Raw genomic sequence first — 55647 nt, 5'->3', positions numbered from 1 at the left:
GTCCGCACGGTAGATCGACGCCGGAGAATAACACGCCGGTCGGGAGCTGGTCACCCTCGGTACGCGGCGCGTCGCTTTCCGACCCGGCGGGGTTCGGGGGCCGATCGGGGGCACGATCAGCCGCATCGCCGACCGGTCTCGCCCGTCAGCCCGGGCCCCCGGCCCGCTTCTGCCGGGCCGACGCCTCCAGCGCGGCATCGCCGAACGCCCGGATCTGGGCGCTGGTGGCGTCGACGCGCCAGATCAGCCCCCAGAGCAGCGGCGGTGCGTCCTCGATGGGGACGTAGGCCACGTCAGGACGGACGTAGTAGCGCCGGACCTGCTCCCCGACGGGAACGACGCCCTGCCCGGCGGCGATCCGGGTCAGCAACTCGTCGAACGTCCGGCCGGTGGGTCCCCGGACGATCGCCCGGCCCGCCGGCGTGTGGCTGGGCGTCCGGCCGTCGCGGTAGGCGTCGGGCACGTCGGCGAACGGGAGAACGACGGTGTCGGCCAGATCCTCGACGCGGACGGACGCGCGCCGGGCGAAGGGATGCTACGCCGGCACGGCGAGCAGCCGGGCCTCGCTGATGAGGACCGGCCCGGTCGTCAGCTCCCGGTCGTGCACCGGAAGCGCGGCGAAGGCCAGGTCCACCTCGCGGCCGTGCAACCACGGCAGCACGTCCACGATCTGCGCCTCCTGGATCTCGACGGCGCAGCCGGGGCGCCGGTCGTCGGTGCCATGGCGCTCGGTTTCGCCGCCTGAGCACCGGATCCGCCGTCCCGGCCGCGGCCGCTCACGCGCGGGCCACGGCGAGCAGGTGGGAGCTGGCACCGAGCACCGCCGGGTCCCGTTCGAACACCTCGGCGCAGGCCACCGCGTCGGCGAAGAGCCGCTCGGCCGGCCCGGTGCCGATCGCGTTCAGCACCGGCCAGAGCGGACCCTCCACCCCGTACAGCGCGGGCGCCGGCAGGCCGGCCGCGACGAACTCGTCCACCACCTGCTCCGGGCGGTGGAAGTAGGCCGTGGTGAACCCGGTCCGCGGGTCGTTCACCCCGGTGGCGTACGTCTCCCGCAGCAGCGGGCGGTTGTGCTCGTCCACCAGTCCCTTCGCGGTCAGGTCGATCAGCGCCGCGTTGCGGCTGATCACCGCCGCGAGCACCGGACCCCCGGGTCGGGTCAGCCGGGCCGCCTCGCGCAGCGCCGCCACCCGGTCGGCCCGGTCGGTCAGGTGGTAGAGCGGGCCGAGCAGCAGGGTCGCGTCGGCCGAGCCGTCGGGCAGCGGCAGCTTCCGGGCGTCGCCCACGGTCGCGGTGATCCCCGGGTGTGCCGCCCGGGCCGCCTCCACGTGCGCCGGAACCAGGTCGACCAGGTGCACCCGGTGCCCGGCCGCGGCGAGCCAGCCCGCGTACGCGCCGGGGCCGCCGCCGATGTCCAGCACCTCGGCCGGCGGGGCGGGCAGCAACCGGGCGAGCAGGTCCCTGGTCCGGCGCGCCTCCAGCCGTCCCTCCGGCGACCGGTCCAGCCGGTCCGCCTCGGCGAAGACCTCGGTGTAGTAGCGCCGGATGTCCGGCTCGGCGGGTCGATGCTGCGGCATCCGTCGATGGTGGATGAGCCGCCCCGGCCCGTCACCCGGTTTACGGTGCGGGCCGCTGGCGGGCGGGACGGTGGGTGGCGGATCTGCGCGTGACACCGGCGCCGGCGTGCGGGGCTGTCCTAACCTCGCTGCCATGTCGAGCAGCACAGGCGGTCGCCGCCGGTCGGAGGATCTGGTCGCGCGGGCACGCGAGGAGCTGACGGCCGGATCGGAGCACCCGGACGCCACCACCGGGGCGGGCCCGGATCCGGTCCGCGCCGCCGAGCCCGTCCCGCCGCCCGCCGGCACCGCCCGGTTCGGTCCTCGCACGCTGCTCGTGCCCGCCGGCATCGTCGCCCTCGTGGCGCTGCGCGTCGTGTTCGGCGACGCCCTGCGGGCCCGGATCGACGAGAGCGCCTGCGCCTGGACCGGCTGCACCGGCACCGGCATGGCCGCCGTCGGCTGGCTGCTGATGACCCTCCCGGTGCTGTGGGCGGTGGTTGCCGTCGTGCTGTGGGCACGGCTCAGCGCGCCCGCCCGGGTCGGCGCCGTGCTGCTCGGTCTGGCGTTCCTGCTGGTCGCCTGGGTGCACGTGCCCGGCCGGCGATCCGCCCTGGACCTGCTCCTCGACGGGCCGGCGGCCGGGGCCCTGGCCACCGGGATCCGCTGGGGCGGGGTCGGCGCCGGCCTGGCCGTGGTCGCCGTCCTCGTCCGGACCGTCCGGGCCGACGGCGGGCGGCGGCCGGCTCGCGGACCCGTCGGACCCGCCCTCGTCGCGGTGGCCCTGCTCGGCACCCTCGCGGTGGCGCTGGTCCGGGCCGAGGCGCCGCCGGTGACCGTGGCCGAGGCGATGCCGGAGCGCACGTTCGAGGCGGCGGGGGACACCCTGCGCCGGACCGGCGGAAAGGACCTGCGCGGGTGCGCCGGCGTGCTCGCCGGCGACGTGCTCGACGGCTGTGTGCGCACGGTCCGGGTCACCTACACCACCGACGACAGTGACGCCGTCGTCCACCTGGCGGCGGTGCTCTATCCCGGCGTGCGGGCCGCCCGGGACCGGCGCGGCCAGCTTCCCCGCGGCACCGCCCAGCTCGGGATCCCCGCCGGCGAGACCATCACGGTCAGCTCGACGACCGGAAGCTGGGTGGTGCTCAGCAGCGTCGGGCACGCCGACGGGCGGAGCATCGCCGACGCCGAGCGGGGCTACCTGCTCTGGGCGGCCAAGCAGGTGGCGTACCGGTTCATCGGGCGGCAGGTGGGACTGCTCGTCGACCCCTCGGCCGGCGACGGCATCGGCCCGCGTACGCCCTGACCGTCCCGCCGCCTCACCCGCTATCGGGCGGGCGCCCCGTCGGCGCGCCGGCGCAGCCACTCCAGCGCCGGCTCGGCGTGGCGCAGCACGGAGATGTGCCCGTCCTCCGGGTAGCGGCGCAGCTCGGCGGTGGGACAGCGGCCGGCCACCCACTCGGCGTGGGTCACCGGCGCGACCCCGTCCCGATCGCCGTGCACCAGCAGCACCGGCGGCGCCACGTCGGCGGGGTCGAAGCCCCACGGGTGCACGTACGCGAGGTCGTCGTCGATCAGCCCGCCCGGCCCGGCCCGCATGGCCGGCCCCACCACACTGTCGAACCAGGACCACTCGCCGTGCAGCGCGGCCAGGTCCGCCGGGGTGAACTCCGGGTCGTACGCGGCGCCCGACGCCTCGTGCGCCTCCTTGGCCGCCCGCCCCGCGGCCGCCGCCCGCAGCGACGCCACCCCGGCGGGCACCATGCCGGCGAACCAGTCCAGCCCGGCCGCGCCGTACGGAGCCAGGCCGGCGCCGACCACCACCGCGACCACCCGGTCCGGCCGGAGCGCCGCGCAGGCCAGGGCGTGCGGGCCCCCGCCGGAGTGGCCCATCACCGCGAACCGGTCCAGGCCCAGTGCGTCGGCCACCGCGGCGACGTCGGCGGCCGCGGAGGCGATGTCGCGCCCCGGCAGCGGCGTCGACCCGCCGTAGCCGGGGCGGTCGTGGGAGACCCAGCGGAGGCCGAGCCGGTCGGCCGCCGCGAACAGGGGCGCGGGCGGCGCGCCGATGTTCGGGGTGCCGTGGTGCCAGAACACGGGGAGCCGGTCCCGCCCGCCGGTGTCGTAGACGTGCAGGGTGCGGCCGTCGTCCAGGCGGAGATCCGTCTCGGTCACCATGAGCGGAGACTACGTCGGCTCCGCGCCCGCCGCCGACCGCCGGAACCGCACACCCGCCGATACGGTCGGGGTGTGACCGAGTCCGCCCACCTGACCGAGACCCGGGCCGCGTACGACACCGTCGCCGCCGACTACGCCGCACTGGTCAGCGCCAAACTGCCCGAGCTGCCGCTGGACCGGGCGCTGCTCGGCGCCTTCGCCGAACTGGCCCGCGCCGCCGGCGGGCCGGTGGCGGACCTCGGCTGCGGCCCGGGCCACGTCACCGCCCACCTGGCGACCCTCGACGTCGAGGCCTTCGGCGTCGACCTGTCGCCGCGGATGGCCGAACTGGCCCGGCGGGCGTACCCGGAACTGCGCTTCGAGGTCGGCTCGATGACCGCGCTGGACCTGCCCGACGGGCGACTCGGCGGGGTGCTCAGCTGGTGGTCCATCGTGCACACGCCGCGCGAGCTGCTGCCCCGGGTGATCGCCGAGTTCCACCGGGTGCTCGCCCCCGGCGGCCACGCGCTGCTCGGCTTCCACGGTGGCGACGACGAGCACGTCCGGCGCGACCGGGCCTACGGCCACCCGGTGTCACTCGATGTGCACTTCGCCCGGCCGGAGGGGATCGCCGCGCTGCTCGCGGCGGCGGGTCTACCGGTGACCGCGACCATGTGGCAGGCGCCGGGCGAGGGGCAGCGACGCCCGGCGGCGTACCTGTTCGCCCGCAAGCCCTGACTGTGTCCCAGGTCACAAACTCGGTCCGGCCGGGCTGTCGAATCGGTTGTTCGCCGGCCGTCGGGAGGGTGGAAGCCGGCGCGGGGCCGGTTGCGAAGAAGGAGGCAGCGCCATGCGACTCACGATCACCACGTTCCTGACTCTGGACGGCGTCATGCAGGCCCCCGGCGGGCAGGAGGAGGACCGCACCGGCGGGTTCGACCTGGGCGGTTGGCTGCCGCCGCACTTCGACGAGACGGTCGGCGGGTGGATGGGCGAGACCTTCGAGCGCGCCGAGGCGCTGCTGCTCGGCCGCCGCACCTACGACATCATGGCCGCCTACTGGCCGCACGTCACCGACCCGGCCCAGGGCGGACCGGACAACCCGCTCAACCGGCTGCCGAAGTACGTCGCCACCACCCGGGACGACGAGCTGACCTGGTCGGGTTCCCACCGCCTCGGCGACGACCTGACCGCCGCGGTGACCGAGCTGAAGAACCGCCCCGGCGGCGAGCTCCAGGTGCACGGCAGCGGCGCGCTCGCCCGGTCGCTGATGCGGGAAGGGCTCATCGACACGTACCAGCTGCTGGTCTTCCCGGTGGTGCTGGGGCGCGGGCAGCGTCTCTTCGCCGACGGCGTGCCCCCGGCGGGCCTGCGACTGACCGGCACCCGCACCTCCGGCACCGGGGTCACCCTGCTGACCTACGACAGCACCGGCGCGCCGACCTTCGGCAACGTCTGAACGCGCGGGTGCCCCGGGGTCGTCGCTGCCGGCCCCGCGCCGGTCACCGTGCGCGGGGCTCACGGCGAGAGGCCGGGCGTCGTGGTGCGCAGCACCGGAGAACGACCGGAACTGCCTCCGGGCAGCACCGGCCAGATCCTGGTCGAGATGAGCTTCGACTGTTCGGTCGCGTTCCGGCAGGAGCCGTTGTCGCTGCGGTTCTCGGTCGAGACCGGGGACAGGCGAGTCCGGGAGGTGGGCTACCCGGTCGCGATCGCGGGGAGCGACTGGGAACGCGACGCGCAGAGCATGTGCGCGCCTCACGGGTAGTTGCGGCGTCGGACGCGCCGCTACGGTGACGACGTGGAGGACGACGCACGGGTGGTCGAGGTGGTGCCCTACGACCCGGCCTGGCCGGAGCTGTTCGAGACGGAACGTCGGCTGTTGTCGAAGGCGCTGCCCGAGGCGCTGAGCGTCGAGCACATCGGATCGACAAGTGTTCCCGGCCTGGCAGCCAAGGCCGTCATCGACATCATGGTGGTGGTGCCGGAGGCGGACGCGGTCATCGCCGACCTCCGGCCGCTCGAACAGCTCGGGTACGTCTACCGCCCGGGGGTCTTCCCCGAGGACGGCGATCACCTGTTCTTCCCGAAGGACACCGCCGGGAAGCGGAGCCACCACCTGCATGTCTTCGGCGTCCGGTCGCCGGTGCCGGGAGAGAACCGGGTCTTCCGCGCCTACCTCGAGGCCAACCCCGCCGCCGCCCGCCGGTACGAGGCGGCGAAGAAGCGCGCGGCCGACCTGCATCCGCACAGCCGGGGCCGGTACGGCGCCGCGAAAGAGGAGACGATGGCGCAGTTGTCGGCTGAGGCCCGCACGTGGAGCGAATCAGCGCGGCGGCAGTCGCCGGAAGACTGACGTCACCCGGTGGCCGCGTCGTCGGAGGGCATCCTGCGCGGAGAGAAGCTCCGGCCGCCGGTGCAGAGGTTCGCTGTGTGGCCCGGTCCTTCCGGGCGCTGATAGCCTCCCGGGTCGTGACGGCCGAAGCAGCGGGAGTCTTTCGCCGGACGGCGATCGAGCGATCCGATCAGCGGATCTCCTGGGAACGGACGGACCAGGCCTTCTTCGCCGCCGGAGCGTGTCACATCCTGGCCTGGGTCTGCCGGGAGTCCCATCCCGACCGGCCCATCGAGATAGCCGGGGTGCGCATGGCGGGAGACTGGCAGGTCTTCCACGTCTACGCGCTCTGGGAGGGCTGGGCGTTCGACCACTCGGGCTGGAATCCCGAGCCGCAACTGATGGCGGCGAACACGAACTTCGAAGGCCGCCCGCTGGAGCGCATCACGATCGCGGAAGGCCTCGCACAGTTCTGCGCGACCCACCACTCCCGCATGCCGGACCAGTACTGGCGGGACCCGGTCCCACGCGCCCGGGAATACGTGAGCCGATACACCCCACCGTGGACGTGACACCTTCGATGTCGCTTGTCTGCCATCCTCGATAACCTGCCCGGCGGGTTGATCCGAACCTGTCCTCGGTGAGCGGCAGGGCCCGTACGAAGGAGGGTGCCTTGTCCGCTGTCGCTTCGCTGACCCTGATCCCCAGAGACAGCGTCTCCGAGCTGGCCCGGCTGGCCCGCACGTCGGCATCGTCGCTCCACGCGTACCTGGCCGAGCACGGCCGCAGGTCGCCGGAGGAGTACGACTGGTCCGGGCAGTGCATGCTGCAGGTCCTGAGCTACCTGGAAGAGCGCGACGTGGATCTGGAGCGGTCGGAGTTCGATGCCGAGGCGGCGGCCCTCAACAAGGTGGACGACCTGACGCTGCTCATCACCCCGGCCCACAAGCGCTTCCTGGATCAGCTCGACCCCGCCGGCCACCGCGAGGAGGAGTTGGCCGCCCACTTCGAAGAACTCGGACTGGACCCCGAGGAGAGCGGCGAGGCCGGGATGGACGGGTTGCGGCTGTTGCGGGACAGCATCTCGAACCTCCGCGATGACCAGGTACTGCTGCTGCACATCGGCTGAGACCGGATGCGGGTCGGCCCCATCCGACTCGGTGCGTCGCGGGGCCACAGTGTCCGCCAGGTTCCGGCTGGTGCGTACGCCAGTCGAGGGCGTCGAGCAGGGCCGTCGCCAAGGCCGAGCGGATCGTCGCACCAATCCGCCTGGCGGCGTCTGCGGCCGGGGGCGGTCCTGGCTGTACGGATGGCGGTACGGGGATCATCTGATCCCTAGACTTGGCCAGACCGTCGGCGAGAAGGGAACTCGTGCGGGTGCTGGCCCGAGGGAAGCGTCGAGTATTGCTGCTGGCGGGACTGCTACTCAGCCTCAGCCAGCTCGGCGGCGCCTGCCTGCACCCGCCGCGCCCCGACTACCAGGTGGGCTTCGTGCGGATCGGCGACCGGCTGGCTGTCTACACTCCGATCTGCCCCGACGACACGATCGAGGCGGTGCGGGTCCACGCGGTGCCCGAGGCGGGCAAGAGCGGCGACTCCGTGCTCCTCTGGGACGCCGATGGCCCAACCGACGAGAGCACCCGCGCCGGGCTCATCCTCCTTGGCGAGGGCTTCGGCACCGTCCGGCGGGCGCCGCCGGCCCAGTTCGGCCGAACGCTGTCGGTGGCGGTCGACACGAACGACGGGAACTCCTACAACGATGCGGTCGCCCTGCCGGAGCAGGTGGCGCGGTATCCGGCCGGCAGATCGGTGACCGGCATGTCGTTCGAGACCGACGACGGAAGAGTCAGCTACGACACGCTCCGGGCCCACTTCGAGACCGAGTTCAAGAAGTGTGCTGAGTGATCGGCGGGTATTCCGCGCTGCCCCCACGTGGCACGAGATCCGGGCGGCTGCCGGTCTTCGACCGGGAGCGGGAAGCCGCTGAGCTGCGGTGGGGAAGGTGCGCCCGGCAGGATTCGAACCTGCGGCCTTGGGATTAGAAGTCCCCTGCTCTATCCGCTGAGCTACGGGCGCGCGTCGACGGTGTCGCGCCAAGAGGGTACCGCCGACCCCCGGCTCGCCGGGGGAACGGGTGGTCGCGGCCACGTCGCCGCTCACCGTCCCACGTTCGGCCGCGGCGGGCACCTCGGATATCCGGGTCACGGGCCACCGGCGGCGGGCGGGTCCGTACCCTCGGCGTCGTGCTGCTCGACCAGGAAACCGAGAACGAGATCGCGTACGAGCTGTGCCAGCTCCTCGGCCGCGCCATCCTGCCCGTGAGCGGGTCGGACGGGCCCGGCGCGCCGGGTACGACCTTCGGCACCGCCTTCTTCTACGCCGAGCTGGTCGGCGCGACCGACGACGGTGAGGTGGTGCAGGAGTGGCTGCTCACGGCCGCCGCGACCACCCGGACGCCGTACGGGGAGATCGGGCTGCGGCCGAGCGTCACCGAGCCGGCGGGGGCGGCCGCGGAGCCGATCGAGCTGCCCGAGTTCGCCGACCGGTGGCTGCACCTGCCGCAGATCGGCCTGGCCGCCATGCCCACGGGCGGGCTGCACGGACACGCCGAGGACGGGGGCTGGCGCTGGCGTACCCAGCAGGTGACCGACGCGCTCGCCGCGCCGGCCGACGCGGTCGCCCGGCTCGGCGCGGAGCCCGCGTCGGCGTTCGTGCTGGCGCTCGGCGTCGGCGACGACGGGTCGCGGCCGTTGGAGGCGGTGATCGAGCGGGTGGCCCGGCCCGGCGACGGGGTGCGGGTCACCACCGAGCTGCCGTCCGGTTACGTGGGCGCGCCCGTGTTCGGCGTCGAGGAGCTCGACGGGGAGCTCTCGCTGCGCTGCCTGGGCCTGCTGTTGCCGGCGGACGGCGGTGGCCACCCGGTCGCGACGTTCGACCGGATCCGGTCGGCGTTGGCGGCGGCGACCGCCGGTTACCGCTGACCGTCCCGGCTCACCCCTCGGCGGTCGCGCCGGCCGTCTCGTCGGCCGGCCGCCGCGGAGCCGGCGCGGTCGGCCCCGCGCCGAGGAAGCCCTCCGCCCAGCGCCCGACCTCTGTGAAGACCTTTTCGCGTACGGCGGGGCCGGACAGGGTCAGGTCGTGCAGCCCGCCGTCGAAGCGGGCCAGGGTGACGTGCCGGCCGAGCCGGGGCGCCCAGCGCACCATGTGCTCCACGTCGAGCACCGCGTCGGCGAGGGTTGCCGACTCGTGCCACTTCGTGCCCCGGTAGCTGCGGGTGGAGCAGGCCAGCAGCACCGGCACCGGGATGTCCAGGCCGGCCCGGAGCTGACGCTGACCGGCGCGGATCGCGTTGATCCAGCCGGCCCGCACCGGGAAACCGGCGAGCGGCTTCCACGCCAGGTCGTAGCGCCACTCGCCGCGGTGGTCGGCGTGCAGGCTCTCGCCGTACACCGTGCCCAGCCCGAACGGGAGGATGCGCTGCGGCGCCCGGCGGCCCAGCCGGGAGACGGCGGCCGCGAGGGGTCGACGGACCAGCCAGGGCGCGTTGATGTCGAAGAAGGGGCTGTTCAGCACGATCCCGTCGACCAGGCCGGCCTCGCGGCGGGCGTGCGCCCAGAGCGAGATGATCAGGCCGCCGGTGGAGTGGCCCATGGCGAGCAGGGTGTCGTGCCCGTCGTCCTCGCGAATGATCTTCGCGGCGGCGTCAAGCTCCGGGAAGTAGTCGCTCAGGTCGCGGCAGAAGTTCGGGGTCTGGTGCGGCTGCAGGCTGCGGCCGTACTTGCGCAGGTCGAGCGCGTAGAAGTCCCAGCCGCGCTCGGCGAAGAAGTCGGCGACGTGCGTCTGGAAGAAGTAGTCGACGAAGCCGTGCACGTAGAGGACGGCGCGGCCGGTGGGGCGCTCCGCCCGCCGGCGGACCAGGGTCGCGACGACCGGTCCCTCGTCGTCGGTGCCCAGGTCGATCGTCTGCCGCTCGTACGGCGGTCCCAGCACGTCGGGTTCCACGACCGCGACGGTACGCCGCCAAGCTACCCGGCGGTAGCCCCCGCCCCCGCCCGCCGGCACCGGATGCGGGCGGGGGTGGGGTATGCCTCAGGCGGTCTCCGCGTCGGCCCGCTCGGCGGCCTGCGCGGGGACTCCCTCGGGCTGGTCCGTCTCACGCAGGTGCTTGTTGTGGCGCGGCTCCTGCCGGGTCTTCGCGTCGTTGAGCCGGCGGCGCAGGTCGTCCCGGACGTCGTTGAGCGCGGCGTGCAGATCCTCCTCGGCGGAGGTGGTGACGATCTTCTGCCGGCCCGCCACCCAGCACTCCAGGGTGACCTTCTGACCTCGGGCGTTCCGGTCCTTGACCGACACCTCCAGCTCGGTCGCATCGGCGTGGAACCCGGCGAGCCGGGCGTCGAGGGTCGCGAACTGCTCCGCGATCCAGGTGCGGTCGCCCTGGGAGAACCCGGCGCCCACCCGCAGGCACTCGGCCACGGTCGCGGGGTTCGCCACGGCGCTCATCGCCGGGCCTCGCACACGTCTCGGAGAAGCATCGGCGCTCCCTTTCTCTCGGTTGATCAAGTTCTTACCCAATCCGGGCAGGTCCGGAACCCGGCCTGCTGATCATGTTCTTCCGCAGGTCAGGGCCACCGGGCCACCCGTCCTAGCAGACGGGGACCTTGATCAGGTGGTTGTCCACAGCCGGCCCGGTCGTCCACAGCCCGGCCGGGGGCGGCTGGCCCCGGGGCGCTCGCCGGCCGAGGCTCGCCCCACAAGCCGAGTTCCCCTGGGAGGGGCGATGTTCGATACGTACGTCACGATCGTCGGCAACGTGCTGACCGCGCCGGAGTGGCGCCGGACCACCCAGAGCAACACCCTGGTGGCCAACTTCAAGGTCGCCTCGACCGCCCGCCGCCTCGACCGGGAGAGCGGCCGCTGGGTCGACGGCAACAGCCTCCGCGTGCGGGTGAACTGTTGGCGGAGGCTGGCCGAGGGGGTGGCCGCCTCGGTGGCGGTCGGCGACCCCGTGGTGGTGGCGGGCCGCCTCTACACCCGCGACTGGACCGACGACGCCGGCAACCACCGCAGCCTCTACGAGCTGGAGGCGGTCGCCGTGGGGCACGACCTGTCCCGGGGCCGCGCCCGGTTCCTGCGCAACCGGCCGAGCATGACGACCAGCACCGTCGAGGACGCCGAGGTGGAGAGCCGGGTGCACGGCGAGGCCACCGAGCCGGTGCCGGTTGCGCAGGCCCCGGCGTCGCTCGACGACCGGCCGTTCGACGACGAGTTCCCGCCGCCCGAGTTCAGCGTTTCCCGCGTCGGGCTCTCCGCCCGGGCGGACGCGGCGGCGGGCGACCTCGACGAGCTGGCCGACCCGTTCGACGAGCGGCCCGCCGGCCCGGACGAGCTGGGCGCCGATCCGGACGAGCTGGGCGCCGACCCGGACGAGCTGGCCGCCGAGCCGGACGACGACGAGCTGGGCGCGGAGCCGGCCCCCGGAAAGCGGGGCGCCGAGCCGGCCGCCGGCGAGCCCGATTCGGCCGCCGCGAGGGCGGGAGTTCCCGGCACCGGCCGCGGCCGGCGGGGCCGGGGGCGGACCCCGGTGCCCGCCTGAGCAGCCCCGGATCGTGCGACGGGGGAGCGGGGTGGCGACGCCGGCGTGGCCACCCCGCCGTGCGACTAGGCTGGCCGGCCGGAGGTGGTGACGGGTGCGGCAGACGACCGCCATGGCGAACGCGGCGGGACTGGTGGCGGGCTACGCCCTGGACTCGCTGCTCGGCGATCCCCGACGGTGGCACCCGGTGGCCGGCTTCGGCCGGGCGGCCGGCGCCCTCGAGCGACGGATGTACCGACCCGAGCGATCGGCCGGCGCGGCGTTCACCGCGCTCGCGGTCGGCGCGCCGGTGCTGCTCGGGGCGGCCGCCGGCCTCGCCACCCGGCGTCACCCGGTGGCCCGGGCCGCGCTGGTGGCCGCCGGCACCTGGACCGTGCTGGGCGGGCGCACCCTGCGGCACGAGTCGCGGCTCATGGCCCGGGCGCTGCAGGCGGGTGACCTGCCCGCCGCCCGCGGCCGGCTCAACCACCTCTGCGGGCGGGACCCGTCGGCGCTGGACGAGCCGGAACTGGCCCGCGCCACCGTCGAGTCGGTCGCCGAGAACACCTCCGACGCCGTGGTCGCACCGCTGGTCTGGGGCGCCGTCGCCGGGCTGCCCGGCCTGCTCGGCTACCGGGCGGCGAACACCCTCGACGCCATGGTGGGCCACCGCTCAGCCCGCTACGCCCGCTTCGGCACCCCGGCCGCCCGCCTCGACGATCTGCTCAACCTGGCCCCCGCCCGGCTGACCGGGCTGCTCACCGTCGCGGTGGCGCCGACCGCGCACGGGGACCGCGCCACCGCCTGGCGGGTCTGGCGACGGGACCGCAACGACCACCCGAGCCCCAACGCGGGCCAGTGCGAGGCGGCCATGGCCGGTGCGCTCGGCGTCCGGCTGGGCGGGCGCAACGTCTACTTCGGACGCGAGGAGACCCGGCCCTTCCTCGGTGACGGGCCCCGCCCCGAGGCGCGGCACCTGAAACGGGCCGCCCGGATCTCCGGCGCGGTCGGCTTGGCCGCGCTCGGCCTCGCGGCGGCGTACCCGGTGACGGTCGGTCGCCTCGTCGGCGCGACCGGCCGCGCCGCGCTGCGCGCTCTCGCCGCGACGCGACCGGGGAGCGGGCGGTGAGCGGCGGGCTGCTGGTCGCCGGGACCACCTCCGACGCCGGCAAGAGCGTGCTCACCGCCGGCATCTGCCGCTGGCTGCGCCGCCGGGGTGTGTCGGTCGCCCCGTTCAAGGCGCAGAACATGTCCAACAACTCGGCCGTGGTGGTCGGGCCGGACGGGCGCGGTGGGGAGATCGGTCGCGCCCAGGCCATGCAGGCCGCCGCCTGCGGGCTCGCGCCGGACCTGCGCTTCAATCCGGTGCTGCTGAAGCCGGGCAGCGACCACGCCAGCCAGGTGGTGCTGCTCGGCGAGGCGGTCGACACGGTCACCGCCGGCAACTACCGGGAGCTGCGTCCCCGGCTCGCCGAGACGGCCTACGCGGCCCTGGCCGAGCTGCGGGCCGAATACGACGTGGTGATCTGCGAGGGCGCGGGCAGCCCGGCCGAGATCAACCTGCGGGCCGGTGACTACGTGAACATGGGGCTGGCCCGGCACGCCGGCCTGCCGGCCGTCGTGGTCGGCGACATCGACCGGGGCGGGGTGTTCGCCTCGATGTTCGGCACGGTCGCGCTGCTCGACCCGGCCGACCAGGCCCTCGTGGCCGGCTTCGTGATCAACAAGTTCCGGGGCGACCTCGGGCTGCTCCGGCCGGGGCTGGACATGCTGCACCGGGTCACCGGCCGCCCCACCCTCGGCGTGCTGCCCTGGGCGCTCGACCTCTGGCTCGACGCGGAGGACTCGCTCGCGTACGGGCGGGTGCTCGGCCGGCCGGCGGCACCCCGGGGCACCGAATGGCTCGACGTGGCGGTGGTCCGGCTGCCCCGGATCAGCAACGCCACCGACGTGGAGGCGCTGGCCACCGAGCCGGGCGTCCGGGTGCGGCTCACCATCGAGCCGGCCGAGCTGGCCGCCGCCGACCTGGTGGTCCTGCCCGGCTCCAAGTCGACCGTGGCCGACCTGGCCTGGCTGCGGGAAACCGGCCTGGCCGACGCCGTCCTGGCGCACGCTGCCGCGGGGCGGCCGCTGCTCGGCATCTGCGGCGGCTTCCAGATGCTGTCCCGGGCCATCCACGACCCGGTGGAGAGCCGCCAGGGCAGCGTGCCCGGCCTGGGGCTGCTCCCCGTCGAGATCACCTTCGACCCGCGCAAGACGGTCCGGCGTGCCGCCGGCACCGCCGCCGGGGACGTGCCGGTCCACGGCTACGAGATCCACCACGGCCAGGTCTCGGCCGCCGACCCGGGCCTGCCGCCGCTGCTCCGCTACGCCGACGGCGCCGGGGAGGGGGCCCGGCTGGGTCCGGTCCACGGCACCCACTGGCACGGCGCCTTCGAGTCCGACACCTTCCGGCGCCGCTTCCTCACCGAGGTCGCCGCGCTGGCCGGGCGGACCGGGTTCAAGGTCGCACCGGACACCTCGTTCGCCGCCGCCCGGGAGCGGACCCTGGACCTGCTCGGCGACCTCGTCGAGGAGCACCTCGACACCGACGCGCTGTGGCGGCTGATCGAGTCCGGCCCGCCCGCGGACCTGCCGTTCATCCCACCCGGCGCGCCGACGGCCTGAGCGCGCCGACGGCCTGAGCGCGCCGCCGGCCTGAGCGCGCCGACGGCCTGAGCCGGCCGACCGCCTGAGCGGGCCGGGCGCGCCGACGGTTCTGAGCGGGGCGGGCGGTCGACGGCCTTGGTAATGCGGCCCGCCGACGGTCGGGGCCGGATCCGGCAGGGGCGGCCTTGGCGGGTCTGGTGCGCCTGCGGCGTGGGGTCAGTAGCGGACGTCGGCGGGGCGGTCGGACATCGGCAGGCCCGCCTCCTGCCAGCCCTGCACGCCGCCGATCATGTCGGTGGCGTGGCGCAGGCCGAGCGCCTGGAGGCCGGCGGCCGCCAGGCTGGAGCTGTAGCCCTGCCGGCACACCACCACGATCTGCCGGTCGTAGCTGGTCGACTCGGGGATGCGCCAGGCGCTCGCCGGATCCAGCCGCCACTCCAGCACGGTCCGGTCGATGACGAGCGCCCCGGGCAGCTCGCCCTGCTCGCGGCGCTGCGTCTCGCTGCGCGTGTCGACCAGCAGCGCCCCGGCGCGGACCGCCTCGACGGTGTCGTGCGGGGTGAGCCGGCGGAGGCCGGCCCGAGCCTGTTCGAGGAGGGCGTCGACGCCCGGACTCATCACGTCATGGAGCACCTCCCGATGATGCCCACGGCGGGGCGGGCCCGCCCGGTGAACGGCCTGCTGGTGCCGCAGGATCCAGCGGACGGGGGACGGCTAACGTCGGCCGGGTGACGGTGGCGGTGGTCGAGGCGTACGCCGGGTTGGCTTGGCGGGTGCTGGCCGGGCCGGCGAGGTTGGGGCGTACCCGGCTGGTGGCGGTCGACGGGCCGAGCGGCGCGGGCAAGAGCGTCTTCGCGACGCGCCTCGCGGACGCCGTCGCGGCGCTGCCCGGGGGCGCCCGGCCGCCGGTGATCCGCACCGACGACCTGCTGGACGGCTGGGACGACCAGCTCACCTTCTGGCCCCGGCTGGAGGAGTGGGTGCTCGGTCCGGTCCGGGCCGGCCGCCCGGGGGCCTACCGCCGCTACAGCTGGGCGCGCCGGTGCTTCCTGGACCTGCCGGTGCCGGTGCCGGCCGGGCCGGTGCTGATCGTCGAGGGGGTGAGCGCCGCCCGGGCGGCGATCCGGCCGGAGCTGACATTGTCGGTCCTCGTCACCGCGCCGGCCGGGTTGCGGCTGTCCCGGGCGCTGGCCCGCGACGGCACGGAGATCCTGCCCGAGCTGCGCCGCTGGCACGCCGGGGAGCGGGCGCACTTCGCCGCCGACGGCACCGAGGCCGCGGTGGACCTGGTGGTCGACGGCGCCCCCGACCTGCCGCACGACGCGGACCGCTACTACGTCCGCCGATCCGCGGGGACGGGCTCGGACGGCGGGGTCCGGTAAGGCCGGCATACGATTCCGGTCATGACCACTCCGATCCTGTCCGAGTCCGAGGTGCGGGCCGCCGTCGAGCGGGAACTGCCCGGCGTCCGTGCCGACCTCGAGCGACTCGTCCGCATCCCGGGCATCGCCTTCGCGGGCTTCGACCACTCGCACGTGGAGCGTTCCGCCGAGGCGGTGGCGGAGCTGCTGCGCGGCTGCGGCCTCGACACCAAGATCGTGCGTTCCGGCGGCCAGCCGGCGGTGATCGGGACGAAGCCGGCCCCGCCCGGCGCGCCCACCGTCCTCCTGTACGCCCACCACGACGTCCAGCCGGTCGGTGACCTGTCGCTCTGGGAGTCCGACCCGTTCGAGCCGGTGGAGCGGGACGGCCGCCTCTACGGCCGCGGCGCCGCCGACGACAAGGCCGGCATCATGGCGCACGTCGCGGCGCTGCGCGCGTTCGGCGACCAGCTTCCGGTCGGCGTGGTCCTCTTCATCGAGGGCGAGGAGGAGTACGGCTCGGACTCGCTGGAGCGGCTGCTGGCCGAGCACCGCGACGAGCTGGCCTCGGACGTCATCGTGATCGCCGACTCCGGCAACTGGGACATCGGGGTGCCCGCGCTGACCACCTCGCTGCGCGGCATCGTCAACTGCTTCGTCGAGGTGCGCACCCTCGACCACGCGGTGCACAGCGGCATGTTCGGCGGCGCCGTGCCGGACGCGCTCACCGCCCTGGTGAAGCTGCTCGGCACGCTGCACGACGACGCCGGGAACGTGGCCGTCGAGGGCCTGGTGGGCCGGGAGGGTGCCACCGTCGACTACCCGGAGGACCGGTTCCGCGCGGAGGCCGGGCTGATCGAGGGCGCGCAGCTCTTCGGCAGCGGCCGGATCACCGATCGCCTCTGGACCAAGCCGGCCCTGGCCATCCTCGGTGTCGACGCGCCGGCCACCGGGGAGGCGCCGAACGCGCTGGTCCCGGCCGCCAAGGCCAAGCTGAGCGTACGGCTGGCGCCGGGCGACGACCCGAAGCAGGCGTACGCGGCGCTGACGGCGCACCTGGAGAAGCACGCGCCGTGGGGCGCCCGGGTGACGGTGACCTTCGAGCACGACGGCGCGCCGTGCGTCATCGACGCCACCGGGCCGATGTTCGAGGCGGCGCGGGCGGCGTTCCGGGGCGCCTGGGACGGCACCGACCCGGTCGACATCGGCGTGGGCGGGTCGATCCCCTTCATCGCCACGTTCCAGGAGATGTTCCCCGGCGCGGCGATCCTGGTGACCGGTGTGGAGGACCCGCACGCCCGGGCGCACGGGCCGAACGAGAGCCTGCACCTGGGCGAGTTCGCCCGGGTCTGCGTGGCCGAGGCGCTGCTGCTCGCGAAGGTTGCCGAGGCGGCCGCGAACCGCTCCTGAGGTGTCGAAACCGTAACTTCGGGGTCGATGTCGGAGTTTGCGGTGTGTCGGGCGGCGGGGTGTTATAGCCTTTCGAACATGCGTACGAACGACGAGATGTCGCGGCTCCAGGCCGCCGTCAGTGCTCTGGGGGACGTCGATGTCTCCGCGTGGCCCGAGGACGCGCTCAAGGACCAGCTCGGCGAGCTCTCGGCCGTGCTGGTCACGCTCGACACGCTGCTCACCCGGGTCGCCGACGAGGTGCGCGCCCGCGGCCTCCGCATCGAGGAACCCGTCTCGGCCTGAGCCGGCCGCCGCCTGCCCGTCGTGGGGAGTTGACGTTCCTGGGGGACGCCAACTCCCCACGGGTCGGGAAGCGCCCGGCTGTCGGGGGTGGCTGGCAGGATGAGGGACGTGCGCTTCCTTGAGCTGGCGGCCACGTCGGCGGCCGTGAGCGCCACCAGCGGCCGACGGGCCAAGGTGGAGCTGCTGGCCGCCGCGCTGCGGTCGCTCGATCCCGACGAGGTGCCGGCGGGCGCTGGCTACCTGGCCGGCGAGCTGCGGCAGCGGCAGACCGGGGTGGGCTGGGCGAGCCTGCGTGACCTGCCCCCGCCGGCTGCCGAGCCGAGCCTGACCGTGGGCGGCGTCGACGCGGCGATCGAGGAGATCGCGGCCGTCGGGGGCGCGGGCTCGCAGGCCCGGCGGCGCGAGCTGCTCGGCCGGCTCTTCGCCGCGGCCACCGCCGACGAGCAGCGGCTGCTGGCCGGCCTGTTCCGCGGCGAGCTGCGCCAGGGCGCCCAGGCCGGCCTGCTCACCGAGGCGGTGGCCCGGGCCGCGGACGTGCCGGTCGCCGCCGTGCGGCGCGCCCTGCTGCTCGCCGGTGACCTGCGGGCGGTGGCGGTCGCGGCGCTCTCCGGCGGGGCGGCCGCACTGGCCGGGTTCGGGCTCCAGGTCGGCCGCCCGCTCGCCCCCATGCTGGCGCAGAGCGCGCCCTCGGTCGACGAGGCGCTCACCGCCACCGGGACCCCGGCGGTGGTCGACGTCAAGCTCGACGGCATCCGCATCCAGGTGCACCGGTCCGGTCAGGACATCGCGGTCTTCACCCGCAGCCTCGACGACATCACCGGCCGGCTGCCCGGGGTCGTGGCCGCTGTCCGCGCGCTGCCCGCACGTGAGCTGGTGCTCGACGGCGAGGCGATCGGGCTGGACGCCGAGGGGCGCCCGCTGCCCTTCCAGGAGACCTCCAGCCGGGCCGCCCGGCGCATCACCCCGAGCACCACCGGCGGCACACCGGTGGCGCCCGCCGTGCTCGCGGCGGCCGAGCGCACCGGCGAGACGGTGCTGACGCCGTACTTCTTCGACCTGCTGCACCTCGACGGCACGGACCTCATCGACCTGCCCGGCCGGGAGCGGTGGGCCGCGCTGGCCGGCGCCGTCGACCCGGCGCTGCTGGTCGGCCGGGTGGAGGTGGACGACGCCGAGCAGGCCGGTGCCGCCTTCGCGGCGGCGGTCGACGCCGGCCAGGAGGGGGTGGTGGTCAAGGACCCGGCCGCCCCCTACGACGCCGGCCGGCGGGGCGCGGCCTGGGTGAAGGTGAAGCCGCGGCACACCCTCGACCTGGTGGTGCTGGCGGTCGAGTGGGGCAGCGGCCGGCGGCAGGGCTGGCTCTCCAACCTGCACCTGGGCGCCCGCGACCCGCGCACCGGCGAGTTCGTCATGCTCGGCAAGACGTTCAAGGGGCTCACCGACGAGCTGCTGCGCTGGCAGACCGAGCGTTTCCTCGCGCTGGCCGTCGAGAAGGGCGACTGGGTGGTCCGGGTCCGGCCGGAGCAGGTGGTCGAGATCGCCTTCGACGGGGTGCAGACCAGCAGCCGCTACCCGGGCGGGATGGCGCTGCGCTTCGCCCGGGTGATCCGCTACCGGGACGACAAGACCGCCGCCGAGGCGGACACCATCGACGCGGTACGGGCCATCCACGCCGGTCGGGTCACCGGCTGACCGCCGGCCCGGCCGGAGGCGGCGTGGCCGCCTCCGGCGCGCGGTTCAGGCGACCGACAGCGACCGGGCGTAGTTGACCTGGTTGTTGATCTGCTGCACCTGGAACTGGTCGGCCACCGGGATCCGGGCCACGTACTGGTAGCCGCCGTTGGTGACCGTCACCTGCACGGTGCCGTGGTGCCGCGTCTCCTTGATCAGCAGGAACAGGAGGCTGAACACGGTCAGGCAGAAGAAGCCCAGGACCGCGGCGACCACCGCCCAGGTCGCCACCTTCTCCTCCTTCTGCCAGTGGTCCATCACGTGCCAGGAGGCGCCGGCGAGCGGCAGGACACCGGCCGGCGTGCGGATCACCGGCGGCGTCACCATGATCTCGCCGATCTGCACGGCCACCACGGACTGCGCCGGCGGCAGCGGACCGACCGGCGGGGCCGGTGCGGGCGGGTACGCGGCCGCGGGGAGCGCCGGCGTCCCGGCGTACGGCGCCCCGACCGGCGGAGCGGGCGGCGCGGAGAACTGCGCGGTCGCGGGCGGCGCGGAGAACTGCGCGGTCGCGGGCGGCGCGGAGAACGAGGTCGCGGCCGGCACCGCGAACTGCGCGGTGGTGACCGGGGGATCCGCCGGAGGCGCGGCCAGCACCGGGAACTGCTCGGTGGGCGGCGCGACGGCCGGCGGCATGGCGGCCCACGGGTCGTACGCCGCCGGGGGCTCGCCGGGCTGCGGCATCGTGGGGTCAGGGGTCACCGCGACCCCCCACGGTTCACGATCATGGGCGGACCCTACAGCGTCCCCGCCGCCCGGTGTGCCCGTCGAAGGGCCGGTCCGGAGGCGCCGACCGGGGTCAGGTTGCGGCCGGCTCGGCGGCCCGGTCGACCGGCTCGCGCGGCCCGTCGAGGCCGGCCAGCCGGCGCGCCTCCCGACGGGCGACCCAGCCGTAACCCACCAGGCTCATGCCGGCGAAGAGCCACCACTGCACCACGTAGCCGAAGTTCTGCCAGTTGTTGGTGTGCCCGATCGGCACCGCCTGGAACGCCGGGTCGGCGGCCGGCGTCTGGTGGTCGAGCAGCACGTAGCCGCCGGACACCGGGTAGGGAAGCTGCTTCGCCAGGCGGGGGATGCTGATCCGCCGGGTCTCCAGCTTGCCGTCGCGCCGGTCGACCGCGCCGCCGCCGCTCTCGCTGGACACCAGCCGGCCGGTGACCGTCACCGCGCCGGCCGGCGCGGCCGGCACCGGCGGCTGGGCGGTGGCGTTCCCGCCGGGGACGGGCGGGACCCAGCCGCGGTCGACCAGCACGGCGCTGCCGTCGTCGAGGACCAGCGGGGTGAGCACCTCGAAGCCGACCGTGTTGTCGACGGTGCGGCCACGGACCAGGACGACGTTGGCGCTGTCGTACCGGCCGGTGGCGGTGACCCTGGTCCAGGTGAGTCGGTCGGCCGGGACCGGGCCGGTGGTGCCCGGGCCGCCGGTCGGCGCCGGCAGGGCCTCGCGCAGCGGCGCGGGGGTCATGGTGGCGCCGGCGTCGATCCGCTCGTTGATGGCGGTCCGGCCCCGGTAGCGGTCCAGCTGCCAGTTGCCGAGGAAGACCATCACCGCGGCCGCGACCAGGGTCAGCGCGAGATAGCCGAGCCAGCGCGGGGTCAGCAGGAACCGGTACACGTTGGCCAAGGCTACCCGTATGAGCGGCGCCACTGGCCCGCGCCGGGCCGGATCGGGCCGATCGCCGGCCGCCGAGCGTCGGTCCGGGCGGGTATGGTCACGCGGGCGGAAACCACCCCAGAGCAGGAGTCGATGATGACCGTCGTGCCGCGCGTCGTGCTGAGCGCGCCCTCCTCGGGGCACGGCACCGGTGCCCTCTCGCTGGGCCTGCTCGCGGCCCTCGCCGACCGGGGGCTGGACGTGGCCGGGTTCAAGATCGGGCCGGACCAGGTCGACGCGACCTACCTGGGGTTGGCCGCCGGGCGCCCGGGGCGCAACCTCGACCCGCGGCTGGTCGGCGCGGAGCGGGTCGCCCCCCTCTTCGCCCACGGCGCCGCCGACGCGGGGTTCGCGCTGGTCCAGGGCACCATGGGGCTCTACGACTCGATCGCCGGCCGGCCGGAGACCGAGTCCACGGCGGCGGTCGCGACCGCGCTGCGCAGCCCGGTGGTGCTGGTGGTCGACGTGGCCGCGATGGGTCAGTCGGTGGCCGCCCTGGTGCACGGCTTCCGGGCCTACGACGACCAGCTCTGGCTGGGCGGCGTGATCCTCAACCGGGTGGCGTCGCCCCGGCACGAGGCGATGCTCCGCGAGGCGCTCGACGACGTGGGGGTGCCGGTCTACGGCGCGCTGCGCCGCCACGAGCTGCCCCCGGTGCTGCCCGCCCGCCGGCACGGCCTGGTGCCGGTGGTCCAGCGCGACGCCGAGGCCCAGCGGGCGGTGCGCCGGCTCGGCGAGGCGGCCGCCGCCACGATCGACCTCGACCGGCTGCTGGCGCTGGCCCGGTCCGCCCCGGAGCTGACCGCCGCGCCGTGGTCGCCGGAGCCGGCCGACCCGCCCGCCGGGGAACGGCCGGTGGTCGCGCTGGCCGGCGGCCCGGGCGGCAGCTACAGCCACCCGGAGACCGCCGAGCTGCTGCGCGCGGCCGGCGCCGAGGTGGTCACCGTCGACCCGCTTCGCGACGAGGCGCTCCCCGCCGGCACCCGCGCGCTGGTCGTCGGCGGCGGGCTCCCGGAGACGTACGCGGAGCAGCTCTCCGCCAACCGCCGGCTCTGCATCGCGGTGGCCGAGCTGGCCCGCACGGGCCGTCCCGTGGTCGCCGAGGGGGCCGGCCTGCTCTGGCTGGCCCGGGAGCTGGACGGCCTGCCCATGTGCGGGGTGCTCGACGCGGTCGGCGCCAGCCGGGACGGCCTGGTGGTCGGCTACCGGGAGGCGACCGCGGCCGTCGACAGCGTGGTGGCCCGGGCCGGCACGACGGTGGTGGGGCACAAGCAGCACGCCGCGGTGCTCACCCCGCGGGCCGGCGAGCGGGCGGCCTGGCGCTGGGAGGGTGGCGCCCCGGAGGGGTTCGTGTGGCGGGGCGTGCACGCCTCGCAGCTCGTGCCGCACTGGGCCGCGTACCCGGAGCTGGCGGCCCGGCTGGTTGCGGCGGCCCTGGCCCCCGCGGAGGCCCCGGCGTGATCGGTCAGGTGGCGGTGCGCCGGTTCCCGGCGCTGACCGTCTCCACCCCGCGCACCGAGGTGCGCCAGCTCGTCGCGGCGGACGCCGAGGCGGTCGACGAGGTGTTCGCGGACCGGCGCACCCAGCGCTGGCTGCCGCTGGCCGACGCGTCGGGGCAGATCGACGGGCGGGCCTGGTGCACCGAGCTGGCCCGGCAGCGCCGGGACAGCGGCGACGGCGACCACTGGGCGGTGGTCCGCCGCGAGGACCGCCGGGTGGTGGGCTGCCTGTGGACCCGCCGCACCGACTGGGGCGCCCGGCTGACCGAGGTGTCCTACGCGATCGCCCCGCACGCCCGCGGCTACGGCCTGGCCGCCGAGGCGGTCGACGCGGTCGCCATCGCGCTGATCCTGGAGCACGGCTTCCAGCGCGTCGAGCTGCGGGTCGCCCCCGGCAACGTCGCCTCCCGCCGGGTGGCGGAGAAGGCCGGCTTCAGCTACGAGGGCCTGCTCCGCAACGCCGGCTTCGTGCACGGCGCCCGGGTGGACCTGGAACTCTGGTCCTTCGTGAGCGCCGACCTCCGCTGACCCCCGCCCGCCCCGGACGGTGGAAGTTGATCAAGAGGTTTGCGTCAGGAATCGAGGGATTCCGCGCGCAAACCTCTTGATCAACTGGCCCGGGCGCACCCCCGGGCAGCTCAGGGAGGGTCAGCCGACTATCTGGTCGGACGGTGGGGTGAACTGGCGGGTGGGTTGGCCCTTCAGGGCGTCGCGCAGGGTCATGGCCACCGCGTTGACGGGCACCTGGGACAACCCGTCACCCACCGCGTTGAACGGGTTGTCCGGGTCGGCGATGAAGCTCGCCGCGGCCAGCTCCGGGGTGTAGCCGGCGAACCAGGCGGACCGGGTGCTGTCGGTGGTACCCGTCTTGCCGGCGACCGGGCGGCCGACCGTGCCCCGCACGCTGTCCGCGGTCGACCAGCCGCCGCAGCCCCCCTTGGCCGGGGTGTCGCCGGTCGGGCAGCGGGCCGCGTCGGTGGCCGCCCGGGCTGCGTCGGCGCTCACGACCTGTCGGCACCGGGGCTTGGCGACCTCCCGCTGCACCCCGCCCGGCGTGCGGTACGTGGCCGGCGTGCCGTCCCGGTTCATGATCGAGTTGACCGGGATCGCCTCGCAGTACCGGCCGTCGGCCGCGACCGCGGCGTACGCGTTCGCCACCTCCAGGGGGGTGGCGTCGGAGACGCCCAGGGTGAACGCGCCCCACTTGTTCGCCTTGTCCGGCGAGGCGTGGTCACGGTCCACGTCGGTACGCCAGCGCAGCCCGAGCTGCTCGGCCAGGCGCACTCCCTTCTCCGCGCCGACCTTCTCCTCCAGCTGCACGAAGAAGGTGTTCACCGACTTGCCGAAGCCGGACCACATGGTCTGCACGCCGGTCATCGCGCCGCTGGCGTTCGACGGCGCCCACCCGTCGTAGACCTTGGACTGGTAGCGGTACGGCGAGTTGATGGTGTCGGAGAGCTTCGTCCCGGAGTTGAGCGCGGCGAGCATCGTGAACATCTTGAACGTCGATCCGGCCTGGTATCCGGGGAGTGTGCCCCCGCCGAGCAGCGGCGCGACCGTGTTCGGATAGTTCGCCTTGACGTTCGGGCCGGCCTCCGGGTTGGAACTGTTCGGGTTCTCGCTCAGGTCGAGCGAATAGGTCCGGTTCACCGCCATCGCCTTGATCCGCCCGGTGCCCGGTTCGGCGACCACGACCCCGTTGGCGAACGGGCTGCCGGTGCCGTCCTTCGCGCCGACGTTCTTCTCCGCCGCCTCCTGGATTTTGGGGTCGAGGGCGAGCACGATGCGATAACCGCCGCGGCGCAGCTTGTCCATCCGTTCCAGCCGGTTGTCCCCGAACGCGGGCTGGCTGCTCCACCAGTTCTTCAGGTAGTCGCAGTAGAAGCCCCAGGTCGCCCGGTACTTCTCCAGGAGCGAGGCGCAGTCGTTCGGCGGGTTGGTCAGCCGCAGCTGGATCGGTTCGGTCTTGGCCGTCGCCACCGCGTCCGGCGAGAGGTAGCCGAGGCGGGCCATGTTGTCGAGCACGTAGTTGCGCCGGCCGGTGGCGTCCTTCTGGTCGGAGGTGATCGGGTCGTACTCCGACGGGGACTTGACCAGGCCGGCCAGGGTGGCCGCCTCGACCGGGGTGAGGGTGGCCGGGGTCTTGGAGAAGAAGATCTGCGAGGCCGCGTAGATCCCGTACGCCCGGTGGCCGAAGTAGGCCGAGTTCAGGTAGCGCTCGAGGATCTGTTCCTTGCTGACGTGCTTCTCGATGTCCAGCGCCATGCGCATCTCCTTGACCTTGCGCAGGCTGGTCTGCTGGGTGGCCTCCTGGACCTCCTTCGGGGTCTTCGCGCTGTCCCGCAGGGCCATCCGGACGTACTGCATGGTGATCGTCGAGGCGCCCTGGGAGACGCCGCCGGACCGGGCGTTGGACACGAAGGCGCGGGCCACGCCCTTCGGGTCGACGCCGTGGTGCTGGTAGAAGCGGTTGTCCTCGGCGGCGACGATCGCCTGCTGGATGTTCGGCGACATGTCGTCGATCTTGGTGTACTGCCGGTACTCCTCGTAGAACATCGTCAGCACGGTCTTGCCGTCCGGCGCGTACAGGTACGAGGTCTCGGCGGGCAGCGCGGTCTTCAGGATGTTCGTCTTCTGCTCCACTGCGTGTGCGGTGGCCTTGGCCCCGATGCCGGTGACGGCGGCCAGCGGATAGGCCGCGGCGGCGACCACGATGCCGGCGATGAGTCCGGCGCGGAGGAGGGGCACGGCACGACCAGCGGAGGCAAGGGGTCGGTTGCTCACGTGGTCAAGCTATGACATTTCCGATTCGGAAATGAGAAGAATTCATAAACGGGCGAGGGGGTTCAGCGGTGGTGACGCGGCCCACGCCGGGATGCGCTGTCCCGGGCGGCGGCTTCCCGGCAGGATCGCGGACATGCGCGCTCAGCTGATCGGGACCGCCGCCGCGGCGGGCGAGCCCGACCTCGGCCACCACGGGGACGCCGAGGCCACCCCCGGTCTGGTCGACCTGGCCGTCAACGTCCGCCGCGCCCCGATGCCGGACTGGCTGGCCGACCCGCTGGTCGCCGCCATGGGCGCGCTGGCCGCGTACCCGGATCCCGGTCCGGCCCGGGCCGCCGTCGCGGCCCGGCACGGGCGTCCCCCGGAGGAGGTACTCCTCACGGCCGGCGCCGCCGAGGGCTTCGTGCTGATCGCCCGGGCGCTGCGCGAGGCCCGGCGGCCGGTGGTGGTGCACCCGCAGTTCACCGAGCCGGAGGCCGCCCTGCGGGCCGCCGGCCACACCGTCGAGCGGGTGCTGCTCGACCCGGCCGACGACTTCCGGCTCGACCCGGCCCGGGTGCCCGCCGACGCCGACCTGGTGCTGCTCGGCAACCCCACAAACCCCACCTCCGTGCTGCACCCCGCCGAGGCGCTCGTCGCGCTGGCCCGCCCGGGCCGGGTGCTCGTGGTCGACGAGGCGTTCGCCGACACCACGGCAGCCCCCGGCGTCGACGGCGAGCCCGAGTCCCTGGCCGGCCGCCGCGACCTGCCCGGCCTCGTGGTGGTCCGCAGCCTCACCAAGACCTGGGGACTGGCCGGGCTACGGATCGGCTACCTGCTGGGCGACGCCGCCCTGCTCGCCCGGCTCGCCGCCGCCCAGCCGCTCTGGGCGGTCTCCACCCCGGCGCTCGCCGCCGCCACGGCCTGCGCGTCCCCGGCCGCCGCCGCGGCCGAACGCGCCATCGCCGCCGGGCTCGCCGCCGACCGCGACCACCTGGTGGCCCGCCTGTCCGGCCTGCCCGGGGTACGCGTCGCCGGCCGCCCCGCCAGCGCCTTCGTCCTGGTCCACCTGGCCGGCGCCGCCGGCGTACGGGAGCGGCTGCGGGAGCGCGGCTGGGCGGTCCGCCGCGGCGACACCTTCCCCGGGCTGGGCCCGGACTGGCTGCGGATCGCGGTGCGCGATCCGGCGACGACCGACGCCTTCACGGACGTGCTGGCGGAGATCCTGGAGGCATGATGTTGGAGTCCACCGTCGCGGCGATCCGGCCGCTCGACGAGGCCGCCATGGCCGCGGCCCGCGAACTCCACGGCCGGCTGACCAAGCCCGCCGGCTCACTCGGCGCCCTGGAGCCGCTCTCCGTACGGCTCGCCGGCCTCGCCGGGACCTGCCCGCCGCCGCTGCCCGAGCCGGCCGCGGTGGCGATCTTCGCGGGCGACCACGGCGTGCACGCCCAGGGCGTCACCCCGTGGCCGCAGGAGGTCACAGCGCAGATGATCGGCAACTTCCTGGCCGGCGGCGCGGTGGTCAACGCGTTCGCCCGGCAGGCCGGCGCCTCGGTCACCGTGGTGGACGTCGGTGTGGCCACCCCGCTCCCCGCCGACCCCGCCGCCGACCCGGCCGGCCCCCGCCTGGTCGCCGCGAACGTGCGGCCCGGCACCCGGGACCTCACGGTCACCGCCGCGCTCACCCGCGACGAGGCCCGCGCGGCCGTGGAGGTGGGCATCCGGGTGGCCGGGGAACTGGTCGACGCCGGGGCGGGCATCCTGCTCACCGGGGACATGGGCATCGGCAACACCACCCCGGCCGCCGCGCTGATCGCCGCGTTCACCGGGGTCGACCCGGCCGCGGCGACCGGGCGGGGCACCGGGGTGGACGACGAGACGTACGCCCGCAAGGTCGGCGTGGTGCGGGCCGCGCTGGACCGGCACGCGCCCGATCCGGCCGACCCGCTCGGGGTGCTGGCCACGGTCGGCGGCCTGGAGCACGCCGCGCTCGCCGGGCTCATCCTCGGCGCCGCCGCGCGCCGCGTCCCGGTGCTGCTGGACGGCGTCATCGCGGTCAGCGCCGCGCTGGCGGCCGCCGCGTTCGCGCCGGACGCGGTCGGCGCCATGGTCGCCGGGCACCGCTCGGCCGAGCCGGGCGCCACGGCCGCGCTGCGGCACCTCGGGCTGGACCCGCTGATCGACCTCGGGCTGCGGCTCGGTGAGGGCACCGGCGCGCTGCTCGCGCTGCCCGTCGTGACCGGCGCGGTCCGGGTGCTGCACGAGGTCGCCACCTTCGACTCGGCGGGAGTGGCCGAGAAGTGAGCGGGCGCCTTCTCCGGTTCAGCCTGTTCCGTCGCCGCGGGACGGCGACGACGTGAGCGGCAACCCGTACCCGCTCGGGTTGCGGCTGGCCGGGCGGCGGGTGGTCGTGGTCGGCGGGGGAGCGGTGGCCACCCGGCGGGTGCCCGCGCTGCTCGACGCCGGGGCGGACGTCCTGCTGGTGGCGCCGGAGCTGACCCCGGCGCTGCGGGCGCATGTGGACGCCGGCCGGCTGCGCTGGGAGCCACGCCGGTTCGTCCCGGACGACCTGGACGGCGCCTGGCTGGTCCAGGTGGCCGTGGACGACCGGATCGCCGCGGCCTCGGTCAGCGCCGCCGCCGCCGAACGGCGCATCTTCTGTGTCCGTGCCGACGATCGGACCGCCGCCACCGCGTGGACCCCCGCGGTGACCCGGCACGGACCGGTCACCGTGGCGGTGCTCGGCGGCGGCGACCCCCGCCGCGCCATGAGCGTCCGCGACGCGATCCGCGAACTGCTGGGTGCGCGGACGGACCCCGTGCTGGCGCCCGCCGAGGCGCCCGGCGTCGCGGCCGGCGGGCGGGTGGCGCTCGTCGGGGCGGGGCCCGGCGACCCCGAGCTGATCACCGTGAAGGGCTGGCGGCTGCTCACCGAGGCGGACGTGGTGGTCGCCGACCGGCTCGTTCCCGGGCTGCTCCTCGACGAGCTGCGGGCGGACGTCGAGCTGGTCGACGCCTCCAAGATCCCGTACGGGCCGGCCCGGGCCCAGGAGGAGATCAACCGGATCCTGGTGGACCGCGCCCGGGCGGGGAAGGTCGTGGTCCGGCTCAAGGGCGGCGACCCGTACGTCTTCGGCCGGGGCGGCGAGGAGTTGCTGGCCTGCGCCGAGGCGGGCGTGCCGGTGACCGTGGTGCCCGGGGTGACCAGCGCGATCTCGGTGCCCGCGGCGGCCGGGGTGCCGGTCACGCACCGCGCCGTGGCGCACGAGTTCACCGTGGTCTCCGGGCACGTCGCGCCGGACTCGCCCGATTCCCTGGTCCGGTGGGAGTCCCTGGCCGGCCTGCGCGGCACCCTGGTGATCCTCATGGGCCTGAAGAACCTCGCGGCGATCAGCGCCGCCCTCGTGGCGCACGGCAGACCGGCGGACACCCCGGCCGCGGTGATCCAGGAGGGCACCACCAGCGGGCAGCGGACCCTCCGCTCGACCCTCGGCGCGGTGGCCGCCGACGTGGCGTCCGCCGGCCTGCGCCCACCCGCCATCGTCGTGGTCGGCGACGTCGTCGGCGCGCTCGACACCTGAGTACGCGAGCGGCCCGGGACCGGTCGGTCCCGGGCCGCCGTCGTGGCCGGTCAGGTCACTGCTTGAGCATGTTGTCCAGCATCAGGGCGCAGCGGATCAGCCCGAGGTGGCTGTAGGCCTGCGGGTGGTTGCCCAGCCCGCGCTCGGCCAGCGGGTCGTACTGCTCGGGGAGCAGCCCGGTCGGCCCGGCCGTGTCGACCATCTGGGCGAACAGCTCCTCCGCGTCGCTGCGCCGACCGGTGCGCAGGTACGCCTCGATCAGCCACGCCGTGCAGATGTGGAAGCCGCCCTCCCGGCCGGGCAGGCCGTCGTCCCAGTGGTAGCGGTAGACGACCGGGCCGCTGCGCAGCTCCGCCTCGATCTTCAGCACCGTGGACAGGAAGCGCGGGTCGTCCCCGGCGAGCAGCCCCGAGATGCCGATCCAGAGCGACGAGGCGTCCATCTCCTCGTACCCGTAGGCGACGCTGTAGGCCTCGACCTCCGGGTGCCAGCCGTGCTCCAGCACGTTGTCGGCGATCCGGTCGCGCAGCTCGACCCACTCCGGCCGGTCCTCGCCGCCGTGCTGCCGCACGACGTGCAGCGCCCGGTCGACGGTCATCCAGAGCATGACCTTGGAGAAGACGTGGTGCCGGGGCGGGAGGCGGGCCTCCCAGATGCCGTGGTCGGGCTCGTGCCAGCGGCGGCGGACCGCCTCGACCATGTTCTCCAGCACCCGCCACTCGTCGTCGCGGACCGAGCCCCGGGCGTCGGCCACCGCGGCGATCAGGTCCGCGACCGGCCCGAAGACGTCGAGCTGGAGCTGGTGGTTGGCGAGGTTGCCGACCCGGACCGGCCGGGAGCCGGCGTAGCCGGGCAGGGTGTCGATGACCGCCTCGGCGCCCAGCTCGTAGCCGTCGACCGTGTAGAGCGGGTGCAGCCGCTCCGGGTGCCCGCCGGTGCGGTCGATGACGCCGTCGACCCAGCGCAGCAGGCCCTCGGCCTCCTCGGTGGAGCCGAGGTCGACAAGCGCGCGGGCGGTCATGGCCGCGTCCCGCAGCCAGCAGTAGCGGTAGTCCCAGTTGCGGACGCCGCCCAGCTCCTCGGGGAGGGAGGTGGTCGCCGCGGCGAGGATCGAGCCGGTCGGCTCGTGGCAGAGCCCGCGCAGGGTGAGCGCGCTGCGGGCCACCAGGTCGCGGGCCGTGCCGGGCAGCCGCAGCGAGGCCACCCAGTCCTTCCAGGGCTGCTCGGCGGCGGCCTGCCGCTCGTGGATGGGCACCCGGTGGTGTTCGAGGCTCTGGGTGCCGAAGCGCAGCTCCAGCACCACCTGTCCGCCGGCGGCCGACAGGTCCACGACGGCCTTGGCGGTCTCGTAGCCGGCGTCGTTGGTGACCTCCCACTCGACGCCCGGCGAGTAGAGGGCCACCGGCTCGTTGGAGCCGAGCACCAGCAGCCCGTCGTCCAGCGGCTGGAGCTGCACGGCGACCTGGCCGAACTCGGGGCGCGGTGCGAACTCGATCCGGGCCCGCCCGCTGCCGCTGAGCACCCGGACCAGCGTCGAGTCGCCGGTGACGACCGCCGGGTCGTCCGGCGTGGTCTCCCTCGCCGGCAGGTCCAGCCAGTCGGTCACGGTCAAGCCGGACCAGCGGGTCTCCACCGTCATGGTGTTGCTGCGGTAGCGCTGGCCCAGCGGGATGCCGCCGCGCTGCGGGCCGACCGTGAAGTGCCCGGCCGGGCTGCCGCCGACCAGGTCGGCGAAGATCGCCGCCGAGTCCGGCTTCGGGTGACACAGCCAGGTGATCTTGGCTTCGGGGGTGACCAGCGCGACCGTGCGGCCGTTGGCCAGCATCGAGTGGCGCTCGATCGGCACCGCCCGCTCGCCGAAGAGCCAGTGCCGCCGGGTCTCCAGCAGTAGGCCCAGCGCCCGGGCTGCCTCGATGGGCTCGGCCACCCGGAAGTCGGCCCGGGTGTCGCCGGGGCCGATCTTGATGCCGACGTCCGGCCCGTGCAGGTTGCCGAAGGCGTTCTCGTCGGTGACGTCGTCGCCGATGAACAGCACCGCGCTGGCCGCGAGCTGGGTGCGGAGCTGGTCGACGGCGGTGCCCTTGTGGGTCGCCACCACCGACAGCTCGATGACCTCCTTGCCCTGGGTGACGGTGACGTCCCCCCAGGTGGCGGGGCCGCTGCGGACCGCCTCGATGGCCGCGGCGGCGATCTGCGGGTCCACCCCGCGGGTGTGCACCGCGACGCTGGCCGGCTTGCGCTCCAGGCGGATGCCCGGGTGGGCCGCGGCGATCTCCCGCAACTCGTTGCGGAGCCGGTGGCGGACCGCGATCAGCTCCGGGGTCAGCCGCTCGACGAAGCCGATGTCGAACTCCGAGCCGTGGCTGCCGACCAGGTGCACCTCGCTGGGCAGCCGGGAGAGCGTGGCCAGGTCACGCAGGGCGCGGCCGGACACCACGGCGACGCTGGTCTGCGGCAGGGACGCGAGAGCGCGCACCGCGGCCACCGACTCCGGCAGCGGCACGGCCTTGCTCGGATCCTCGACGATCGGCGCCAGGGTGCCGTCGTAGTCGCAGGCGACCAGGAGCTGGGGGACCCGGGCGATGCGGCCGATCGCGGCGCGCAGCTCGGGATCCATCACCCCGCCGGGCGGAGTGGTGGTGGGAGAGGAGCTCACGCCGCCTCCGCATCGGGCACGCCCAGTTCGGTCAGGAAGGACTTGGCCCAGTGGCCCACGTCGTGGCTGCGCAGGTGGCGTTGCATTATCCGCATCCGGCGGCGGGCCTCGGGTTTCTCCACGTGCACGGCGCGCAGCAGCGCGTCCTTGACCGCGTCGGGGTCGTGCGGGTTGCACAGGAACGCCTGGCGCAGCTCGGTGGCGGCGCCGGCGAACTCACTGAGCACGAGCGCGCCGCCCTGGTCGGCGCGCGATGCCACGTACTCCTTGGCCACCAGATTCATTCCGTCTCGCAGCGGGGTCACCATCATCACGTCTGCCGCGACGTACATCGCGGCGAGTTCGGAGCGACTGTACGACTGATGCAGATAATGCACCGCCGGCACGCCGACCCGTCCGAATTCACCATTAATCCGGCCGACCTCGCGTTCGACCTTCACCCGAAGTGCCTGGTAGTGCTCCACGCGCTCGCGGCTCGGCGTGGCCACCTGCACCATGACCGCGTCGGGGACTGTCAACTTTCCGTCAGCGAGGAGTTCGCGGAAGGCCTTCAGCCGGAGCTCGATGCCCTTGGTGTAGTCGAGCCGGTCCACGCCCAGGATGATCGTCTTGGGGTTGCCCAGCTCCTCGCGGATCTGCTTGGCCCGGGCCTGGATCGCCGGGTCCTCGGCCAGCCGCTCCATCTCCCGGGTGTCGATCGAGATGGGGAACGCGCCGGCCTTCACCTGCCGGCCGTCGACCTGGATCATCTGCCCCTCGTAGCGGAGGCCGAGCAGGTGCCGGGCCAGCCGGACGAAGTTCTGCGCCGCCAGCCGCTGCTGGAAGCCGACCAGGTCGGCGCCGAGCAGGCCGCGCAGGATCTCGGTGCGGAACGGCATCTGCATGAACAGCTCGATCGGCGGGAACGGGATGTGCAGGAAGAAGCCGATCCGCAGATCCGGCCGCAACTCGCGCAGCATCGCCGGCACGAGCTGGAGCTGGTAGTCCTGGACCCAGACCGTGGCGCCCTCGGCCGCCACGTCCGCCGCGGCCTCCGCGAACCGGGCGTTGACCAGCCGGTACGCCTCGCGCCAGCGCCGCTTGTAGGCCGGGGTCTCGACCGCGTCGTGGTAGAGCGGCCAGATGGTCGCGTTCGACTGCCCCTCGTAGTAGCGCTCCAGCTCCTCGGCGCTCAGCGGCACCGGGTGCAGCCGGATCCCCTCCAGGTCGAAGGGCTCGGGGGCGGCGCCGGTGCCGCCGGCCCAGCCCACCCAGGTGCCCTGGTGTTCGGCGAGGACCGGGTGCAGCGCGGTCACCAGGCCGCCCGGGCTGCGGCGCCACTGCCGCCCCTCGGGTGTGCTCACCTCGTCGACCGGCAGTCGGTTCGCCACAACGACAAAGGAGCTACGGACGGTCACGATCGGCCACCTCCGGTTGCTGACGGGTCCACCGCGCTGAGCGTACTGAGCGTAGCTGCGGCCTCTGTTGCCCCGTGCCGGAGTTCCCTACCCGTCCCGGAAGCGCCGAATCCACATCGTGATCTTGTCGACAGCGGCGGCGCGCCGCGCACTCGGGGGCGGGGTGATGTGGGCGGACCGGGGCGTACCTGTCAGGATTGACAATGGCGTGCGCGCGGCCGGCCCCGGCCGGCGGCGGCGGGCGGACCTCGCAGCCCGCGCCCGCGCCCGTAGCTCGCGATCGCAACCGACGGAGGTAGCCCGCACCGTGGCCCAGTTCATCTACGTCCTGGAAAAGGCGCGCAAGGCGCACGGCGACAAGGTCGTGCTCGACAACGTGACGCTGAACTTCCTGCCGGGGGCCAAGATCGGTGTGGTCGGTCCGAACGGCGCCGGTAAGTCCAGCCTCCTCAAGATCATGGCAGGTTGGGACCAGCCGAGCAACGGCGACGCCCGGCTCATGCCCGGCTACACCGTCGGCATGCTGGCCCAGGAGCCGGCGCTCAACGACGCCAAGACCGTCCTCGGCAACATCGAGGAGGCGGTCGCCGAGACCAAGGCCAAGCTGGAGCGGTTCAACAAGATCGCCGAGCAGATGGCGACCGACTACTCCGACGAGCTGATGGAGGAGATGGGCAAGCTCCAGGAGGAGCTCGACCACGCCGACGCCTGGGACGTCGACTCCAAGCTCGAACTGGCCATGGACGCGCTGCGCTGTCCCCCGCCGGACGCCGACGTGATCCAGCTCTCCGGCGGTGAGCGCCGCCGCGTGGCGCTGTGCAAGCTGCTGCTGGAGGCGCCGGACCTGCTGCTGCTCGACGAGCCGACCAACCACCTGGACGCGGAGAGCGTGCAGTGGCTGGAGCAGCACCTCGCCAAGTACGCCGGCACGGTGATCGCCATCACCCACGACCGGTACTTCCTCGACAACGTGGCCAACTGGATCCTGGAGCTGGACCGCGGCCGGGCCTACCCGTACGAGGGCAACTACTCCACCTACCTGGAGAAGAAGGCCGCCCGGATGGCGGTCGAGGGCCGGCGCGACGCCAAGATGAAGAAGCGCCTCGACGAGGAGCTGGAGTGGGTCCGCTCCAACGCCAAGGCCCGGCAGACCAAGTCCAAGGCCCGCCTCGACCGCTACGAGGAGATGGCCACCGCGGCCGAGCAGACCCGCAAGCTGGACTTCGAGGAGATCCAGATCCCGCCGGGCCCGCGCCTGGGCAACACCGTGATCGAGGTCAAGGACCTCGTCAAGGCGTTCGGCGACCGGGTGCTGATCGACAACCTGAGCTTCTCGCTGCCGCGTAACGGCATCGTCGGCGTGATCGGCCCGAACGGCGTCGGCAAGACCACCCTGTTCAAGACCATCGTGGGCCTGGAGGAGCCGACCGGCGGCTCGGTGCGGGTCGGCGAGACGGTCTCCCTGTCGTACGTCGACCAGAGCCGGGCCGGCCTGGCGGGGGACAAGACGGTCTGGGAGACGGTCTCCGACGGGCTGGACCACCTCCTCGTGGGCAAGGTCGAGATGCCGTCCCGGGCGTACATCGCCGCGTTCGGCTTCAAGGGCCCGGACCAGCAGAAGCCGACCAAGGTGCTCTCCGGCGGCGAGCGCAACCGGCTCAACCTGGCGCTGACCCTCAAGATCGGCGGCAACGTCATCCTGCTCGACGAGCCGACCAACGACCTCGACGTCGAGACGCTCGGCAGCCTGGAGAACGCGCTGCTGGAGTTCCCCGGCTGCGCCGTGGTCATCTCCCACGACCGGATGTTCCTGGACCGGGTCGCCACGCACATCCTCGCCTGGGAGGGCGACGACCAGAACCCGGCGCGGTGGTTCTGGTTCGAGGGCAACTTCGAGGCGTACGAGAAGAACAAGATCGACCGTCTCGGCGCGGAGGCCGCCCGGCCGCACCGGGTGACCTACCGCAAGCTCACCCGTGACTGACCGGTTCGTCTACGACTGCGCGCTGCGCTGGTCCGACCTGGACGCGTACGGCCACGTCAACAACGCCCGCTTCCTCACGCTCTACGAGGAGGCGCGGGTGGCGATGATGTTCGCCGGCGGCCGGGCGTGGGGAGTGGGCTCGTTCGCCGACGGGGTGGTCATCCGCCGGCACGAGGTCGACTACCTGCGCCCGGTCGACTACGCGCTGGGCCGGGCCACCGCGGAGGCGGCCCCGACGGTGCGGATCGAGCTGTGGGTGGAGGAGATCCGGGCGGCCTCCTTCACCATCGCGTACGAGCTCTACGACCGCGACGTGCTGGCCAGCCGGGCGCGCTCGGTGCTGGTCCCGTTCGACCTGGCCGCGCAGCGGCCCCGCCGGATCTCCGCGGACGAGCGGGCCTTCCTGCTCCGGTACGCGCCGGGACTGCCCGGATGACCACGGCGGCCACCGGGCACGGGCTGGGCGGGGTGCCCGACGCGGGCGCCTTCCTGGCCCGCCTGGTCCGGCTGGACCCGGGCACCCTGGTCCGGCTCCGGCCGGTGCCGGGTGCCGGGCGCACGGCCCTGTGGGCCCGGCTGCCGTGGGACGTGCTCGTGGTCCGGACCGTCACGGGCACGGCGCCGGGCGACGTCACGGTGGCGGCGGGGGAGCTGCTGGCGGAGCTGTCGGCGGGTGGCGACACCCTGCCCCGGCGCCGGGACGACGGGTGGCGCTGGCCGCTGCCGCCGGCGGCCAGCCGGCCGGTGGAGGCGCTGCCCGCCGCCGAGGTCCAGCGGATCGCCGCCGCGGCGGCGGGGACGCTGCGCGAGGCGGCCACCCACGGCGTGGCGGGTCGGGCGGTGGGCCAGCGGGCGCTGCGGGACGCGCTGCTGGACCACGTCGCGGTGGTGGTGACCCCGGACGAGACGCCGGACGCCCCGGTGGAGGTGCCGCAGCGGCTGGTGCAGGGGCTGGTTCGGATGGGCTTCCTCGGCGCCGGCGACGTTCAGGTACGGGTCGCCGGCCGTTGGGTCGGGCTCGTCGGACCGTACGGGGCGGCCTGGTCGCGGAAGGTCGCGGACCTGGCACTGACGCCTATCGGGGTTCATCCGAACGGATGACCCCTGGTCGTTCTTCCGGTTTGGGGCAGCCGTTGGGGGGATGCCTCCTGCCGGCTGTCCGGGTACCGTCCATCCTCGGATCCAACGCACCGTAGGCGACTGGATCCGCTGGGGAGTGAGGTGCGCGAGCGATGCCGTGGTGGTCATGGCGCCCAGGTCCCGCCGGTGGCGGCGGCGACCCGGAAACTCGAAGCGGGATCACAGTGGATGACACCGTCCGGGTCGGGCCACCGACCCCCCGTCAGCCGGCGGACGACGCGGCGGCCGCCGAGCGGCCCGTGATCGCCGACATGCCGGCAACGGTCGCACCGGTCACCCTCCGCCGGGTCTGCGACGCGCTCGACCTGCTCGACGTGCGCTACCTGGCCGACGGCGACGGGAACCTGCTGGCCATGTGGGAGCGGCACGCGGTGCTGGTCACCCTGGAGGGCCCCGAGGACGAGATCCTGGTGATGCGGGCCCGGCCACACGCGACCGTCCCGCCGGACTGGGCCGACCGCGCCTACCGGGTGGTCAACGAGTGGAACCACACCCGGCGGTTCTGCAAGGCCTACATCGGCGACCCGACCGAGCGCGGCCAACTGCCCATCTACGCGGAGCTGCAGGTCCCGCTCGGCGCCGGCACCCACGACGCGCTGCTGGTCGAGATGCTCGACTGCGGCGCCGCGGTGGCCACCACCTTCGTCGACTGGCTGCACGACGAGGGCGCCCTGCTCTGACGCCGCCGGGCGGCCCCGGCCGCCCAGCGGCGCCCGGTCAGCTCTCGGCCGCCGGGTCCTCCATCACGTTCACCATGAAGTAGGCGGCCCGCTCCAGATAGTCCCAGAGCGCGGCGGCGAGCTGCGGAGGCAGGTCCAGGCGGTCCACCGCCCGGCGCATGTGGTGCAGCCAGGCGTCCCGCTCAACCGCGCCGATCCGGAACGGTGCGTGCCGCATCCGCAGCCGCGGGTGGCCACGCTGCTCCGAGTAGGTGTGCGGGCCACCCCAGTACTGGATGAGGAAGAGGGTCAGCCGGTCGGCCGCGGGGCCGAGGTCCTCCTCCGGGTACATGGGCCGCAGCAGCGGGTCGGTGGCGACACCGACGTAGAACTCGTCCACCAGCTTACGGAAGGCGGGTTCGCCGCCGATCGCCTCGAAGAGGGTCATCGACTCGCCTGGGGAAGTCACGCCATCCATCCTGCCAGGTGCCGCCCGGGGGGCGGCCCACGCCCACCTCCCGGCGGGAGTCAGGTCACCGCGTGCCGGTGCCGGCTGCGGTCGGGCGGCCCACGCCCACCTCCCGGCGGGAGTCAGGTCACCGCGTGCCGGCGCCGGCTGCGGTCGCCGGACCGGTCGCCCGCCAGCCCTCGCCCCGGGGTGTGGCCGCCGCTCCCGTCGCGGGCGGCCGTGGCCGCGGATTCCGCCCGGGCGGCCGCGACGGCCGCCTCGACGGTGGCCGGGCGCGGCCAGGTGAGCACCGCGAGGAGCATCAGCAGCACGCCTGCGGCGCTCCACACGCCGACCACCGAGGGGATCGCGAACCGCTCGGCGAGCGCCCCGGTGGCCAGCACGGCGGCGCCCTGGATGATCTGGGTGCCGCTGGCCATCACACCGAACGCCCGGGCCCGGTAGCCCTCCGGCAGGGCCTGGACGAAGAGACCGTTGGCGACCGGGATGAGCCCCGCCACCGCGAAGCCGCACGCGGCGGCGAGGAGCGCCACCACCACCGGCGGCGGGTCGAGCAGCGCCGGGACCAGCACCGCCGGGGCGATCACCGCCAGCGGACGCATCAGGGTCAGCCGGCGGGCCGGGCCGACGAACCGCCCGACGGCGAGCCCGCCGAGCACGTAGCCGACCGGGTTGGCGGCCATGATGACCGCCTGGGCGGTGCCGGTGTCCATGCCGTCCCCGGCCCGCTCGGCGGCCCAGGCCGCGGCGAGCCCCTCGGGGACGATCGAGAAGACCATCGCGCTGAACACCAGCACGGCGATGGCGCGCAGCACCGGGCGGCCGAAGACGAGGCGGAACCCCTCCGCGGTCTCCCGCAGCAGGTGGCTGCGGTGCGCCTCGGTCATGGCCGGCGGCCGGTCCCGCAGGCCGAAGCGGACCAGCGCCGCGGAGATGCCGAAGGTGGCCGCGTTGATCAGCAGCGCGGCGGCCGGGTTGACCGCCGCCACCGCCGCGCCGAGCAGGTAGCCGAGGACCTGGGCGGCCTGCCCGCTGCTCACCGAGACCGACAGGCCGACCACCAGCCGGTCGCCCGCGAGGATCTGGGGCATCAGCGCGGACCGGGCGGCCTGGCTCGGCGGGTTGGCCAGCGTGGCGGCGAAGATCAGGGCGAGGACCGCCCAGGGCGGCACCCCGGGCAGGGCGACCAGCACCATGAGGAGCATCCGGACCACGTCGCAGGCCACCATGACCTGCCGGTACCGGTAGCGCTCGGCGAGCGCGGAGAGCAGTGGACCGCCGACCAGCCAGGGCAGGTAGCTCGCCGCGAACGCGGCGGCGGACAGCGCCACCGAGTCGGTCTGCCGGTAGACGAGGACGGTCACCGCCGCCTTCGCGACGTAGTCACCGATCCAGGACAGAGCGCTTGCCATGAAGAGGACCCGGAACTCCGCGAGGCCGAAAACGTCGCGGAACGTGGCCGGCCCCTCCTGGGCGGGTCGCTCGTCGGACACCGTCGCCTCCATCGTTTCCGGGTCGACCACTCGTGATGGTCCGACCTGGAAACCGTCGTCAGATCTACGGATCAGCGAGGACACCAGCACGCTCCCTTGGGGAGCATGTTCACCGGATTCTGCCCGATCGTCTGACAACTGGCTAGGGTGAACGGATTGATCGTCACATCTCCGACTGAACGAACGGACGATACCCGAGGGGCCGCGCGGCGCGCGACCCCGGAATTCGTCGGGCCCGTAGAGCCGACCGGCGACGCGGGTCAGGTGGCCCCGCCGGTGCCCGTCTCGCCGCCGCCCGGAGCGCGGGCCGGCAGGCCGGGATAGAGCCGCGCCGCCGCGATCCGCGCCGTGATGCCCGAGTTCTCCAGTGCCTCGGCGAGCCGGCGGCGCAGCTCCCGGCCGACCGCGAACTGCCCGTCGGCGGTCGTCTTCACCACGGTACGGATCACCGCGCCGTCGACCGTCATCTGCTCGACGCCGAGCACCTCCGGCTCCTCGACGATCTGCGGCGACAGCTCGGGGTCCAGCGCGACGGAGGCGGCCGCCGTACGCAGCACCGCGGTGGCGTCCTCGGTGCCGGCGAAGCCGATCGGCAGGTCGACCACCACCAGAGCCCAGCCCTGGCTCTTGTTGCCCACCCGGATGATCTCGCCGTTGCGGATGTACCAGAGCACCCCGCGGCCGTCCCGGACCGTGGTGACCCGCAGGCCCACCGCCTCCACCACGCCGGTCGCCTCGCCCAGGTCGACGGTGTCGCCGACGCCGTACTGATCCTCTATGAGCATGAACAGGCCGGCGATCAGGTCCTTGACCAGGCTCTGCGCGCCGAAGCCGAGGGCCACGCCGGCGATGCCGGCGCTGGCCAGCAGCGGGGCCAGGTCGAAGCTGAACTCCTTGAGCACCATGAGCAGGGCGATGCCGAAGATGAACGCGGTCACCATGCTGCGCAGCACCGAGCCGATCGCCTCGGCGCGCTGCCGCCGCCGCTCGGGCACGAACTGCTCCGGTTCGAGCGTGGCGCTGGGGATCCGCTCGCGCAGCGGGCGGAGCATGGTGGGCACCGCGCCCTCGGTGGTGGTCCGGACCAGCCGGTTGATGGTGCGGTGCAGGGCCCACCGGGCGGCCACGGCCAGCAGCAGGATCAGCGCGATGCGCAGCGGCTTCAGCAGGATCCAGTAGCTGCTCTCGGCGAACCAGGCGGAGTTGGTGACCTTGTACACCCACTCGCAGGAGCTGCTGCCCTGGCAGTCCGGGCGCCGGTCGGAAACGGCGGACAACACGGTGGCGATCAGGTCGGAGAGACTCACCCTGCCTTAGTACCGCAACACCGCTGGGCGCCCGCTGGCGACCCGCCCCGGCCACCGCCGGCGGGGCGGCGGACCGATCATGCGGGGCGGAACCGGTCATCCTGGCACGGACGGAGAAAGCTTCATGAGGGTACCCCGGATTAGTGCGTGCAATCCGGGGCGCGATCAGGGACTATTGGCGCAACGGACGTCGGTGATCCGGCCGGCGTCGGTGTCGTTCCCCGCTGCCCGCGGGGGCGCCCGGCGTCATGGTGGCCGGAGCGGCTGGACCGGGAGGGTGAGCGCGATGCCTGACATACGACCCACGGCGGGCTCCGGTGCACTCGTTCTCAACGCCACCTACGAGCCCCTGTGTGTCGTGTCGGTGCGTCGCGCGGCGATCCTCGTGCTCTCCGCCAAGGCCGTCTGCGTGGCCGACGGCGAGGGCATCCTGCACAGCGCGCGCAACGCGCTCCCGGTCCCCTCGGTGGTCCGGCTGACCCGCTACGTCCGGGTCCCCTACCGCGCCCACGTCGGGCTCTCCCGGCGGGCGATCTTCGCCCGGGACGGCTGGCGCTGCGCCTACTGCCGCGGCCCGGCGGAGACCATCGACCACGTCTTCCCTCGCAGCCGGGGCGGCCGGCACGCCTGGGAGAACGTGGTCGCCGCCTGCGCCCGCTGCAACCACACCAAGGGCGACAAGACGCCTGCCGAGCTGGGGTGGCGGCTGCACAGCCTCCCGGCCGCCCCGAAGGGCACGGCCTGGCGGGTGCTCGGTCATCGGGCGCCCGACCCGCGCTGGGCGGACTGGCTCGACCTGCGCGAGCCGGAGCCCGAGGCGGCCTGAACTGCCGCTCAGCGCGCCTTCACCAGCGAGGCGTACACCACCAGGTTGTCCGCGTATCCGGTCTCGCCGCCCACCCAGCGTCCGCCGCAGGTGATCAGCCGCAGGTTGGGCCGGCTGAAGTCGCCGTAGACCTCCCGCACGGGCAGCCGCTCCTTGCCGTACCGCTCGATCGAGGTCACCTCGAAGACGGCCACCGAGTGGTCCTGCCGGGTCACCTCGATCCGGTCGCCGTCGTCGAGGTCCTTGAGGTCGTGGAAGACGGCCGGCCCGGTGGTGGTGTCGACGTGCCCGACGAAGACCGCCGGGCCGTACTGCCCGGGGGTCGGTCCCTGCTCGTACCAGCCGACCTCGCCGGCCCGGCCGACGTCCGGCACCGCGATGCTGCCGTCCGGGGCGATGCCCACCCGGTGCACCGGCGCCCGCAGGTCGATCTTGCCGATCGTCAGGTCCGTCGGTGGGCTGCCGGACAGCACCGGGAACTTCTTGGGCGGCGGGCGCAGGCCGGCGGTGAGCTGCTCCGGCAGCACGCTGATGCCGGTCAGCCGTTCCACCCCGAGCATCGCCACGATCATCGCCATCACCGCCGCGACCACCAGCACCGGGGTGCCGGGGCCGCGCTGGGCGGCGTACCGCCAGCGGCCGGCGGCCGGGGCCTGTCGTGCCGGCGCCACCGGGCGGGCCTGCGGGTCCGCGGTGGTGACGCTGGCCGAGAAGGCGTGGCCGGCGGCGCGGGTGAACCGGCGTGAGGCGCGGGACACCAGCCGCAGCCCGGCGGCGACCCGGGAGTCGGTCCGGTGCCGGCCCCGGCGGCCGGCGCCGGCGGCCCGGCGCGGGTCCGGCCCGGGACCGGTGCGGTCGTGGCGGCGCGGTGAGCGGGCCATGGCCGCACCCCCCGTCAGACGCGGCTGCCGGACTTGCGGCGGGCGCCGACCCCGGCCACCACGGCCACCACGACCAGGCCGCCGACCAGCAGCAGCGAGCCGGCACCCCGGCCGCCCGCCGTGCCCCCGCCACCGGTCGCCGGACCCTTGCTCGGCTGGGCCATGTTCAGCACGGTGAGCATGGTCGAGGCGGTCTTCCCGTTGGAGCAGTCCAGGTTCACCGGGTAGTCACCCGGCGCCTTGTTGCCGGGAATGGTGACCGCTCCGGTGAGGAAGCCGTTGTCCGGCCGGAGCATCACCCGACCGAAGGCGTCCGAGGTGACCTGGGCCTGCCGGTCGTTGTTGCCGTCGCAGCTGGCCCGGATGCTCACCCGGGAGCCGGCCTGGACGCTGTTCGGCGTCACCTCGACGAAGACGTTCTCCCCGGCGCGGGCCGGAGCGGCGGTGCTCAGGACGAACGCCGCGACCAGGCCGAGCAGGCCCAGAACGGCCCAGAGCGCGCGGTGTGACAGGAGCCCTCGCATGATTCCCCCCTTCCGGTGCGGTGCACCGGAATCCTGCTGACGGGCAGCGTGGGCTGCATTCCCCGTGACGTGGGGGCAAACCCAGGGCGGATCAGCGGCGCCGGACGGTAGGGGACGCCCCGGGCGGCGGGAGCGGGGTGACCGGGTGCCAGTCCAGCGGGGTGGAGAGCACCATGGTGCTGGACGGCTGCCCGTACGGGGCGAGCCGGTCGATGACCCCCTCGAACTCGCCCATCGTGCCCGCGGCCACCTTGAGCATGCTGCACGCGTCGCCGGTGATCCGGTGGATCTCCATGATCTCCGGCCAGTCCGCCACGGCGGGGTCGTTGAGGATGCACCGGGACCCGTAGCAGGACATCCGGATCAGCGCGAGCACGGTACGGCCGGCCCGGGTGAGGTCCACGTGCGCGTGGTAGCCGGTGATCACCCCGGACTCCTCCAGCCGCCGCACCCGCTCGGCCACGGCGGGCGGGGACAGGTGCACCCGGCGGGACAGCTCGCTGTAGGAGAGCCGGGCGTCGGCCTGGAGTTCGCGCAGCAGCGCCCAGTCCATCTCGTCCACGCGGTGACCTTTCTTCCGTGAAGTCGAGGGGCGGAGACGCCTTCGACGCGACAGGTGATACCACCGTAGCGCCGTCGAACAGGCATTCCATTCGCGGATCAACCAGCGGCATCATGTCGTCTACCCCGGCGTACGGAGGGAGATGACGGTGGAACAGACGACAGCGGTGCGGCCGGCCACCCCGCAGCAGCGGGCGGCCCGGGCGGCGCGCAACGGTGGCAAACCGACCCTGGAGTTCGCCGACCGGGTGCCCTACGACGCCTACGTCCACGCGAGCACGCTGCACCAGCTCCAGCAGCCGCTCAGCGACGACCCGGGCGAGATGTCCTTCCTGATGGTCAGCCAGATCATGGAGCTGTACTTCAAGCTGACCTGTCACGAGCTGCGCCACGCCCAGCGCGAGCTGCGGGCCAACCGGATCTGGGACGCGCTGCCCCCGCTGCGCCGCGCCGCCCTGCACATCGAGGGGCTCAACGCCGCCTGGCAGGGGCTGCGCTGGATGACGCCGGCGGACTTCAACCGGTTCCGCGACCGGCTCGGCGAGGGCTCCGGCTTCCAGTCGGCCATGTACCGGCAGCTGGAGTTCCTGCTCGGCCTGCGCGACCCGGCGCTGATCCGCCCGTTCCGCCGGCAGACCGAGGTGCACGCCGAGCTGACCGCCGCGCTGGCCACGCCGAGCCTCTGGGACGACGTGGTGGCGCTGCTCGCCCGGCGCGGCTTCGAGCTGCCCGCCGACCTGCTGGACCGGGACGTGACGACCGAGCACGAGCCGCACCCGGCCGTCGAGGCGGCCTGGGTGCGGATCTACGCCGACGGCGGCCCCGACAACCACCTGCGCCTGCTCGGCGAGGCACTGAGCGAGGTGGCCGAGGGATTCGGCGACTGGCGCTGGCACCATGTCAAGGCGGTGCAGCGCTCGATGGGCGCCAAGGTCGGCAGCGGCGGCTCCGCCGGGCTGGCCTGGTTGCAACGGAGCATGGCCCGGGTGGTCTTCCCGGAGCTGTGGTCGGCCCGAACCGCGATGTGACCGGAGGAACCATGCGGAACACCGAAACTGCGCCGCTGGGCTCCGGCGGGGCCGAAGCCGAGGCGCGGACGCTCGACGCCGCCGACCCCGGCCACCGGCACCTGTTCCTCGTGCCGCCGGCCGAGGGTGGGCGCTACCCCGAGGTGGCGTACCTGGCCGGCAACTCGCTCGGCCTGCAACCGCGGGCCACCCGGGAGGAACTGCTCGCCGACCTGGACGCCTGGCGGCGGCTGGGCGTGGAGGGGCACCTGGAGGCGGAGCGGCCCTGGCTGCCGTACCACGAACTCCTCGCCGCGCCGGCCGCGCGACTGGTCGGCGCCCGCCCCGCGGAGACCGTGGTGATGAACTCCCTCACGGTCAACCTGCACCTGCTCATGGTGAGCTTCTACCGGCCGGCGGGGGAGCGGACCCGGATCGTCATCGAGGACAGCGCCTTCCCCTCGGACAGCTACGCGGTGCGCAGCCAGGCGCGGTTCCACGGCCTCGACCCGGACACCGCCGTCGTCCGCCTCAGGCCGCGCCCCGGCGAGGACACCCTGCGGACCGGGGACGTCCTGGACTTCCTGGCCGCCGAGGGGCACACCGTGGCGCTGCTGCTGCTCGGCGGGGTCAACTACCTGACCGGCGAGCTGATGGACATCCCGGCCATCACCGCCGCCGGGCGGGCGGCCGGCGCGGTCGTCGGCTGGGACCTGGCGCACGCGGCCGGCAACGTGCCCCTGGCCCTGCACGACTGGGACGTCGACTTCGCCGCCTGGTGCTCCTACAAGTACCTGAACTCGGGGCCCGGCGCCCTCGGCGGCGTCTTCGTCCACGAGCGCCACCTCGGCGACCCCGCACTGCCGCGCTTCGAGGGCTGGTGGAGCACCGAGGCGGCCACCCGGTTCGAGATGACCCCGGTGTCCCGGCCGCCCGCCACCGTCGAGGCGTGGCAGATCTCCAACCCGCCGATCTTCGCGATGGGGCCGGTGCGCACCTCGCTGGAGCTGTTCGACGCGGTCGGCATGCCCGCGCTGCGCGAGCGCAGCCTCCGGCTCACCGGTTACCTGGAGCGGCTGCTCGACGAGGTGACCGCCGACCGGCCGCTGACCGTGGTCACCCCGCGCGACCCGGCCCGCCGGGGGTGCCAGCTCTCGGTGCGGATCGGCGCCGGCAGCGCCAACGAGTTGACCAAGCGGCTGCGGCACGAGCACGGCGTGATCGCCGACGCCCGGGAGCCCGACATCGTGCGGTTCGCCCCGGTGCCGCTCTACTCGACGTACCACGACTGCTGGCGGGTCGCGGACGCGCTGGCTGCGACGGTGGAGGTGGATCGATGAGTGCCGAACGCGAGGAGGTCGCCGTCGTCGGTGCCGGCCTGGCCGGTTGCCTGCTGGCCTGTTTCCTGGCCCGGCGCGGCTACCCGGTCGCCCTCTACGAGCGGCGGCCGGACCCGCGTATCGGGAAGGTCGAGCGGGGCCGCTCGATCAACCTGGCGCTCTCCGAGCGCGGCCTGGACGCGTTGCGCCGCATCGGCCTGGACCACCAGGTGATGACCGACGCGCTGCCGATGCGCGGCCGGATGATCCACCCGGTGGAGGGCGAGCCGCAGTTCCAGTCGTACAGCGTCTCCGGCGACCGGGCGATCAACTCGATCAGCCGGGGCGCGCTGAACAACGCGCTGCTCGACGCCGCCTCCGCGCTGCCCGGCGTGCGGATCGCCTTCGACCACCGGCTCGTCGGGCTCGACCCGGCCACCGGCGAGATGACCTTCGAGACCCCGCAGGGCAAGGTGGGCGAGACCGCGTCGGTGGTGCTCGGCGCCGACGGCGCCGGCTCCGCCGTGCGCGGGCAACTGCTGGCGTACGGGGCGGTGAGCGAGAGCCTCGACTTCCTCGACTACGGCTACAAGGAACTCACCATCCCGCCGATCGGCGGCGAGTTCGCCCTGGACCCGGGCGCGCTGCACATCTGGCCGCGCGGCACCTCGATGATGATCGCGCTGCCCAACCCGGACCGATCCTTCACCTGCACCCTGTTCTGGCCGACCCACGGCACGCAGAGCTTCGCCTCGCTGGGTAGCCCGGCCGCCATCGAGCGGTACTTCGCCACCCACTACCCGGACCTGGTCCCGCTCGCCCCGAACCTGGTCGACGACTACCAGCACAACCCGGTCGGGGTGCTCGGCACGGTCCGCTGCACCCCGTGGCAGACCGAGGGCCGGGTGGGCCTGCTCGGCGACGCGGCGCACGCCATCGTCCCGTTCTACGGCCAGGGCGCGAACTGCGCCTTCGAGGACGTGGTCGAGCTGGACCGCTGCCTGGACGAGTGCGACGACCAGTGGGCGTCGGCGCTGCCGCTGTTCCAGCACCGCCGGCAGGCCAACGCCGAGGCGATCGCCCGGATGGCGCTGGCCAACTTCGTGGAGATGCGGGACAAGGTCGCCTCGCCGGTGTTCCAGACCCGCAAGAAGATCGAGCACGCGCTGGAGCGCGCCCTGCCCGGCCGCTACGTCTCGCAGTACGAGCTGGTTTCCTTCTCCACCACCCCCTACGCGGAGGTGCGCCGCCGGGTGCGCCGCCAGTACGGGATGGCGGGGGCGGTGGCCGCCGGCGCGGTGGCGGCGCTGGCCGGGGTGGCGGTGGCGCTCGGCCGAGGGAGGCGAGGATGACCCTCTGGGATCCCCGGCTGATGGCCGGGCACGCGCCGGACGGCCCCGGCCTGCTGCGCAACTTCGTCGGCGGCTCCTTCGTGGACCTGGGGCCGCGGTTCACCAAGCGCAGCCCGGTGACCGGCGAGCCGGTCTTCGAGGTGGTGGAGGCGGGCGAGTCCGTCGTGGACGACGCGGTCACCGCGGCCCGGGCGGCGCTGCGCGGCCCGTGGGGCCGGATGGGGGAGCGGGAGCGCGCCGAGGTGCTCCGCCGGGTCGCCGACGAGCTGGAACGCCGCTTCGACGACCTGGTCGCCGCCGAGGTCGCCGACACCGGCAAGGCCATCTCCCAGGCCCGCACGCTGGACATCCCGCGCGGGGCGGCCAACTTCCGGGCGTTCGCCGAGATCGTGGCGACCGCGCCGACCGAGTCGTTCACCACGGTCACCCCGACCGGCGGCCGGGCGCTGAACTACGCGGTCCGCAAGCCGGTCGGCGTGGTCGCGATCATCGTGCCGTGGAACCTGCCGCTGCTGCTGCTCACCTGGAAGGTCGCCCCGGCCCTGGCCTGCGGCAACGCCGTGGTGGTCAAGCCCAGCGAGGAGACCCCGGCGTCGGCCACCCTGCTCGCCGAGGTGATGGCCGCGGCGGGCGTGCCCGACGGCGTGTTCAACCTGGTGCACGGCTTCGGCCCCGGCTCGGCCGGCGAGCACCTCACCCGGCACCCGGGCGTCGACGCGATCACCTTCACCGGGGAGTCGGCGACCGGCAGCGCCATCATGCGCGCCGCCGCCGACGGGGTGAAGGCGGTCAGCTTCGAGCTGGGCGGCAAGAACGCCGGCCTGGTCTACGCCGACGCCGACCTGGACGCGGCGGTCGCCGGCTCGGTCCGGTCCAGCTTCACCAACGGCGGCCAGGTCTGCCTCTGCACCGAGCGGATCTACGTGCAGCGGCCGGTGTTCGAGGAGTTCACCGCCCGGCTGGCCAAGCGCGCCGACGAGCTGGCGTACGGCTGGCCGGCCGACGAGGCCACCGTGAACATGCCGCTGATCTCGCACGGCCACCGGGACAAGGTGCTCGGCCACTACGAGCTGGCCCGCACCGAGGGCGCCGAGGTGCGCGCCGGGGGCGGCACGCCGCGCTTCGGCGACGCCCGTGACGGCGGCGCGTACGTGCAGCCGACCGTGCTCACCGGCCTGGGCCCGGACGCCCGCACCAACACCGAGGAGATCTTCGGCCCGGTGGTGCACGTGGCGCCGTTCGACGACGAGGACGAGGCGTACGCCCTGGCCAACGGCACCGACTACGGCCTGGCGGCGACGGTCTGGACCCGGGACGTGGGCCGGGCGCACCGGGCCGGCTCCCGGCTGGACGCCGGCATCGTCTGGGTGAACACCTGGTTCCTGCGCGACCTGCGCACCCCGTTCGGCGGGGTGAAGGCGTCGGGCATCGGCCGGGAGGGCGGGGTGCACTCCCTGGACTTCTACTCCGAACTCACAAACGTCTGTGTGGATCTCGCATGAGTGCGCGGTCCGGGCAGAATGGCCGGCGTCGTGAGCGTTCGCAGCGAGGAGCCGGGATGACCGTGGACATCGAAGCCGCCAACCGGGAACTGGCCGTGGCCCGGCAGGAGGAGAAGCCGTGCCCGCCGCTGCGCGGGCGGCTGCTGCCGGAGGGCGACATCGAGGCGGCCTACCAGGTGCAGCAGGTCTACACCCGGCAGCGGCTCGGCAAGGGCCACCGCCGGGTGGGCGCGAAGATCGGCCTCACCTCCCGCGCCGTGCAGGAGAACTTCGGCGTCTTCCAGCCCGACTTCGGGGTGCTGTTCGACGACATGGCGGTCGGCGACGGCGTCGAGGTGCCGATGGGCCGCCTACTCCAGCCGCGGGTGGAGGCGGAGATCGCCTTCGTGCTCGGCGCGGACCTGCGCGACGAGCGGGTCACCACCGTCGACCTGATCCGGGCCGTCGACCACGTGCTGCCGGCCATCGAGATCGTCGACTCCCGGATCGCCGGCTGGGACATCTCCATCGTGGACACCGTGGCGGACAACGCCTCCAGCGGGCTGTTCGTGCTCGGCACCACGCCCCGGCGGCTGTCCGACGTGGACCTGCGGCTCTGCGGCATGGTGCTGGAGCACGCCGGTGAGCCTGTCTCGGTCGGCGCCGGTGCGGCCTGCCTCGGCAACCCGTTGCACGCCCTGGAATGGCTGGCCGGCACCATGGCCCGCGCCGGCGACCCGCTGAAGGCCGGGGACGTGGTGCTTTCCGGGGCGCTCGGCCCGATGGTGCCCGTGACGCCGGGCGCGGCGTACGAGGCGCGGATCTCCGGGCTCGGCTCGGTGCGGACCTGTTTCTCGTCGTCGGAGGGGGCGGCATGACAGTCGGCGTGGCGGTGCTCGGGTCGGGCAACATCGGCACCGACCTGATGATCAAGGTGCTGCGGCTCGGCACCGACCTGCGGATGGTCGCGATGGCCGGCATCGACCCGGCGTCCGACGGTCTCGCCCGGGCCCGGCGGCTCGGCGTGGCGACCACCGCCGAGGGCGTGGACGGCCTGGTCGCCATGCCCGAGTTCGCCGACGTCGATCTGGTCTTCGACGCCACCTCGGCCGGCGCGCACCGGCGCCACGACGCGGTGCTGCGCGCGCACGGCCGGACCGTGGTCGACCTGACGCCGGCCGCCATCGGCCCGTACGTGGTGCCGCCGGTCAACCTCGACGAGCACCTGCACGAGCCCAACGTGAACATGGTGACCTGCGGCGGGCAGGCCACCGTGCCGATCGTGCACGCGGTCGGCCGGGTCACCCCGGTCGCGTACGGGGAGATCGTCGCCTCGATCGCCTCGAAGTCGGCCGGGCCGGGCACCCGGGCCAACATCGACGAGTTCACCGAGACCACGGCCCGGGCCATCGAGGTGGTCGGCGGCGCCGACCGCGGCAAGGCCATCATCGTGCTGAATCCGGCCGACCCGCCGCTGCTCATGCGGGACACCGTCTACTGCCTCTGCCCGGACGCCGACGCCGACCGGGCCGCGATCGCCGCCTCGGTCGACGACATGGTGAAGACCGTGCAGGAGTACGTCCCCGGCTACCGGCTCAAGCAGGACGTGCAGTTCGACCGGGTGGACACGTACGCGCCGGTGCTGGGCCGGCACTTCACCGGGCTCCAGGTGTCGGTCTTCCTGGAGGTCTCCGGCGCCGGGCACTACCTGCCCGCGTACGCCGGGAACCTGGACATCATGACCTCGGCCGCGCTGCGCACCGCCGAGCGGCTGGTCGCGCTCCGGAAGGTGGCCACGCGATGACCGACCTCTACGTCCAGGACGTGACGCTGCGCGACGGCATGCACGCCATCGCCCACCGGTACACGGTGGACCAGGTGCGGACGATCGCCGCCGCGCTCGACGCGGCCGGAGTGGCCGCCATCGAGGTGGCGCACGGCGACGGCCTGGCCGGCTCCAGCGTCAACTACGGCCACGGCGCGGCCGGCGACGCCGACTGGATCTCCGCGGCCGCCGAGGTGCTGACCAGCGCGCGGCTCACCACCCTGCTGCTGCCCGGCATCGGCACCATCGCCGACCTGAAGGCGGCCAGGGCGCTCGGGGTGACCAGCGTGCGGATCGCCACCCACTGCACCGAGGCGGACATCTCCGCCCAGCACATCTCCTGGGCCCGGGAGAACGACATGGACGTCTCCGGGTTCCTGATGATGTCGCACATGAACGACCCGGCCGGGCTGGCCGCCCAGGCCAAGCTCATGGAGTCGTACGGGGCGCACTGCGTCTACGTCACCGACTCCGGCGGGCGGCTGCTGATGTCCGACGTGGCGCAGCGGGTCGACGCGTACCGGCAGGTGCTCGACCCGGAGACGCAGATCGGCATCCACGCCCACCACAACCTGTCGCTCGGCGTGGCGAACAGCGTGCTGGCGGTCGAGCACGGCCGGATCCCCGGCCCCGGGCCGGCCGGCGCGGACGCCCCGCACGGCCGGACCGTCCGGGTGGACGCGTCGCTGGCCGGCATGGGCGCGGGCGCCGGCAACGCGCCGCTGGAGGTCTTCGTCGCGGTCGCCGAACTGCACGGCTGGAAGCACGGCTGCGACGTGTTCGCGCTGATGGACGCCGCCGACGACCTGGTCCGCCCGCTCCAGGACCGGCCGGTCCAGGTCGACCGGGAGACGCTGTCCCTCGGATACGCGGGCGTCTACTCCAGCTTCCTGCGCCACGCCGAGCGGGCCTCCGCCAAGTACGGGGTGGACGTCCGCTCGATCCTCGTGGAGCTGGGCCGGCGCCGGATGGTCGGCGGCCAGGAGGACATGATCGTGGACGTGGCACTCGACCTGGCCGGTAAGGAGAACTCATGATCGGGCCGGACATCGCGGGGATCGCCGAGAAGCTGGGCGCGGCCGCCGACACGGCCACCGCGATCGCGCAGCTCGCCGCCGAGACGGGCCTCGACGTGGACGCCGCGTACGCGGTGCAGGCCGCGCTGCTCGAGCGCCGCCTCGACCGGGGCGAGCGGCTGGTCGGGCTGAAGATGGGGCTGACCAGCAAGGCGAAGATGGCCCAGGTCGGCGTCGACGAGGTGATCTGGGGCCGGCTCACCGACGTCATGCGGGTGCCCGACGGCGGCACCGTCGACGTGGCCGGCTTCATCCACCCCCGGGTCGAACCGGAGGTGGCGTTCCTGCTGGACCGCCTCCCCGAGCCCGGTGAGCCGGTCGGCGCGTTCACCGAGGCGGTCCGCGCGGTGGCCCCGGCGCTCGAACTGATCGACTCCCGGTACGCCAACTTCACCTTCTCCCTGCCCGACGTCATCGCCGACAACACTTCGGCCGCCGCGTTCGTGGTCGGGCCCTGGTCGCCGGTGCCGGACGGGCTGGACAACCTCGGCGTGCTGCTGGAGATCGACGGCCGGGTGGCCCAGGTCGGCTCGACCGCCGCCATCCTCGGTGACCCGCGCCGCGCCCTGGACGAGGGCATCCGCCTGGCCGGCCGGCACGGCGTGCGGCTCCGCGAGGGCTGGGTCTTCCTGGCCGGCGCCGCCACCGCCGCCGTGCCGCTGCGCCCCGGCGCGCACGTCCGGGCCGTGGTGGAAAAGCTCGGCACCGCGTCCCTGCGGGCTCTGCCGTGAGCGCGAGGAATGAGCCGGGGCTGCGAGCCCCGCAGTCGCGAACGAACGGAGACGCTGCCATGACCGCCCGGGTGGTGGCCGGGAAGGCCGTGCCGCGCGGCGCCTTCCCGCACGTCAAGGTCGCCGGCGGCTTCGTCTTCGTCTCCGGCACGTCGTCGCGCCTCCCGGACAACACCTTCGCGGGCGTGACGGTGGACGAGTTCGGCACCACCGACCTCGACATCCGCGCCCAGACCCGGGTCGTGATCGGGAACATCCGCGACCTGCTCCGCTCGGTCGGCGCCGACCTGGCCGACCTCGTGCAGGTCACCAGCTACCTGGTCAACATGAACGACTTCGGTGGCTACAACGAGGTGTGGGCGGAGTTCTTCGACGCCACCGGGCCGACCCGGACCACGGTGGCCGTGCACCAGCTTCCGCACCCGCACCTGCTGATCGAGATGCAGGCCGTGGCCCTACTTCCGTCGGGAGGTCCGTCATGAGTGAGATCGCCGAGCCGTTCAGCTTCTCCGGCTGGATCGGGGAGAACCAGCACCTGCTCAAGCCGCCGGTGGGCAACAAGGAGATGCTGCCGGGCAGCGACGACTTCATCGTCATGGTGGTGGGCGGCCCGAACCAGCGGACCGACTTCCACGTCGACCCGTACGAGGAGTTCTTCTACCAGGTCAAGGGCAACATGCACATCAACCTCATGCTGCCCGAGGGCCCGCGTACGGTGCACGTGCGCGAGGGTCAGATGTGGATGCTGCCGCGCAACACCCCGCACTCGCCGCAGCGCCCCGAGGCCGGCTCGATCGGCATGGTGATCGAGCGGGTCCGCGAGGAGGGCACGCTGGAGAAGTTCCAGTGGTACTGCACCGAGTGCAGCCACAAGGTGCACGAGGTGGAGCTCCAGGTCCGCGACATCGCCGCCGACCTGCCGCCGGTCTTCGCGGCGTTCTACGCCGACGAGAAGGCCCGCACCTGCACCAACTGCGGCGCGCTGCACCCGGGCAAGGGCTGATGCGCCCACGCGTCGTCGACGTGCACACGCACGTCGTACCCAAGGGGTGGCCGGACCTCGCCGCGGCGTGCGGCGGGTCCGGCTGGCCCTGGTTGCGGGTGGACTCCGAGCGCGCCGCCATGATCATGGTGGGGGAGACGGAGTTCCGGCCGGTCGGCGCGGAGTGCTGGGACGCGGAGACGCGGCTCGCCGACATGGCCGCCGACGGCGTCGACGTGCAGGTCGTCTCGCCCACCCCGGTCTTCTTCAGCTACGACCGCCCGGCCGACCAGGCCGCGAAGGTGGCCCGGATCTTCAACGACCTCACCCTGGCGGTGACCGCGGCCGGCGGTGACCGGCTGGTGCCGTTCTGCCAGGTGCCGTTGCAGGACCCGGACGCCGCCTGCGCCGAGCTGGACCGCTGCCTGGCCGCCGGGCACGCCGGGGTGGAGATCGGCAACCACGTGGGCGACCGCGACCTCGACGACGCCGGCATCGTGCAGTTCCTGACGCACTGCGCCGAGGTGGGCGCGCCGGTCTTCGTGCACCCGTGGGACATGCCGGGCGGGCCCCGGCTGGACCGCTGGATGGCCCGTTGGCTGACCGGGATGCCGGCCGAGACGCACCTGTCCGTGCTGGCGCTGATCCTCGGCGGCGTCTTCGACCGGGTGCCGGAGTCGCTGCGCATCTGCTTCGCGCACGGCGGCGGCAGCTTCCCGTTCTGGCTGGGCCGCGCCGACAACGCCTGGCACCGCCGCGGCGACCTGGTCCGTGGCGCGTCCAGCGCCCCGCCGAGCGCCTACGTCGACCGGTTCAGCGTCGACTCGGTGGTCTTCGACCCGGCCGCGCTGCGGCTGCTCGTCGACACGATGGGGGAGGACCGGGTGCTGGTCGGCAGCGACTACCCGTACCCGCTGGGGGAGCGCCCGGTCGGCCAGGTGGTCCGCAAGGCCGACTTCCTCACCGCCGACCAGCGCGACAAGCTGCTGTCCCACAACGCCCTGCGCTTCCTGCACGGCTGAGCGCGGCCGGCCGGCGCGCGGCCGGTGGTGAGTGCGAGGGGCGCGGTGACCAGGCAGGATGGGGGCATGGCCGAGCCGCACGACCTGACCGCGCTGGAGCAGGCCGCCGCGATCCGCCGGGGCGAGCTGTCCAGCGTGGAGCTGGTGGAGCACCACCTGCGCCGGGTGGACGCGCTCGGCGACACCCTCGGCGCGTTCGTCACCGTCACCCCGGAACGCGCGCGGGCGGCGGCGGCCGCCGCCGACGCGGTGCCGGCGGACCGGCGCGGCCCGCTGCACGGGGTGCCGACCGCCGTCAAGGACCTCACGCTCACGGCCGGGGTCCGCACCACCTTCGGCTCGGCGGCCTTCGCCGACTTCGTGCCGCCGGTCGACGCCGACGTGGTCCGGTTCATGGCCGCCGCCGGGCTGGTCAGCCTCGGCAAGACCACCACCTCGGAGCTGGGCTGCTCGCTCTACTCGGAGGGCCTCGTCGCGCCGCCGGCCCGCAACCCGTGGGGCCTCGCCTACACGGCGGGCGGGTCCAGCGGCGGGGCGGCCGCCGCGGTGGCCGGCGGGCTCGTCCCGGTGGCGCAGGGCTCCGACGGCGGCGGCTCGCTACGCATCCCGGCGGGCCTCTGCGGCCTGGTCGGCTACAAGCCCAGCCGGGGCCTGGTCTCCGGCGGCCCCATCGGCTTCGGCGCCTTCGGGCTGCCCATCAGCGGCCCGCTCGGCCGCACCGTGACCGACGTGGCCGCGCTCCTGGACGTCCTGGCGCAACCGGTGCCCGGCGAGCCCTACCTGCCGCCCGCCGCGCCCACCGGCGGCTACCTGGGCGCCGCCCGGGCCGCCGCGCCGGGCCGGCTGCGGATCGGCCGGTTCACCACCCCGATGCTGGCCGACGAGCCGGTCCACCCGGACTGCGTGGCCGCCGTCGACCGGGCCGCCGCGCTGCTCACCGAGGCCGGCCACGAGGTGGTCGACGTCCCCGCGCCGCTCGGACCCGAGGCGTGGCCGCTGTTCGAGACCGTGTGGTACGTGCTGGCGCTCGCCCCCGTGCCGTCCGAGCGGGAGAGCGACCTGCTGCCGCTGACCCGGTTCCTCCGGGCCCGGGGCGCGGCCGTCGGGGCCGGCCCGCTGATGGCCGCGCTCGGCGAACTCCAGGCGCAGGTACGCCGTGGCGTACGCCGTACCGCCGGCTGCGACCTGCTGCTCTGCCCCACCCTGGCGGCCCCGCAGGCGCCGGTCGGCGCGTTCGCGAGCCTCGATCCGGCCGAGGATTTCGACCGGCAGCGGCGGTTTTCGCCGTACTGCGCCATCTTCAACGTCACCGGCGACCCGTCCGTTTCGCTGCCGGTGGGCCGCACCGGCGACGGGATGCCGGTCGGCGTGCTGCTCACCGGCCGGTACGGCGACGACGCGACATTGATAGGCACTGCCGCGCAACTGGAGCACGGCTGTGGCGGGTGGGATCAGCACCCCGCAATCTGGCGGGCCGTCGACTCCGCTAACGTGAACAGCACAAGCGGAGTCGGGCGCGCGTCGTCATGACCGTCCACCCGACCCGAACATTCCTGGTCTCTCTTTCCGCCTGGGGGCGTTGGGATTGTCTGTTACCGAGACGTTGCTGGTCTTCGTCGGCATCCCGGCGGCCGCGGTGCTGGTGATCGCCGGACTGGCGGCCGCCGGCAGTCGCGGCGGCGGCGGTGGCGGTGCCAAGCGCTACCGGCCGGGCCGGCCCTTCGATTTCACTCCGGTCTGGTTCCTGGGCCGTCCGGAGCAGCTGGCCGACTCGGCCGGCACCGCACTGGCCGCCGGGGCGCAGGCGCCGGCGCTGACCAGCCGCAAGCAGGAGCAGGCCGGCCGGCAGGCACCGGCCGGTGGAACCGGAGGCGCAAGTGACCGTTGGTGAGAAGCAGGCCGCGGCGGGGACCGGTAACCCGCCCGAGGTCCTGGACGGGCCGTTCTCGACCCGTCAGCTGCTCCGCATCGACGAGGCGCTCCGCCTGGCCGACCAGGGCACCGGCCTGGTCTTCTCGGTCTACGTGGGCGGCCTCGACGAGCCGATCCGGGAGCACGCCGAGCGGCTGCACCGCCAGCTCGCCGAGCCGGACCGGTCGGTGCTGATCGCCGTGTCGCCCAACCAGCGGCAGCTCGAGATCGTCACCGGCCGTTACGCGCGCAAGCGCATCCCGGACACGTACGCGAAGCTGGCCGCGCTCTCCATGGTGGCCTCCTTCGGCGGCGGCGACCTGGCCGGCGGGATCATCCAGGGCCTCGACCAGCTCGCCAGCCACGCCGGCAAGGGCTGAGCCCACCCGCACACGACGAAGCCCGGCCCGCGAAACGCGGGCCGGGCTTTCTCGTGTCCGCCGGCGGGGGGCCCCGGCGCCCCCCCGGCCCCCCCCCCCCCCCCCC

At 74.3% G+C, this 55647-nt stretch carries 56 protein-coding genes, 1 tRNA gene and 2 pseudogenes; 40 read left to right on the top strand and 19 right to left on the bottom strand.

All coding sequences use genetic code 11. The annotated features are described in order from the left end of the window. Positions 1-145: 145 nt before the first annotated feature. From NFX44_RS17610 to NFX44_RS17600, 3 genes and pseudogenes are all read right to left on the bottom strand, one after another. Positions 146-523: pseudogene (locus tag NFX44_RS17610) on the bottom strand (LysR family transcriptional regulator); the annotation flags it as partial. A gap of 12 nt (positions 524-535) precedes the next feature. Next, a complete protein-coding gene (locus NFX44_RS17605) occupies positions 536-667 on the bottom strand; it encodes a hypothetical protein (RefSeq protein WP_262284646.1) in 132 nt (43 codons plus the stop codon). 109 nt (positions 668-776) lie between these two features. Then, positions 777-1577 carry a class I SAM-dependent methyltransferase gene (locus NFX44_RS17600; protein ID WP_262284645.1) on the bottom strand — a complete coding sequence of 267 codons (801 nt, stop codon included), beginning with the start codon at positions 1575-1577 and terminating at the stop codon, positions 777-779. Between the two features lie 133 nt (positions 1578-1710). On the opposite strand from NFX44_RS17600, the gene NFX44_RS17595 reads away from it, so the two are divergent. Continuing rightward, positions 1711-2865, top strand: coding sequence for a hypothetical protein (locus tag NFX44_RS17595; protein ID WP_262284644.1), 1155 nt, complete (start codon positions 1711-1713; stop codon positions 2863-2865). Between the two features lie 20 nt (positions 2866-2885). Here the strand turns inward: NFX44_RS17595 and NFX44_RS17590 are convergent, their stop codons facing one another. After that, the gene (locus tag NFX44_RS17590) at positions 2886-3737 is read right to left on the bottom strand and encodes an alpha/beta fold hydrolase (protein WP_262284643.1); all 852 of its coding nucleotides are present in this window, start codon (positions 3735-3737) and stop codon (positions 2886-2888) included. Positions 3738-3809: 72 nt separating this feature from the next. Between NFX44_RS17590 and NFX44_RS17585 the strand changes: the two genes are divergently transcribed. The 7 genes from NFX44_RS17585 to NFX44_RS17555 all read left to right on the top strand — a co-directional run bounded on the left by NFX44_RS17585 (position 3810) and on the right by NFX44_RS17555 (position 7956). Further along, positions 3810-4454 carry a class I SAM-dependent methyltransferase gene (locus NFX44_RS17585; RefSeq protein WP_262284642.1) on the top strand — a complete coding sequence of 215 codons (645 nt, stop codon included), beginning with the start codon at positions 3810-3812 and terminating at the stop codon, positions 4452-4454. A 112-nt stretch (positions 4455-4566) separates the two neighbouring features. Next, a complete protein-coding gene (locus NFX44_RS17580) occupies positions 4567-5175 on the top strand; it encodes a dihydrofolate reductase family protein (protein WP_262284641.1) in 609 nt (202 codons plus the stop codon). Positions 5176-5259: 84 nt separating this feature from the next. Next, positions 5260-5484, top strand: a complete 225-nt coding sequence (locus tag NFX44_RS17575; RefSeq protein WP_262284640.1) for a hypothetical protein — start codon at positions 5260-5262, stop codon at positions 5482-5484. A 33-nt stretch (positions 5485-5517) separates the two neighbouring features. Continuing rightward, entirely contained in the window at positions 5518-6072 is a 555-nt protein-coding gene (locus NFX44_RS17570; protein WP_262284639.1) for a GrpB family protein, read from the top strand. A gap of 116 nt (positions 6073-6188) precedes the next feature. Continuing rightward, entirely contained in the window at positions 6189-6623 is a 435-nt protein-coding gene (locus tag NFX44_RS17565) for a hypothetical protein (RefSeq protein ID WP_262284638.1), read from the top strand. Between the two features lie 101 nt (positions 6624-6724). After that, positions 6725-7180: a hypothetical protein gene (locus tag NFX44_RS17560; RefSeq protein ID WP_262284637.1), complete on the top strand. Its 456-nt coding sequence runs from the start codon at positions 6725-6727 to the stop codon at positions 7178-7180. A 242-nt stretch (positions 7181-7422) separates the two neighbouring features. Continuing rightward, a complete protein-coding gene (locus NFX44_RS17555; RefSeq protein ID WP_262284636.1) occupies positions 7423-7956 on the top strand; it encodes a hypothetical protein in 534 nt (177 codons plus the stop codon). Positions 7957-8054: 98 nt separating this feature from the next. Here NFX44_RS17555 and NFX44_RS17550 read toward each other — a convergent pair. Beyond that, a tRNA-Arg gene (locus NFX44_RS17550) sits at positions 8055-8127 on the bottom strand. Between the two features lie 167 nt (positions 8128-8294). Here NFX44_RS17550 and NFX44_RS17545 point away from each other — a divergent pair. Continuing rightward, on the top strand, positions 8295-9032 hold the full coding sequence (locus NFX44_RS17545; protein WP_262284635.1) for a hypothetical protein: 738 nt from the start codon (positions 8295-8297) through the stop codon (positions 9030-9032). 10 nt (positions 9033-9042) lie between these two features. Here NFX44_RS17545 and NFX44_RS17540 read toward each other — a convergent pair whose 3' ends face one another. Together NFX44_RS17540 and NFX44_RS17535 are read right to left on the bottom strand one after the other, a co-directional pair. Then, on the bottom strand, positions 9043-10053 hold the full coding sequence (locus NFX44_RS17540) for an alpha/beta hydrolase (protein WP_262284634.1): 1011 nt from the start codon (positions 10051-10053) through the stop codon (positions 9043-9045). A gap of 87 nt (positions 10054-10140) precedes the next feature. Then, positions 10141-10551: an HPF/RaiA family ribosome-associated protein gene (locus NFX44_RS17535; RefSeq protein WP_262284633.1), complete on the bottom strand. Its 411-nt coding sequence runs from the start codon at positions 10549-10551 to the stop codon at positions 10141-10143. A 277-nt stretch (positions 10552-10828) separates the two neighbouring features. Here NFX44_RS17535 and ssb point away from each other — a divergent pair, with 277 nt between their 5' ends. From ssb to NFX44_RS17520, 3 genes are all read left to right on the top strand, one after another. Next, a complete protein-coding gene (ssb, locus tag NFX44_RS17530; protein WP_262284632.1) occupies positions 10829-11644 on the top strand; it encodes a single-stranded DNA-binding protein in 816 nt (271 codons plus the stop codon). 112 nt (positions 11645-11756) lie between these two features. Continuing rightward, positions 11757-12752: a cobalamin biosynthesis protein gene (locus NFX44_RS17525; protein ID WP_262284887.1), complete on the top strand. Its 996-nt coding sequence runs from the start codon at positions 11757-11759 to the stop codon at positions 12750-12752. Continuing rightward, on the top strand, positions 12749-14290 hold the full coding sequence (locus NFX44_RS17520) for a cobyric acid synthase (RefSeq protein ID WP_262284631.1): 1542 nt from the start codon (positions 12749-12751) through the stop codon (positions 14288-14290). The genes NFX44_RS17525 and NFX44_RS17520 overlap by 4 nt, the downstream gene beginning before the upstream one ends. Positions 14291-14488: 198 nt before the next feature. On the opposite strand, the gene NFX44_RS17515 is transcribed toward NFX44_RS17520, so the two are convergent. After that, positions 14489-14890, bottom strand: coding sequence for a rhodanese-like domain-containing protein (locus NFX44_RS17515; RefSeq protein ID WP_262284886.1), 402 nt, complete (start codon positions 14888-14890; stop codon positions 14489-14491). A gap of 110 nt (positions 14891-15000) precedes the next feature. Here NFX44_RS17515 and NFX44_RS17510 point away from each other — a divergent pair. From NFX44_RS17510 to NFX44_RS17495, 4 genes and pseudogenes are all read left to right on the top strand, one after another. Next, positions 15001-15701 (top strand): annotated as a pseudogene (locus tag NFX44_RS17510) (uridine kinase); the annotation flags it as partial. Further along, complete coding sequence (locus NFX44_RS17505; protein ID WP_262284629.1) at positions 15676-17043, top strand: dipeptidase; 1368 nt, start codon at positions 15676-15678, stop codon at positions 17041-17043. The pseudogene NFX44_RS17510 and the gene NFX44_RS17505, both read left to right, overlap by 26 nt. 78 nt (positions 17044-17121) lie before the next feature. Next, positions 17122-17328 (top strand): hypothetical protein, encoded by a 207-nt coding sequence (locus tag NFX44_RS17500; protein WP_262284628.1) that lies wholly within the window; start codon positions 17122-17124, stop codon positions 17326-17328. Positions 17329-17427: 99 nt separating this feature from the next. Then, positions 17428-19020 carry an ATP-dependent DNA ligase gene (locus NFX44_RS17495; protein ID WP_262284627.1) on the top strand — a complete coding sequence of 531 codons (1593 nt, stop codon included), beginning with the start codon at positions 17428-17430 and terminating at the stop codon, positions 19018-19020. A gap of 45 nt (positions 19021-19065) precedes the next feature. Here NFX44_RS17495 and NFX44_RS17490 read toward each other — a convergent pair whose 3' ends face one another. Together NFX44_RS17490 and NFX44_RS17485 are read right to left on the bottom strand one after the other, a co-directional pair. Continuing rightward, entirely contained in the window at positions 19066-19761 is a 696-nt protein-coding gene (locus NFX44_RS17490) for a hypothetical protein (RefSeq protein WP_262284626.1), read from the bottom strand. 97 nt (positions 19762-19858) lie between these two features. Continuing rightward, the gene (locus NFX44_RS17485) at positions 19859-20674 is read right to left on the bottom strand and encodes an SURF1 family protein (RefSeq protein ID WP_262284625.1); all 816 of its coding nucleotides are present in this window, start codon (positions 20672-20674) and stop codon (positions 19859-19861) included. A 135-nt stretch (positions 20675-20809) separates the two neighbouring features. On the opposite strand from NFX44_RS17485, the gene NFX44_RS17480 reads away from it, so the two are divergent. Together NFX44_RS17480 and NFX44_RS17475 are read left to right on the top strand one after the other, a co-directional pair. Next, positions 20810-22174, top strand: a complete 1365-nt coding sequence (locus NFX44_RS17480; RefSeq protein WP_262284624.1) for a cobyrinate a,c-diamide synthase — start codon at positions 20810-20812, stop codon at positions 22172-22174. Next, positions 22171-22740 (top strand): GNAT family N-acetyltransferase, encoded by a 570-nt coding sequence (locus tag NFX44_RS17475; RefSeq protein ID WP_262284623.1) that lies wholly within the window; start codon positions 22171-22173, stop codon positions 22738-22740. The genes NFX44_RS17480 and NFX44_RS17475 overlap by 4 nt, the downstream gene beginning before the upstream one ends. Positions 22741-22860: 120 nt before the next feature. Here NFX44_RS17475 and NFX44_RS17470 read toward each other — a convergent pair whose 3' ends face one another. Then, the gene (locus tag NFX44_RS17470) at positions 22861-24996 is read right to left on the bottom strand and encodes a transglycosylase domain-containing protein (RefSeq protein WP_262284622.1); all 2136 of its coding nucleotides are present in this window, start codon (positions 24994-24996) and stop codon (positions 22861-22863) included. A gap of 133 nt (positions 24997-25129) precedes the next feature. Here NFX44_RS17470 and cobC point away from each other — a divergent pair, with 133 nt between their 5' ends. From cobC to cobA, 3 genes are read left to right on the top strand one after another with little or no spacing between them, the layout of a single operon-like run. Next, the gene (gene cobC / locus NFX44_RS17465; RefSeq protein WP_262284621.1) at positions 25130-26212 is read left to right on the top strand and encodes an Rv2231c family pyridoxal phosphate-dependent protein CobC; all 1083 of its coding nucleotides are present in this window, start codon (positions 25130-25132) and stop codon (positions 26210-26212) included. Beyond that, the gene (gene cobT, locus NFX44_RS17460) at positions 26212-27282 is read left to right on the top strand and encodes a nicotinate-nucleotide--dimethylbenzimidazole phosphoribosyltransferase (RefSeq protein WP_262284885.1); all 1071 of its coding nucleotides are present in this window, start codon (positions 26212-26214) and stop codon (positions 27280-27282) included. The genes cobC and cobT overlap by 1 nt, the downstream gene beginning before the upstream one ends. A 52-nt stretch (positions 27283-27334) precedes the next feature. Continuing rightward, positions 27335-28558, top strand: a complete 1224-nt coding sequence (cobA, locus tag NFX44_RS17455) for a uroporphyrinogen-III C-methyltransferase (protein WP_262284620.1) — start codon at positions 27335-27337, stop codon at positions 28556-28558. 55 nt (positions 28559-28613) lie between these two features. On the opposite strand, the gene otsB is transcribed toward cobA, so the two are convergent. After that, positions 28614-31175, bottom strand: coding sequence for a trehalose-phosphatase (otsB, locus tag NFX44_RS17450; protein WP_262284884.1), 2562 nt, complete (start codon positions 31173-31175; stop codon positions 28614-28616). Between the two features lie 35 nt (positions 31176-31210). Then, complete coding sequence (locus tag NFX44_RS17445) at positions 31211-32611, bottom strand: trehalose-6-phosphate synthase (protein ID WP_091269672.1); 1401 nt, start codon at positions 32609-32611, stop codon at positions 31211-31213. Positions 32612-32918: 307 nt separating this feature from the next. On the opposite strand from NFX44_RS17445, the gene ettA reads away from it, so the two are divergent. The 4 genes from ettA (at position 32919) to NFX44_RS17425 (ending at position 36415) form a co-directional block, all read left to right on the top strand. Further along, positions 32919-34595, top strand: a complete 1677-nt coding sequence (gene ettA / locus NFX44_RS17440; protein ID WP_262284619.1) for an energy-dependent translational throttle protein EttA — start codon at positions 32919-32921, stop codon at positions 34593-34595. After that, on the top strand, positions 34588-35031 hold the full coding sequence (locus NFX44_RS17435) for a thioesterase family protein (protein WP_262284618.1): 444 nt from the start codon (positions 34588-34590) through the stop codon (positions 35029-35031). The genes ettA and NFX44_RS17435 overlap by 8 nt, the downstream gene beginning before the upstream one ends. Continuing rightward, positions 35028-35696, top strand: coding sequence for a hypothetical protein (locus NFX44_RS17430; protein WP_262284617.1), 669 nt, complete (start codon positions 35028-35030; stop codon positions 35694-35696). The genes NFX44_RS17435 and NFX44_RS17430 overlap by 4 nt, the downstream gene beginning before the upstream one ends. A gap of 131 nt (positions 35697-35827) precedes the next feature. Then, positions 35828-36415, top strand: a complete 588-nt coding sequence (locus tag NFX44_RS17425) for a YbjN domain-containing protein (RefSeq protein WP_262284616.1) — start codon at positions 35828-35830, stop codon at positions 36413-36415. A 37-nt stretch (positions 36416-36452) separates the two neighbouring features. On the opposite strand, the gene NFX44_RS17420 is transcribed toward NFX44_RS17425, so the two are convergent. The 3 genes from NFX44_RS17420 to NFX44_RS17410 all read right to left on the bottom strand — a co-directional run bounded on the left by NFX44_RS17420 (position 36453) and on the right by NFX44_RS17410 (position 39636). Then, complete coding sequence (locus tag NFX44_RS17420; RefSeq protein ID WP_262284883.1) at positions 36453-36842, bottom strand: globin; 390 nt, start codon at positions 36840-36842, stop codon at positions 36453-36455. 143 nt (positions 36843-36985) lie between these two features. Beyond that, on the bottom strand, positions 36986-38368 hold the full coding sequence (locus tag NFX44_RS17415) for an MFS transporter (protein WP_262284615.1): 1383 nt from the start codon (positions 38366-38368) through the stop codon (positions 36986-36988). 248 nt (positions 38369-38616) lie between these two features. After that, positions 38617-39636 carry a mechanosensitive ion channel family protein gene (locus tag NFX44_RS17410; RefSeq protein ID WP_315974607.1) on the bottom strand — a complete coding sequence of 340 codons (1020 nt, stop codon included), beginning with the start codon at positions 39634-39636 and terminating at the stop codon, positions 38617-38619. A gap of 313 nt (positions 39637-39949) precedes the next feature. On the opposite strand from NFX44_RS17410, the gene NFX44_RS17405 reads away from it, so the two are divergent. Then, the gene (locus NFX44_RS17405) at positions 39950-40489 is read left to right on the top strand and encodes an HNH endonuclease (protein WP_262284614.1); all 540 of its coding nucleotides are present in this window, start codon (positions 39950-39952) and stop codon (positions 40487-40489) included. A gap of 8 nt (positions 40490-40497) precedes the next feature. Here NFX44_RS17405 and NFX44_RS17400 read toward each other — a convergent pair whose 3' ends face one another. From NFX44_RS17400 to NFX44_RS17390, 3 genes are all read right to left on the bottom strand, one after another. Then, positions 40498-41370, bottom strand: coding sequence for a class F sortase (locus tag NFX44_RS17400; RefSeq protein ID WP_262284613.1), 873 nt, complete (start codon positions 41368-41370; stop codon positions 40498-40500). 14 nt (positions 41371-41384) lie between these two features. Beyond that, positions 41385-41894, bottom strand: coding sequence for a hypothetical protein (locus NFX44_RS17395; protein WP_262284612.1), 510 nt, complete (start codon positions 41892-41894; stop codon positions 41385-41387). A gap of 91 nt (positions 41895-41985) precedes the next feature. Then, a complete protein-coding gene (locus NFX44_RS17390; protein WP_262284611.1) occupies positions 41986-42456 on the bottom strand; it encodes an Lrp/AsnC family transcriptional regulator in 471 nt (156 codons plus the stop codon). Positions 42457-42598: 142 nt separating this feature from the next. Here NFX44_RS17390 and NFX44_RS17385 point away from each other — a divergent pair, with 142 nt between their 5' ends. The 14 genes from NFX44_RS17385 to NFX44_RS17320 all read left to right on the top strand — a co-directional run bounded on the left by NFX44_RS17385 (position 42599) and on the right by NFX44_RS17320 (position 55541). Continuing rightward, positions 42599-43483 carry a tryptophan 2,3-dioxygenase gene (locus NFX44_RS17385; protein ID WP_262284610.1) on the top strand — a complete coding sequence of 295 codons (885 nt, stop codon included), beginning with the start codon at positions 42599-42601 and terminating at the stop codon, positions 43481-43483. An 11-nt stretch (positions 43484-43494) separates the two neighbouring features. Beyond that, positions 43495-44802 carry a kynureninase gene (gene kynU / locus NFX44_RS17380; RefSeq protein WP_262284609.1) on the top strand — a complete coding sequence of 436 codons (1308 nt, stop codon included), beginning with the start codon at positions 43495-43497 and terminating at the stop codon, positions 44800-44802. Next, a complete protein-coding gene (locus NFX44_RS17375; protein ID WP_262284608.1) occupies positions 44799-46133 on the top strand; it encodes an NAD(P)/FAD-dependent oxidoreductase in 1335 nt (444 codons plus the stop codon). The genes kynU and NFX44_RS17375 overlap by 4 nt, the downstream gene beginning before the upstream one ends. A gap of 20 nt (positions 46134-46153) precedes the next feature. Further along, positions 46154-47635, top strand: coding sequence for a 2-hydroxymuconic semialdehyde dehydrogenase (locus NFX44_RS17370; protein ID WP_262284882.1), 1482 nt, complete (start codon positions 46154-46156; stop codon positions 47633-47635). A gap of 56 nt (positions 47636-47691) precedes the next feature. Further along, complete coding sequence (locus tag NFX44_RS17365) at positions 47692-48492, top strand: 2-keto-4-pentenoate hydratase (RefSeq protein ID WP_262284607.1); 801 nt, start codon at positions 47692-47694, stop codon at positions 48490-48492. After that, on the top strand, positions 48489-49418 hold the full coding sequence (locus NFX44_RS17360) for an acetaldehyde dehydrogenase (acetylating) (RefSeq protein ID WP_262284606.1): 930 nt from the start codon (positions 48489-48491) through the stop codon (positions 49416-49418). Before NFX44_RS17365 ends, NFX44_RS17360 begins: the two co-directional genes overlap by 4 nt. Further along, a complete protein-coding gene (gene dmpG, locus NFX44_RS17355) occupies positions 49415-50476 on the top strand; it encodes a 4-hydroxy-2-oxovalerate aldolase (protein ID WP_262284605.1) in 1062 nt (353 codons plus the stop codon). Before NFX44_RS17360 ends, dmpG begins: the two co-directional genes overlap by 4 nt. Next, a complete protein-coding gene (locus NFX44_RS17350; RefSeq protein ID WP_262284604.1) occupies positions 50473-51246 on the top strand; it encodes a 2-keto-4-pentenoate hydratase in 774 nt (257 codons plus the stop codon). Before dmpG ends, NFX44_RS17350 begins: the two co-directional genes overlap by 4 nt. Positions 51247-51305: 59 nt before the next feature. Beyond that, positions 51306-51728: a RidA family protein gene (locus NFX44_RS17345; RefSeq protein ID WP_262284603.1), complete on the top strand. Its 423-nt coding sequence runs from the start codon at positions 51306-51308 to the stop codon at positions 51726-51728. Continuing rightward, entirely contained in the window at positions 51725-52249 is a 525-nt protein-coding gene (locus NFX44_RS17340) for a 3-hydroxyanthranilate 3,4-dioxygenase (protein WP_262284602.1), read from the top strand. Before NFX44_RS17345 ends, NFX44_RS17340 begins: the two co-directional genes overlap by 4 nt. Beyond that, positions 52249-53250: an amidohydrolase family protein gene (locus NFX44_RS17335; RefSeq protein WP_262284601.1), complete on the top strand. Its 1002-nt coding sequence runs from the start codon at positions 52249-52251 to the stop codon at positions 53248-53250. The genes NFX44_RS17340 and NFX44_RS17335 overlap by 1 nt, the downstream gene beginning before the upstream one ends. Before the next feature lie 66 nt (positions 53251-53316). Then, positions 53317-54780: an amidase gene (locus NFX44_RS17330; RefSeq protein ID WP_262284600.1), complete on the top strand. Its 1464-nt coding sequence runs from the start codon at positions 53317-53319 to the stop codon at positions 54778-54780. Positions 54781-54853: 73 nt separating this feature from the next. After that, positions 54854-55141: a hypothetical protein gene (locus NFX44_RS17325; protein WP_262284881.1), complete on the top strand. Its 288-nt coding sequence runs from the start codon at positions 54854-54856 to the stop codon at positions 55139-55141. Next, the gene (locus tag NFX44_RS17320; protein WP_262284599.1) at positions 55128-55541 is read left to right on the top strand and encodes a DUF5130 domain-containing protein; all 414 of its coding nucleotides are present in this window, start codon (positions 55128-55130) and stop codon (positions 55539-55541) included. The genes NFX44_RS17325 and NFX44_RS17320 overlap by 14 nt, the downstream gene beginning before the upstream one ends. The last annotated feature ends 106 nt before the right edge of the window (positions 55542-55647 follow it).

This window comes from Micromonospora sp. MA102, from assembly GCF_025460765.1.
GTDB classification, from domain to species: Bacteria; Actinomycetota; Actinomycetes; order Mycobacteriales; family Micromonosporaceae; genus Micromonospora; species Micromonospora halotolerans.
Note: the sequence above shows the minus strand (reverse complement) of the source record. Positions and strands in the feature narration are given on the sequence as shown.

Excerpts from the sequence above, each read along its gene's own strand:
- NFX44_RS17600 (WP_262284645.1), bottom strand. The coding sequence starts at position 1,577 with ATGCCGCAGCATCGACCCGCCGAGCCGGACATCCGGCGCTACTACACC.
- NFX44_RS17595 (WP_262284644.1), top strand. The coding sequence starts at position 1,711 with ATGTCGAGCAGCACAGGCGGTCGCCGCCGGTCGGAGGATCTGGTCGCG.
- NFX44_RS17590 (WP_262284643.1), bottom strand. The coding sequence starts at position 3,737 with ATGGTGACCGAGACGGATCTCCGCCTGGACGACGGCCGCACCCTGCAC.
- NFX44_RS17580 (WP_262284641.1), top strand. The coding sequence starts at position 4,567 with ATGCGACTCACGATCACCACGTTCCTGACTCTGGACGGCGTCATGCAG.
- NFX44_RS17535 (WP_262284633.1), bottom strand. The coding sequence starts at position 10,551 with ATGAGCGCCGTGGCGAACCCCGCGACCGTGGCCGAGTGCCTGCGGGTG.
- ssb (WP_262284632.1), top strand. The coding sequence starts at position 10,829 with ATGTTCGATACGTACGTCACGATCGTCGGCAACGTGCTGACCGCGCCG.
- NFX44_RS17525 (WP_262284887.1), top strand. The coding sequence starts at position 11,757 with ATGGCGAACGCGGCGGGACTGGTGGCGGGCTACGCCCTGGACTCGCTG.
- NFX44_RS17515 (WP_262284886.1), bottom strand. The coding sequence starts at position 14,890 with ATGAGTCCGGGCGTCGACGCCCTCCTCGAACAGGCTCGGGCCGGCCTC.
- NFX44_RS17505 (WP_262284629.1), top strand. The coding sequence starts at position 15,676 with ATGACCACTCCGATCCTGTCCGAGTCCGAGGTGCGGGCCGCCGTCGAG.
- NFX44_RS17500 (WP_262284628.1), top strand. The coding sequence starts at position 17,122 with ATGCGTACGAACGACGAGATGTCGCGGCTCCAGGCCGCCGTCAGTGCT.
- NFX44_RS17495 (WP_262284627.1), top strand. The coding sequence starts at position 17,428 with ATGAGGGACGTGCGCTTCCTTGAGCTGGCGGCCACGTCGGCGGCCGTG.
- NFX44_RS17480 (WP_262284624.1), top strand. The coding sequence starts at position 20,810 with ATGACCGTCGTGCCGCGCGTCGTGCTGAGCGCGCCCTCCTCGGGGCAC.
- cobC (WP_262284621.1), top strand. The coding sequence starts at position 25,130 with ATGCGCGCTCAGCTGATCGGGACCGCCGCCGCGGCGGGCGAGCCCGAC.
- cobT (WP_262284885.1), top strand. The coding sequence starts at position 26,212 with ATGTTGGAGTCCACCGTCGCGGCGATCCGGCCGCTCGACGAGGCCGCC.
- otsB (WP_262284884.1), bottom strand. The coding sequence starts at position 31,175 with ATGGATCCCGAGCTGCGCGCCGCGATCGGCCGCATCGCCCGGGTCCCC.
- NFX44_RS17430 (WP_262284617.1), top strand. The coding sequence starts at position 35,028 with ATGACCACGGCGGCCACCGGGCACGGGCTGGGCGGGGTGCCCGACGCG.
- NFX44_RS17425 (WP_262284616.1), top strand. The coding sequence starts at position 35,828 with ATGCCGTGGTGGTCATGGCGCCCAGGTCCCGCCGGTGGCGGCGGCGAC.
- NFX44_RS17420 (WP_262284883.1), bottom strand. The coding sequence starts at position 36,842 with ATGACCCTCTTCGAGGCGATCGGCGGCGAACCCGCCTTCCGTAAGCTG.
- NFX44_RS17415 (WP_262284615.1), bottom strand. The coding sequence starts at position 38,368 with ATGGAGGCGACGGTGTCCGACGAGCGACCCGCCCAGGAGGGGCCGGCC.
- NFX44_RS17405 (WP_262284614.1), top strand. The coding sequence starts at position 39,950 with ATGCCTGACATACGACCCACGGCGGGCTCCGGTGCACTCGTTCTCAAC.
- NFX44_RS17400 (WP_262284613.1), bottom strand. The coding sequence starts at position 41,370 with ATGGCCCGCTCACCGCGCCGCCACGACCGCACCGGTCCCGGGCCGGAC.
- NFX44_RS17395 (WP_262284612.1), bottom strand. The coding sequence starts at position 41,894 with ATGCGAGGGCTCCTGTCACACCGCGCGCTCTGGGCCGTTCTGGGCCTG.
- NFX44_RS17385 (WP_262284610.1), top strand. The coding sequence starts at position 42,599 with ATGACGGTGGAACAGACGACAGCGGTGCGGCCGGCCACCCCGCAGCAG.
- kynU (WP_262284609.1), top strand. The coding sequence starts at position 43,495 with ATGCGGAACACCGAAACTGCGCCGCTGGGCTCCGGCGGGGCCGAAGCC.
- NFX44_RS17375 (WP_262284608.1), top strand. The coding sequence starts at position 44,799 with ATGAGTGCCGAACGCGAGGAGGTCGCCGTCGTCGGTGCCGGCCTGGCC.
- NFX44_RS17370 (WP_262284882.1), top strand. The coding sequence starts at position 46,154 with ATGGCCGGGCACGCGCCGGACGGCCCCGGCCTGCTGCGCAACTTCGTC.
- NFX44_RS17365 (WP_262284607.1), top strand. The coding sequence starts at position 47,692 with ATGACCGTGGACATCGAAGCCGCCAACCGGGAACTGGCCGTGGCCCGG.
- NFX44_RS17360 (WP_262284606.1), top strand. The coding sequence starts at position 48,489 with ATGACAGTCGGCGTGGCGGTGCTCGGGTCGGGCAACATCGGCACCGAC.
- dmpG (WP_262284605.1), top strand. The coding sequence starts at position 49,415 with ATGACCGACCTCTACGTCCAGGACGTGACGCTGCGCGACGGCATGCAC.
- NFX44_RS17350 (WP_262284604.1), top strand. The coding sequence starts at position 50,473 with ATGATCGGGCCGGACATCGCGGGGATCGCCGAGAAGCTGGGCGCGGCC.
- NFX44_RS17345 (WP_262284603.1), top strand. The coding sequence starts at position 51,306 with ATGACCGCCCGGGTGGTGGCCGGGAAGGCCGTGCCGCGCGGCGCCTTC.
- NFX44_RS17340 (WP_262284602.1), top strand. The coding sequence starts at position 51,725 with ATGAGTGAGATCGCCGAGCCGTTCAGCTTCTCCGGCTGGATCGGGGAG.
- NFX44_RS17335 (WP_262284601.1), top strand. The coding sequence starts at position 52,249 with ATGCGCCCACGCGTCGTCGACGTGCACACGCACGTCGTACCCAAGGGG.
- NFX44_RS17330 (WP_262284600.1), top strand. The coding sequence starts at position 53,317 with ATGGCCGAGCCGCACGACCTGACCGCGCTGGAGCAGGCCGCCGCGATC.